This window comes from Streptomyces sp. NPDC093984 (assembly GCF_044764595.1).
Lineage (GTDB): Bacteria > Actinomycetota > Actinomycetes > Streptomycetales > Streptomycetaceae > Streptomyces > Streptomyces cynarae.
The window spans coordinates 465,069-516,950 of sequence record NZ_JBIWIM010000006.1 but is presented as its reverse complement, the minus strand read 5'-3'; the positions used below and the strand labels follow the sequence as shown (position 1 = coordinate 516,950).

The window sequence follows — 51,882 nt, the reverse complement described above, 5'->3', positions numbered from 1 at the left end:
GGCCCTTCCTCTATGCCCCACCAGCCCACAAGTCACTCGATCCAGGACCCCGTTCGAACCAGACCGAGCGCACGACCGGATAGAGAACGGCCAGTCAGACGTCGGCTTCCGCCTCCACCGCCTGCCACAGCTCCGGCAGCGCCGCCTCCGCCGCTGCCGCCCGCTGTTCCTCGCGGCCGTACAGCACGCCGTAGGTGAACGCGTTCTCCCCCGCCGTGTGTGCCTGTTCCGACAGCTCCCGCAGGGCGATCCGGGCCATCACGCTGTCCTGGTGGTCGCCGAGCAGGGTCTGCAGGGACTTCATCGCCGTGGCCAGGGATGCGGCGGGTCCGCCCAGGGCGGGTGCGGCGGCCTCGGCGGCGTACCGGGTGCGCTTGGCCTTCTTGCGGGCCTCGTGGATGGCGAGGTCGCGGTCGGTGCCCGGTGGCTGGTCCAGGGCGCGGCCGATCAGGTCGGCGACCTTGCGGACGTCCTTCCGTACGGCTTTGGCGATCACCTTGGACGGTTTCCCGGCGGCCGCCTTCAGCAGGGGCGGGTCGGCGATCAGGGCGTCCAGCGCGTCCAGCAGCCGCAGGTAGCGCTCGCCGTCCAGGACCGCGATCAGCCGGCGCCGGGAGCCGCCGCGCCCCGCGTGGGACCAGGTGCGCAGCCGGCCGCGGACCGGGCCGACGACCAGGTGGCGGGGCAGTGCGGTGACGGCGGCCGTCAGGCGTTCGGTCAGCACCTCCTGGTCGCGGTCCACGCCCAGCTCGCCGGCCAGCCATTTCAGCTCGTCGGCGATCGGGGTGGTGACGGCGGGGTCGAGGACCTTGGCGTAGGAGCGGAGTGTGCTGCGCAGCCGGCGGATGGCCACGCGCAGGGCGTGCACGGAGTCGAAGACGTCCTGGCGTACCGCGGGGTCGAGGGCCACGATCGCGTCCCGTTGGGCGCGGACGTAGGCGAGGACGTGGTCGCCCGCGGTGGCCGGTGGGGGCTGCTCACCGGTCGCGGTGCGCCCGCCGGTCTCCTGCAGTGCCCTGGCGAGCTTGGAGTGGGACGGTGAGCGGCGCACTCCGGCCTTGCGGAGTCTCTTCTCGACCTTGTCGAGGAAGCGGGGGTCGCCGTCGTCCGCGAGTTCGACCTCGATCTCGGTCCAGGCGGCGGTGCCGGTGCCGCCGGTGAGCCGCTCGGCGCGGACGTGGTCGAGGCTGACCTCGGCGAGCAGGGCGCCGTCGGCGTCGACGAGGTGGCGGACGTGGCGGGCGGAGCGCAGGCGTACGAGGGGGATGAGCGGGGTGTCGCGGACGCGGGAGCGGACGAGGGCGGCCAGGGAGCGGGGGACGGTGTCGGAGAGCGGGGCGCGGATCTCGTCGCGGACGCCGTCGGCGACCGGCAGCTTGAGGTGCCAGCCGGCGTCGTCGCCTCCGGTGCGGCGGCGCAGGGTCAGACGGGCGCGGGCCAGGCGTTCGTCGGCCGTGTCGTAGTAGGTGGCGTCGAGTTCGGCGACGCCCTTGTCGATGACGGCCGAGACTCCCGCGACGCCGGTCAGGTCGGGCAGTTGGTCGTCGGCTGCGGCCTCGTACTTGCGCTCGATCTCGCGCTTGGTGTCCGCCATGACGCGAATCTAGTGGGAATCGGTGCGGGATGGCAGGGGTGCCACTGAGCCCGCCGTGGGGCCCCGCTCGAGCGAAGTCGAGTGGGGCGAGAGTCCGAGGCGAGGCCGTTCAGGCCGATCGGGGGTCTGGGGGCGCAGCCCCAGGGACGGCCGGCGCGACCGGCCCGCACCGGACCACCAGCCCGCACCAAACGACCAGCCCACACCGGACCACCAGCCCACACCGGACCACCAGCCCACACCGGACCACCAGCCCACACCTGACGACCGGCCCAACCGCCGGAGGCCTACGCCGACATCGGCCGCTCCACCCGGATCGACTGCAGCAGTCCCACCGCCATCCAGACGGCGAACATCGAGGAACCGCCGTAGGACACGAACGGCAGTGGCAGGCCCGCGACCGGCATGATGCCGAGGGTCATGCCGATGTTCTCGAAGGACTGGAAGGCGAACCAGGCGATGATGCCGGCGGCGACGATCGTGCCGTACAGCTCGGTCGTCTCGCGGGCGATGCGGCAGGCCCGCCACAGGACGACGCCGAGCAGGACGAGGATCAGTCCGGCGCCGAGGAAGCCCAACTCCTCCCCCGCGACCGTGAAGACGAAGTCGGTCTGCTGTTCGGGCACGAACTGGCCCGTGGTCTGGGAGCCGTGGAACAGTCCCGCGCCGGTCAGTCCGCCGGAGCCGATCGCGATGCGTGCCTGGTTGGTGTTGTAGCCGACGCCCGAGGGGTCCAGGTCGGGGTTGGCGAAGGCGGCGAAGCGGTTGATCTGGTACTCGTCCAGGATGTGGAGCTGCCAGACGGCGATCGCGCCGACGGCGCCCGCGGTGAGCAGGCCGAAGATCCAGCGGTTGGAGGCGCCGGAGGCCAGCAGCACGCCCAGCACGATGACCGCCATGACCATCGTCGAGCCGAGGTCCGGCATGAGCATGACGATCATCATGGGGACGGCGGCCAGGCCCAGGGCCTGCGCCACGGTCCGGTGGTCGGGGTACGGCTTGTCGCCGGCGTCGACCCGGGCCGCGAGCAGCATCGCCATGCCCAGGATGATCGTGATCTTCACGAACTCGGAGGGCTGGAGGGAGAAGCCGCCGCCGAAGACGATCCAGTTGCGGTTTCCATTGATGGTGGCGCCGAGCGGAGTGAGCACCAGCAGCACCATGAACAACGAGATGCCGTACAGGATCGGCACGGCGGTGCGCAGGGTGCGGTGGCCGAGCCAGATCGTGCCGATCATCAGGGCGATCCCGATGCCGGTGTTCATCAGGTGCCGGATCAGGAAGTAGTACGGGTCGCCCTGGTTGATCTCGGTGCGGTTGCGGGTGGCCGAGTAGACGAGGGCCGTACCGATCAGGGACAGGGCCAGGGCCGACAGCAGTATCGGCCAGTCGAGGCGGCGGGCCAGGCCGTCGCGGGCGAAGATCCGCGTCCAGCCGGCCCGCTCGGGCCCGTACCCGGAGACGGAGAAGTTGTTCACTCCGGTCACGTGAGGATCCTCCGCCTCTTCTTCGGGCGGCCCGTACGCCGTCGAGTGTCGCGGTTGCTGGCGGTCGGCGACGGGGCGGTGGCCGGCGGGCTGTCGGTGGGCGCCGTCTGCCCGGGCGACGGGCTGGCCTGGTTGGCGTTCGGGTCGTACTTCTCGATCTTGGGGGCGACGATCGAGCCGTCGGGCTGGATCTTGGGCAGGCCCTGCTGCGGGGTGTACAGCAGCGCCTTCTTCTTGTCGATCGAGCCGTCGGACTGGACGCCGTACAGGGCGTTGTAGATGTTGTGGACGGCCTCACCGGAGGCGCCGGAACCGGTACCGGCCTGGGAGATCGTCATCACGACCGCGTAGTCCTTGGAGAAGGTGGCCAGCCAGGACGTGGTCTGCTTGCCGTAGACCTCGGCGGTACCGGTCTTGGCGTGCAGCGGGATCTTGTCCTGCGGCCAGCCGCCGAACTTCCAGGCGGCGGTACCGCGGGTGACGACGCCCGCGAGGGCCTCCTCCATGACGTCCCGCGTCTTGGCGTCGATCGGCAGCCTGCCGTGCGACTTGGGCTTGATCTCGGTGACCTTCTTGCCGTCGGGGCTGATGATCGCCTTGCCGATGGTCGGGTCCCACAGCGTGCCGCCGTTGGCGATCGCCGAGTACATGACGGCCTCCTGGATCGGGGTCAGGAGGGTGTCGCCCTGGCCGATGGAGTAGTTGATCTCATCGCCCTCGCGCATCTTGTTGCCCTCGAGGCAGTTCTCGTACGCGATCTTCTCGACGTAACTGCCGTCCTTCTTGCCGGTCTTGCACCAGGCGTCCTTGTTGGCCTCCCAGTACTTCTGCTTCCACTCGCGGTCGGGGACTCGGCCGGAGACCTCGTTGGGCAGGTCGATGCCGGTGGGCTTGCCGAGGCCGAACTGGTGGGCGGTCTTGAAGAACCAGTCCTTGGGCTGCCCCTTCTTGGGGTTGATGCCGCCGTCCTTCTTCCACTCGTTGTCCGCGAGGCCGTAGAAGACGGTGTCGCAGGAGACCTCCAGGGCGCGGCCGAGGGAGATCGGGCCGAAGTTCTCCCCTTCGAAGTTCTTGAAGACCTGGCCGCCGACCGAGTAGGAGCTGGTGCACGGGTAGTGGCCGTCGAAGTCGTAGCCGGCCTGGATCGCGGCGGCCGTGGAGACCACCTTGAAGGTGGAGCCGGGCGCGGACTGGCCCTGGATGGCCCGGTTGAGCAGCGGGTAGTCGGAGTCCTTGCCGGTGAGCTTCTTGTAGTCCTTGGCGGAGATCCCGCCGACCCACACGTTCGGGTCGTACGTCGGGGCGGACGCCATGGCGACGACGCGGCCCGTCTTGGCCTCCATCACGACGACGGCACCGGAGTCGGCCTTGTAGTTCTCCCCGGTGTTCTTGTCGAACTGGGTGCGGGCTACCTTCATCGCCCGGTCCAGCTCGTACTCGGCGACCCGCTGCACCCGGGCGTCGATGCTGGTGACCAGGTTGGAGCCCGGTTCGGCGGCGTCCGACTCGGCCGTGCCGATGACACGGCCGAGGTTGTCGACCTCGTAGCGGGTGACGCCGGCCTTGCCGCGAAGCTCCTGGTCGTACTGGCGCTCGAGGCCGGAGCGGCCGACCATGTCGGAGCGCAGATACGGGGAGTCGGTGTTCTTCGCCTGCTGGATCTCCTGGTCCGTGACCGGCGAGAGGTAGCCGAGCACCTGCGCGGTGTTGGCGTCGCCGGGGCTCGGGTAGCGGCGCACGGCCTCCGGCTCGGCGGTGATGCCGGGGAAGTCCTCGGAGCGCTCACGGATCTGCAGGGCCTGCCGGGGCGTGGCCTCGTCGGTGATGGGGATGGGCTGGTACGGGGAGCCGTTCCAGCAGGGCTGGGGCGTCTTGGCGTCGCACAGCCGGACCTTCTCCATCACGTCCTGGGGCTTCATGCCCAGCACGCCGGCCAGCTTGGTCAGGACGGCCTTGCCGCCGTCCTTCATCTTCATCAGGTCGGTGCGGGAGGCGGAGACGACGAGCTTGGTCTCGTTGTCGGCGAGCGGGACGCCTCGCGCGTCCAGGATCTCACCGCGTACGGCGGGCTGGACGACCTGCTGTACGTGGTTGCCGGACGCCTCCTTCTGGTACTGGGCGCCCTCTCGGATCTGCAGGTACCACAGGCGGCTGCCGAGGGTGCCGAGGAGGGAGAAGACGAGGATCTGGATGACGACGAGCCGGATCTGGACACGTGGAGTCCGCCCGGTCTCGGGAATGTTAGTCATGGGCGCAGCCCATTCCGTTGAGGGTGGTGGTGGGCGACGGGTGGGCGTTGGTCACTGCTGCCGCCCCCTCTCAGCGCACGTACGGGTCATACGAGTACACGGTCGACCTGTGCGGCCCAGGTCCTGTCGTCACAGCCGCTTGACCCCCTTGATGCGTCCCGCGCGGGCCACCCGGGCCTTGACGGCTCTGACCCTCAGGCCGCTGCGCTGGCTGCCGATGCGCAGCCCGGTGCCGGAGGACAGCCAGCCGGAGGAGACGTCGGCCGCCTTGGCGGAGTTGGTCTCGGCGAGCGGGTCGTTGTCGGCGCGGCGGGCCAGGGCCATGATCCCGGGCACCACGAAGGGCGCGAGCAGCAGGTCGTACAGCGCGGCGGTGAACAGCAGGCTCGGCAGGCCCACATGGCGGGCGGCGGTGTCACCGACGAGGGCGCCCACGCCCGCGTACAGCAGGGTGGAGCCGATAGCGGCGGCGACCACCACGACCATGGGGCCGCTGGCGGACTTCAGACGGCCGTTCTCCGGCTTGGCGAGTCCGGCCAGGTAGCCGATGACGCACAGCACGAGGGCGTAGCGGCCGGCGGCGTGGTCGGCGGGCGGAGCCAGGTCGGAGAGCAGGCCCGCGCCGAAGCCGACGAGGCAGCCGCCGACGTGGCCGTAGACGAGGGCGAGGCCGACGACGGTCAGCAGCACCAGGTCCGGGACGGCGCCGGGCAGGTGCAGACGGGCGAGGACGCTCACCTGGATCACCAGGGCGACGAGGACCAGGGGGGTGGCGAGCAGCATCCGGTTGAGGCGCATCAGGTTCGGCTCCTAGGGCGTCTGCTGCCCGCCGTCGGCGGAGGCCGAGGGGGTGACGGTGACGGTCACGGTCGGCGTGGGCGTCGGCTGCGGCTTCGGTGGCAGGACGGTGTCGCGCGGGTCCTTCTTCGGCGCCTGGACGACGACGCCGACGACATCGAGCTTGGTGAAGGACACGAACGGGGTCACGTAGATCGTGCGGGTCAGGTCGCCGCCGGAGGGGTCGACCCGGGAGACCACGCCGACCGGGACGCCCGGCACGAACGGCTTGTCGGCCTCGGAACCGAAGGTGACCAGACGATCGCCCTTCTTCACGTCCGCCTTGGCGTTGAGGAGCTGCACGCGCAGCGGGCGGTCGCCCTGCCCGGAGGCGAAACCGAGTTCGTCGCTGCCCTCCATGCGGGTGCCGACAGTGAAGTCCGGGTCGTTGGCCAGCAGGACCGTCGAGGTGTCGGGGCCGACGGTGGTGACTCGGCCGACCAGCCCGTCGCCGTTGAGGACGGTCATGTCGCGCCGGATGCCGTCGTTCGCGCCCACGTCGATGGTGACGGTCCAGGAGAAGCCCTGGGCCGCTCCTATCCCGATGACTTCCGCGCCCTTGATGCCGTACTGGCCCTCGCCCGCCACCCGGATCATCTTGTCGAGCTGCTTGAGCCGGCTGCGGTTGCGGTCGTCGCTGCCCAGCTTCGCCTTCAAGGCCGCGTTGTCGCGCTCCAGTTGGGCGATGCGGTCGTGCCGGCTGCCGGAGTCGCGTACGGCCGCGATCGCGTTGCCGACGGGGTCGACGGCGGACGACACCCCGTTCTCGATCGGGCCGAAGACCGTGGCGGCGGCCTGGCGGGCACCTTCGACCGGTGAGTCCTGGCCACCGCGGATGTCCACCGTGATCAGAGCGAACGCGATGGCGATCAGCAGCACCAGGAGCAGCCGGCTCTCTCGTGTGTCCCTCACGTGCGGCGGCCGTGCCTTCCTCGTCGGATGGGAGGTTCGGGATGGGAGGTCTGGATGGGAGGTTCGGTGGGAGGTCTTGATGGGAGGTTCGATTGGAGGCGATACGGGGCTTATGCCTCTATATCAACGATCCGCCGCACGAGCACAGATGGTCTCGTACGGCGGAGTCGGCGCGTCGCGTCATCTGCGGGGCTGGGCGTCCAGCACCTGCTGGAGCGCCTCGAACTCCTCGACGCACTTGCCGGAGCCGAGCGCCACGCTGTCCAGCGGGTCCTCGGCGATGTGGATCGGCATGCCGGTCTCCCGGCGCAGCCGCTCGTCGAGGCCGCGCAGCAGGGCGCCGCCGCCGGTGAGGACGATCCCTCGGTCCATGACGTCGCCGGACAGCTCCGGCGGGCACTTGTCGAGGGTCGTCTTGACCGCGTCCACGATCGCGTTGACCGGTTCCTCGATGGCCTTGCGGACCTCGGCCGCGGAGATGACCACGGTCTTGGGCAGCCCGGAGACCAGGTCCCGGCCGCGGATTTCGGTGTGCTCGTCAGTGTCGAGGTCGTACGCCGAACCGATCGTGATCTTGATCTGCTCGGCCGTCCGCTCACCGAGGAGGAGCGAGTACTCCTTCTTGACGTACTGGATGATCGCGTTGTCCAGTTCGTCGCCCGCGACGCGGATGGACTGGGCGGTGACGATGCCGCCGAGCGAGATGACCGCGACCTCCGTGGTGCCGCCGCCGATGTCCACCACCATGTTGCCCGTGGCCTCGTGGACCGGCAGGCCGGAGCCGATGGCGGCGGCCATGGGCTCCTCGATGATGTGCACCTGGCGGGCGCCGGCCTGGGAGGACGCCTCGATGACGGCCCGGCGCTCAACGCCCGTGATGCCCGACGGCACACAGACGACGACCCGCGGACGAGCCAGATACCGCCGCTTGTGGATCTTCAGGATGAAGTAGCGGAGCATCCGCTCGGTGATCTCGAAGTCGGCGATCACGCCGTCCTTCAGCGGGCGCACGGCCACGATGTTGCCCGGCGTCCGGCCGATCATCTTCTTCGCTTCCGCGCCGACCGCGAGGATGCCACCGGTGTTGGTGTTGATCGCGACGACGGACGGCTCGTTGAGTACGATCCCGCGACCCCTGACGTACACCAGCGTGTTGGCGGTCCCGAGGTCGACAGCCATGTCACGGCCGATGAACGACATTGAGTTCCCCATCAGGATTCGTCTGGCCTTCCCAAGTGGAGCGTTGGACAGCTTTCGTTGGGGCGGCGAAGTGGGTGCTGTGACGTGAAGGCTTACATCGTAGTCTCGCCTGCACGAAACACTGCGCGAGGGTCTCCGCCATTGTCAGCAGATGACGCGTCGCCTCGCTTCTGGAGACGGGCGTTCGGGGGTAGCCGTTCCCCCGAACGCGCCGCATATGCCAAGGGTCGACGGGGTTTCCGGGGCCGGGAATCCCGACGGGGCCGTTACGGCATCCGGGTGAGGTGACAAACCCTCAGAAATCATCCACAAGACGGGTTCGGAAGTTCATCATTCTTGGACTCAGAAGCGCCCGGGAAAGAAGATCTTCAGCTCGCGCTCGGCGGACTCCTCGGAGTCGGAGGCGTGGATGAGGTTCTCGCGGACGATCACACCGAAATCGCCGCGGATGGAGCCCGGGGTGGCGGCGAGGGGGTCGGTGGCACCGGCCAGCGCGCGCACGCCCTCGATGACCCGCTCACCCTCGACGACGAGCGCGACGACCGGACCGGAGGCCATGAACTCCACCAGAGGCTCGTAGAACGGCTTGCCCTTGTGCTCGCCGTAGTGCTGCTCCAGCGTGTCCTGGTCCAGGGTGCGCATGTCCAGCGCGCTGATGGTCCAGCCGGCCTTGCGCTCGATACGGCCGATGATCTCGCCGATCAGCCCGCGACGAACGGCGTCGGGCTTGAGGAGGACGAGGGTGCGCGAGGTCACGAGAGGGCTCCTTTACCAAGGTTTTCGGTGCGTAGAGGTTACAGGGCGGGTCCGGGTGGACGTTACGCAGCGTCAGGTGCCCTCTGGTGCGGTGGCCGACCGGGGGGCGCGCCCCCCGGACCACCGCTTTCGGCGCGAACGGCCTCGTCCCCGAATGCACCCAGGCTCTCGGAGCCGGGGGACCTCTGGACGGGCTACTGGCCGCCCTCGGCCGCGAATCTCGCCTTGGCCTCGTCGATCTTCCGCCCGTAGTGGACCGAGGCCCACCACAGCGCGGCGAAGACCGCGCCCATGAAGAACATCGTCGGTACGAAGAACCCGGAGGCGATCAGTGCGATCTGCAGCGCCCAGCCCAGCTGGACCCCGCCGGGCCGGGTGATCATGCCGCAGAGCAGGATGCTGAGCAGCATCGCGATCCCGCTGACCGTCCACACCGTGCCCGTGGACAGGCCCGGGTCCTTCATGGCGACCAGCGCGGCGAAACCGATGACGAAGAACTCGCCGATCAGGGTCGAAGCACACAGCGTACGCACGAGACCTCAGCCCTTCCCCAGCAGCAGCCGGGCCTCGCCGACGGTGATGACGGAACCGGTGACGAGCACGCCGGCGCCCGCGTACTCCCCCTCCTCCTCGGCCAGCGTGATCGCGGCCTCCAGCGCGTCCGGCAGCCTCGGCTCGACCTGGACGCGCTCCTCGCCGAAGACCTCCACGGCGATCGCGGCCAGTTCGTCCGCGTCCATCGCGCGGTGGCTGGAGTTCTGGGTGACCACGACCTCGGCGAAGATCGGCTCGAAGGCCTCGAGCAGCCCCCGTACGTTCTTGTCGCCGCTCGCCCCGACGACCCCGATCAGCCGGCTGAAGTCGAACGCCTCGCTCACCGCCTCCGCGGTGGCCCGGGCGCCCGCCGGGTTGTGGGCGGCGTCCAGGACGATCGTCGGGGAGCGCCGTACGACCTCCAGACGGCCCGGGGACGACACCGACGCGAAGGCCTTGCGGACCGTGTCGATGTCCAGCGACTCGGGGCGCTGGGAGCCGACGCCGAAGAACGCCTCCACCGCGGCGAGCGCCACGGCGGCGTTGTGGGCCTGGTAGGCGCCGTGCAGCGGCAGATACACCTCGTCGTACTCGCCGCCCAGGCCGCGCAGTGTGAGGAGCTGCCCGCCGACCGCGACCTGCCGCGCCACGACCCCGAACTCCAGCCCCTCGCGGGCGACGGTCGCGTCCACCTCCACGGCCTTCTTCAGCAGCACCTGGGCCGCGTCGACCGGCTGCTGGGCGAGGATGACGGTGGAGTCGGACTTGATGATCCCGGCCTTCTCCCCCGCGATCTCGCCGGGCGTGGAGCCGAGCCGGTCGGTGTGGTCCAGGTCGATGGGGGTGACGACGGCGACGTCCCCGTCGATCACGTTGGTGGCGTCCCAGCTGCCGCCCATGCCGACCTCGACGACCGCGACGTCCACGGGCGCGTCCGCGAAGGCGGCGTACGCCATGCCCGTGAGCACCTCGAAGAAGGACAGCCGGTACTCCTGCGAGGCGTCGACCATCTCGATGTACGGCTTGATGTCCTGGTACGTCTCGACGAACCGCTCAGCGGAGATCGGGGCGCCGTCCAGGCTGATGCGCTCGGTGATCGACTGGACGTGCGGGCTCGTGTACCGGCCGGTGCGCAGCTCGAAGGCGCCGAGAAGGGCCTCGATCATGCGTGCGGTGGAGGTCTTGCCGTTGGTGCCCGTGATGTGGATGGAGGGATACGAGCGCTGCGGCTCCCCCAGTACGTCCATCAGCGCGGAGATACGGCTGACGGACGGCTCCAGCTTGGTCTCGCCCCAGCGGGTCGCCAGGTCGGCCTCGACCTCGCGCAGCGCCTTGTCGACCTCGGGGTCCTCGGGCCGCGTGGGCACGTCGGCCTGCGGTGGGCCGCCCTGGGTGCGCAGGGTACGGCTGCCGGCCTCGATCACCGCGAGATCGGGATCGCGGTCGGTCTCGGCCTCGACGATCTGCTCGAAGGGATCGGACTCGTTGGGGTCACGCGGGGGCAGCTCACTCACGGGGCCAGTCTACGGAGAACCGGTGACAGCCGACGTCAAGGCCCCCGGAGCTGTGACGCTCCGGGGGCCTTGGGTGCCAGGGAGTGGATTCCGCTTCCCCGCGCCGGCCGGGTGCCTCCCCCAAGCTCTTCGAGCAGGGGGCGCGCCCCCAGCGCCCACCTGTGCCGCCCCTGGCGGTCCCCCAGGCCGTTAAGGCTCTGGGGGAGGCACGATTGCCCGCAGCCACGCGGGACCGCTACGCCTGCGGCAACCGCTCCAGCTGGGCCTGGATCCGGGCGATGTCCTCCTCCGCCTTGGCGAGCCGCGTACGGATCTTCTCCACGACGTGGTCCGGCGCCTTGGCGAGGAACGCCTCGTTGCCGAGCTTGCCGTCGGCCTGCGCCTTCTCCTTCTCCGCGGCGGCCAGGTCCTTCGCGAGCCGCTTCCGCTCCGCCGCCACGTCGATCGTGCCCGACAGGTCCAGCGCGACCGTGGCCCCCGCGACCGGCAGGGTGGCCGTGGCCGTGAAGCCCTCACCCTCGGGCTGCAGTCGCAGCAGCTGCCGGATGGCCGCCTCGTGCGGGGCGAGCGCGGTGCCCTCGAGGCTCAGCCGCGCCGGAACCCGCTGACCGGGCTGGAGGCCCTGGTCGGCGCGGAAGCGGCGGACCTCGGTGATCACCGACTGGAGGGTCTCGATCTCCTTCTCCGCCGCGGCGTCACGGAACCCGCCCGGTGCGTCAGCACCAGGAACAGACACAGCCTTGGGCCAGTCCGCGATGACGACCGACTCACCGCCCGTGAGGGTGGTCCACAGCGTCTCGGTGACGAACGGCACGATCGGGTGCAGCAGCTTCAGCGTGACGTCCAGGACCTCGCCGAGGACCCGCTTGCTGACCTCGGCCGCCTCGCCGCCCGCCTGGAACGTGGTCTTGGACAGCTCGACGTACCAGTCGAAGACCTCGTCCCACGCGAAGTGGAAGAGGGCGTCGGACAGCTTGGCGAACTGGAAGTCGTCGTAGAAGGCGTCGACTTCGGCGACGACCGAGTTCAGCCGGGACAGGATCCAGCGGTCGGTGGCCGACATCTTCTCGGTCGAGGGCAGCGGGCCCTCGACCGTCGCGCCGTTCATCAGCGCGAAGCGGGTCGCGTTCCAGATCTTGTTGGCGAAGTTGCGGGACCCCTGGACCCAGTCCTCGCCGATCGGGACGTCGACACCCGGGTTGGCGCCACGGGCCAGGGTGAACCGGAGCGCGTCCGAGCCGTACTTGTCCATCCAGTCCAGCGGGTTGACCGCGTTGCCGAAGGACTTCGACATCTTCTTGCCGAACTGGTCGCGGACCATGCCGTGCAGGGCGATGGTGTGGAACGGCGGGGTGCCGTCCATCGCGTACAGGCCGAACATCATCATCCGGGCGACCCAGAAGAAGAGGATGTCGTAGCCGGTGACCAGGACGGAGTTCGGATAGAACTTCTTCAGGCTCTCGGTCTGCTCGGGCCAGCCCAGCGTGGAGAAGGGCCACAGGCCGGAGGAGAACCAGGTGTCGAGGACGTCGGTGTCCTGGCGCCAGCCCTCGCCGCTCGGCGGCTCCTCGTCCGGGCCGACGCAGACGACCTCGCCGTCCGGCCCGTACCAGACCGGGATGCGGTGGCCCCACCACAACTGGCGTGAGATGCACCAGTCGTGGAGGTTGTCGACCCAGTCGAAGTACCGCTTCTCCATCTCCTGCGGGTGGATCCTGACCTTGCCCTCGCGGACCGCGTCACCGGCGGCCTTCGCGAGCGGCCCGACCTTGACCCACCACTGCATGGACAGGCGCGGCTCGATGGTGGTCTTGCAGCGCGAGCAGTGGCCCACGGAGTGGACGTACGGGCGCTTCTCGGCGACGATCCGGCCGTCGGCACGCAGGGCGGCGACGATCGCGGAGCGGGCCTCGAAGCGGTCCAGGCCCTGGAAGGGGCCGTGCGCGGTGATGACGGCGTGCTCGTCCATCACGGTGATGGCGGGCAGGCCGTGGCGCTGGCCGATCTCGAAGTCGTTCGGGTCGTGGGCCGGGGTGACCTTGACGGCGCCGGTGCCGAACTCGGGGTCGACATGCTCGTCCGCGACGACCGGGATGGAGCGGTCGGTGAGCGGCAGCTTGACCAGCTTGCCGACCAGGTGCTTGTAGCGCTCGTCGTCGGGGTGGACGGCGACGGCGGTGTCACCGAGCATCGTCTCGGCGCGGGTGGTGGCGACGACGATGGTGTCGTCCCCGTCTCCGTACTTCATCGAGACGAGCTCGCCGTCGTCGTCCTGGTACTCCACCTCGATGTCCGAGATGGCGGTCAGGCAGCGCGGACACCAGTTGATGATGCGCTCGGCGCGGTAGATGAGCTCGTCGTCGTAGAGGCGCTTGAAGATGGTCTGGACGGCCTGGGAGAGGCCCTCGTCCATGGTGAACCGCTCGCGGGACCAGGCGACGCCGTCGCCGAGGCGCCGCATCTGCCCGGAGATCTGCCCGCCGGACTCGGCCTTCCACTGCCAGACGCGCTCGACGAAGGCCTCGCGGCCCAGGTCGTGCCGGGACTTGCCCTCCTTCGCGAGCTCGCGCTCGACCACGTTCTGCGTGGCGATACCGGCGTGGTCCATGCCCGGCTGCCACAGCGTCTCGTGGCCCTGCATGCGCTTGCGGCGGGTCAGGGCGTCGATGAGGGTGTGCTCGAAGGCGTGCCCCAGGTGGAGGGAGCCGGTGACGTTCGGCGGCGGGATGACGATGGTGTACGGCGGCTTGTCGCTCTTCTCGTCGGCCTCGAAGTAACCGCGCTCTACCCAGCGCTCGTACAGCGGCCCCTCTACATCGGCCGGCGCGTACTGGGTCGGCAGTTCGGTGTGGGGCGCTGATGGCTGCTGCTGAGCGTTCTCGGTCACGGGGGTCAGTTTAGAGGTGTCACGGCCCCGTCCCGAAACACGATTCTTTCGTAACGGCGAGCTCCCCGGCGACCCGGCGCTCCCCGGCCTGCGCCAGGATGTCAGGGCCACATAAGCGTCTGGAGGGGAACCCAGAACATGAGCTACAACCAGCCGGGCCCGTACGGCGGGCAGCCCCAGCAGCCCGGACCGTACGGTCAGCCGGGGCAGGGGCAGGGGCAGCCGGGGCCGTACGGTCAGCCGGGCCCCTACGGCCGGCCGCCGCAGGCCCCCCAGCCCCAGCCCGGCTACGGCTACCCCCAGCAGACCCCGCCGGCGCCCGGCTACGGCTACCCCCCGCAGACCCCGCCGGCCGCCCCGCCCCAGCAGAACCCGTACGGCCAGCAGCAGCCTCCGTACGGCCAGCCGCCCTACGGCCAGCAGCAGCCCTACGGCGTCCCGCAGCCGCCGGTCCCAGGGGGCGGCGGGAAGAAGACGGGGCTGATCATCGGCGCGGTGGCGGTGGTGGCGGCGATCGCGGTGGGGGCGTACTTCGTCATCGGCGGTGGTGGGTCGTCCGGTCTCGCGGACGACGGCCCCCACAAGCTGACGACGCCGCAGAAGGTGCTCGGCGAGTACAACCGGGCGACCAAGGAGAGCGACACCAGCGACACCAGCTCCAGCACCGTCAAGGATCTGGAGAAGAGCGGCATCAAGAACGGCACCGCCGTCTACGGCGCCTACTCGACGGCCGACCTCAGCAAGTACGACCCGAACGATCCCTCCACCCTGCCGGACAAGTCCAAGCTGCTCACGGCCAAGGGCGTCACGCTCATCGGGGCCTACGGCAAGATCGCCGATCCGAAGGCGTCCCTGGACGCGTACTTCGCCCAGATCAAGAAGGAATTCCAGAAGAACTCGTCCGGCAGCAGTGCCGCGGGCAAGAGCGAACTGGTCGGCGAGCCCGAGTCGGTCGACATCGACGGCGCGGTCATGAAGTGCCAGGAGGCCAAGGGGACCAACCAGCTCACCAAGCAGCAGCAGACCGACTGGTTCTGCGCCTGGGCCGACTACAGCACGATGGCCATGGTCTCCCCCGGCAACAATGCGGCCGACGTGTCGAAGGACACCGCGGCCGACATCACCCGCAAGCTCCGCGACGACGTGCGCGTCAAGGCCTGACGCGCTGCGCCGCAACGGTGAAGGGGCCCCGGTCGGATGACCGGGGCCCCTTCCTCGTCCGGGGGTCGGCTCGTGCCGAGCCCGGGGGTCGGCTCCTGTGCCGAGCGGTGGCTACGCCGTCTTCTGCTCGCCCGGGCCGCGCCCGCGCGCGTCCCGCGGGATCAGGGTGGGGTTGACGTTGCGGAGCACCACGTCGGCCGTGATGACGACGCGGGCCACGTCCTTGCGGGACGGGACCTCGTACATCACCGCCTGGAGGACCTCCTCCATGATGGCGCGCAGACCCCGGGCGCCCGTCTGGCGCAGGATCGCCTGGTCGGCGATCGCCTCGAGGGCCTCGCGTTCGAAGTCCAGTTCCACACCGTCGAGTTCGAAGAGCCGTTGGTACTGCTTCACCAGCGCGTTACGCGGCTCGACAAGGATCTGCAGCAGGGCCTTGCGGTCGAGGTTGTGGACCGAGGTGATGACCGGGAGACGGCCGATGAACTCGGGGATCATCCCGAACTTCACCAGGTCCTCGGGCATGACGTCCTCGAACTGGTCCTTCGCCTCCAGTTCGCGCTTCGAGCGGATGGTGGCGCCGAAGCCGATGCCCTTCGCCCCCGCCCGGGACTCGATGATCTTCTCCAGGCCCGCGAACGCGCCGCCCACGATGAACAGCACGTTCGTCGTGTCGATCTGGATGAACTCCTGGTGCGGGTGCTTGCGACCGCCCTGCGGCGGGACCGAGGCCGTCGTGCCCTCCAGGATCTTCAGCAGGGCCTGCTGGACGCCCTCGCCGCTCACGTCCCGGGTGATCGACGGGTTCTCGCTCTTGCGGGCCACCTTGTCGATCTCGTCGATGTAGATGATGCCCGTCTCGGCCTTCTTGACGTCGTAGTCGGCGGCCTGGATGAGCTTCAGCAGGATGTTCTCGACGTCCTCGCCGACATACCCCGCCTCCGTCAGCGCGGTCGCGTCGGCGATCGCGAACGGGACGTTCAGCATGCGGGCCAGGGTCTGGGCGAGCAGCGTCTTGCCGGAGCCCGTGGGGCCCAGCAGCAGGATGTTCGACTTGGCCAACTCGATGGCGTCGTCGCGGCCTTGGGCGCCGCCGTTCTCACCGGCCTGGACCCGCTTGTAGTGGTTGTACACCGCGACGGACAGGGCCTTCTTGGCCGCCTCCTGGCCGACCACGTACCCCTCGAGGAACTCGTAGATCTCGCGGGGCTTGGGGAGCTCCTCCCAGCGCACCTCGCTCGTCTCGGCGAGCTCCTCCTCGATGATCTCGTTGCAGAGATCGATGCACTCGTCGCAGATGTACACACCGGGGCCTGCGATGAGCTTCTTGACCTGCTTCTGGCTCTTGCCGCAGAACGAGCACTTGAGCAGATCGCCGCCGTCACCGATGCGTGCCACGGTGTGCTTCCCCTTCGCCTGGGAGACGCCTTACGTCCAGCGGCTCCTGGTGCTGCCTTATGTCGACGGTACCTTGCCGGGCCCCTCGTTCGGGCCCCCCTTGGCACGGTTCGCTCGACGTGAGCCGGGTCAAACCCTGCCAAGGGGCGGCAGACGATACAGGTCCGGTGACGAATCACGTGGATTCGAGTCAGCGGATCTCGGTGTTGTTCATCTTCCGGGTCGAGATGATCTGGTCGATCAGGCCGTACTGCAACGCGTCCTCGGCCGTGAGGATCTTGTCGCGCTCGATGTCCTCGCGGATCTTCTCGATCGGCTGGGTGGAGTGCTTGGCCAGCATCTCCTCCAGCTGGGTCCGCATCCGGAGGATCTCGTTGGCGGCGATCTCCAGGTCGGAGACCTGGCCGCGGCCGGTCTCGCTGTAGGGCTGGTGGATCAGCACACGGGCGTTCGGCAGCGCCATGCGCTTGCCCGGGGTGCCCGCGGCCAGCAGCACGGCGGCGGCGGAGGCGGCCTGGCCCATGCAGACCGTCTGGATGTCCGGCTTCACGAACTGCATCGTGTCGTAGATGGCCGTGAGCGCGGTGAAGGAGCCGCCGGGGCTGTTGATGTAGACCGAGATGTCACGGTCGGGGTCCATCGACTCCAGGCACAGCAGCTGCGCCATGACGTCGTTGGCGGAGGCGTCGTCGATCTGGACGCCGAGGAAGATCACGCGCTCCTCGAAGAGCTTCGCGTACGGGTCGTACTCGCGGATGCCCTGCGAGGTGCGCTCGACGAAGCGCGGGATGACGTAGCGGGACTCGGCCGCGGGGCCGGTGTACTCGGCGCGCGTACGGTCGTAGATGCCGCTGCCGGGGAAGTCGTTCACGGTGTCTCCTGAAGGGGGCTGGGGCGGTGGCTGGGGGCTGGAGGGGCGCTGGGGGCTGTTCGGGTCCTTGTGGGTCCTGTACGGCCGCTGCGGCTGCTGCCGGGCCTGGGACCGGCTCCGGGGTCCGTGGGCGCCTGGTGGGCCCCTGGAGGGCCTTGCGGCCGTGCCGGGGACCGGGAGCCCTCACGTGCCCGGGCGGGCCGGCCGGGTCGGGCTGGACCGTCCGAGGGGCCGACCGGACCGGCTGCCCGGCTAGGCAGGCCTTCCGGGCCTCGTAGGAGGCTCACGGTCCGCCTGGGCGGCCGTCGGGCCTCGAGCGGACCCGGTGAGCCCTTACGAGCCCGCCCCGGTGCCTCCGCCGCCCGGCATGCCGGCAGCGGTGGTGATGACCTCGTCGATCAGGCCGTACTCCTTGGCCTCCTGGGCGTCGAACCAGCGGTCGCGGTCCGAGTCCCGGGTGATCTGCTCGACCGACTGGCCGGTGTGGAAGGCGGTCAGCTCGGCCATGCGCTTCTTGGTGTGCAGAAGCCGCTCGGCGTGGATCTTGATGTCCGACGCGGAGCCGGCGAGGCCGGCCGAGGGCTGGTGGATCAGGATCTCGGCATTGGGCAGGGCGAAGCGCTTGCCCGGGGTGCCCGCGCTGAGCAGGAACTGCCCCATGGAGGCCGCCATGCCCATGGCGATCGTCACGACGTCGTTCTTGATGTACTGCATGGTGTCGTAGATCGCCATGCCGGCCGTGATCGAGCCGCCCGGGCTGTTGATGTACAGGTAAATGTCCTTGTCCGGGTCGGAGGCAAGGAGCAGCAGCTGTGCGGTGATCTTGTTCGCGATGTCGTCGTCCACCGGCTGGCCGAGGAAGATGATCCGCTCGTTGAGCAGCCGGTTGTAGACCTGGTCGCCGAGGCCGCCACCGATGGAAGGCTCGCCGGCGGCGGAGGGCATCAGATTCGTCACGTATCCACCTGCTCGTCTTACGACGGCACGGGGCCGTCTCACGTGTCCTGCTGGGGCGTGGGACCCCGTCCGACCCCCTGCGGGGCGGCTTCGGGGACTCCCCTGCCCTCGTATTCATGGACCCTAACGCGCGGGTCCCTTCGGGGAATCCCGCATAGGGGGCTGTTCGCTGTGAGCGCATGCGCTCCGCGGGGTGAGCCGAGGGTGGTGCCGGGGCCTGGTTGCGGGGCCTGGTTGCGGGGGCCCGGTGTCGGGTCCGCCGTCGCGGGGCTCCGCCCCGGGCCCCGGGTCCATTGTCGCCGTGAAGGGTGCCGTCGTCGCGCCGGTGTGGGCCTGTGGTGGGTTGCTCGCGCGGTTCCCCCGCCCCTTTCGGGCGCACCCCTCGCCGGGGCCGACCGGTTCCCGGCGGTTTCCAGGCGGCTGCCGGCCGTGCGCATATGGCGACGGGCCCCGAAGCGCGCTGTGCGCCCGGGGCCCGTGCTGCTGTAGCGAGGGAGGTTACGCCTCCGGCTTCTCCTCGGTGGCCTCGGTGGCCTCGGCGGAGGCGTCCGTGGAGGTCTCGGCCTCCTCCGACTCCTCCTCGTCGTCCAGGTCGACGATCTCGCCGTTGGTGTCCTTGACCGTCGCGGCCTCGACGACCAGCGCCAGGGCCTTGCCGCGGGCGACCTCGCCGACCAGCATCGGGACCTGGCCGCCCTCGACGACCGCCTGGGCGAACTGGTCGGGGGACATGCCGGAGGAGGCCGCGCGCCGCATGAGGTGCTCGGTGAGCTCCTCCTGGTTGACGTTGAGCTTCTCCTTGTTGACCAGCTCGTCGAGGACGAACTGGGTCTTGATGCCCTTGATCGCGGCCTCGCGCGTCTCGGTCTCGAACTCCTCGGCGGTCTTGCCCTGGATCTCCAGGTACCGGTCGAGGGTCAGACCCATCTGGGCGAGCTGGTGGTGCTCGAGGTTGTGCTTACGGGTGTTGATCTCGTCCTCGAGGAGCTTCTCGGGGACCGGGACCTCGACCAGCTCGAGCAGCTTGTCCAGGACGCGCTCCTGGGCCTGCGTGGCCTGGTCGTACTGCTTCATGTTCGCCAGGCGCTTGCGGCTGTCCGCCTTCAGCTCCTCCAGCGTGTCGAACTCGGACGCGAGCTGCGCGAACTCGTCGTCGAGCTCCGGCAGTTCCCGGGCGGCGACCTGGGTGACCTTGACCGTCACCTCGGCCTCCCGGCCGGCCGCCGAGCCGCCCTTCAGCTCGGAGGTGAAGGTGGCCTCCTCGCCGGCCGACAGGCCCTTCACGGCGTCGTCGATACCGTCCAGCAGCTCACCGGAGCCGATCGTGTAGGAGACGTCCTTGGCGACGCCGTCCTCGAGGACCTCGCCGTCGACCTTGGCCTCCAGGTCGATCGTGACGACGTCGCCGTCCTCGGCGGCGCGCTCGACCGGGGAGGTGGACGCGAAGCGGTCGCGCAGCTGCTGGACCGACTTCTCGATGTCCTCGTCGGTGACCTCGACGGCGTCGACCTCGACCTCGATGCCGGAGTAGTCCGGGATCTCGATGGTCGGGCGGACGTCGACCTCGGCGGTGAAGGACAGCAGCTCGTTGTCCTTCAGCTCCGTGATGTCGACCTCGGGCTGGCCCAGCGGGTTCAGCTCGGCCTCGTTGACCGCCTCGGTGTAGAACTTCGGGAGCGCGTCGTTGACGGCCTCCTCCAGCACGGCGCCGCGACCGAACCGCTGGTCGATGACCCGGGCGGGGATCTTGCCCTTGCGGAAGCCCTTCACCGTGACCTGCTGGTTGATCTTCTTGTACGCCGCGTCGAGGCTGTCCTTGAGCTCCTCGAAGGGCACCTCAACAGTGAGCCGAACCCGGGTCGGGTTCAGGGTCTCCACGGCGCTCTTCACGGTTCGGTCTCCTTGTGGCTGACTTCTTGGGGTTCTGCCGAGCCTGCGCCACCCGGAGGGGCGGGCATGCCTTCGGCGGATTCGCGGGCCCCTGCCCTGAGAGACATGGCAGTGCAGACACACGGGCGCGCAGCTTGCATAGTAACCGCAGGCACTGAGCGCCCCCAAAGGCGATCACGCGGATCGGCGCCGGGCCGTGCCGGGCCGGTGGTCGGGGTGGCGGGATTTGAACCCACGGCCTTCCGCTCCCAAAGCGGACGCGCTACCAAGCTGCGCCACACCCCGTCTGGTGCGACACGTAGGGTACATGCCCGGACCGGCCGAGTCGGCCGGTTTGTTCGCGGGCGTGTGCAAGCCCCGACGCGTTGGCCTACGAGGCGGGCGACCCGCTACGATGCCTTCTGTGCCGCGGTCGGTGACCTGCGGCGCGTCGTGTTGCGGGCGTAGCTCAATGGTAGAGCCCTAGTCTTCCAAACTAGCTACGCGGGTTCGATTCCCGTCGCCCGCTCTGAACGGCTCAGGGCCAGGTCGGAGGATCACTCCTCCGACCTGGCCCTGATCGTTTCCGGAGGGTCTGTTCAGTCCGGCGTGTCCCCCGAGTGCCCCTCGGCTTGCGATCCCGTCGCGATCTCGTTCCCCGCTCGGCTTCCGGCCCTTCTCGACCAGGCGCCGGCGTGCCGGTGGAACGCCCCTGGATTCGCCGAGCGAAGCGCGTGCAGGCGCGTGCCTGGCCGCGCACGCTGCCCGCACGTCTCGTAGCCGCCGCCTCTATCAGCTGCGCCTCCGGCCCGCAGCCGTGCGGCCCCGTTCACGGCGTACAGCACGATCGTCACGGCCGCCACGATGAACCCGACCGCTGGCGCAGTCAGCAGTAGGTAGACCATCGTCCCCCTCCTTCTCCCGGACCGCGCCGTCCAAGACCGCGGCGTCCAAGACCGCGCCGCGCGATCCGGCGCCCCGGTACTGATCACCGGAGACTGCCGGGGAGCGTACCCATCCGCCATGGGGGCGCTGAACAGGGAAGGGCGCCAACAACTTGCAAAGAGCGCGGAACGGCACGTCCGGGCGCGCCGCGCCCAGGTCGCGGGCCGGTCGGCGATCGGTGGCTCATCTGCCGGTGCGGCCGTCACCGAAGTCGCCCGGACCGGACCAGCCCGGCTCCGCACAGAGCCGAGCCGACCGATGCCGGGCGTGGTCCCGTCCGCTCAGAAGCGGATCGAGTTGATCGTGTCCGCTATCGAGTTCAGAAAGCGGTTGATGGACGGAGCCATGCCGGTGGAGGCCAGGAAGAAGCCGAAGAGGATCGCCACGATCGCCGGTCCGGCCTTGATCGAGCCCCCTCTGATCATCACCACCAGGATGATCGCCAACAGCAGCACCACTGACAGCGAAATCGCCACAACTGATCACACCCTCGGTCGGTCCGCTCTCCCGGCCCGGGGCGCCGTCCCCTGCACACCCCGCCAGAACCATCGTGCCACCAACCGGCCCGCCCTATGCGGCCACTGAGGCATCGTCGACCACCTTGGCGGCAACTCGTCACGGCGAGGAGCAGTCCGCCGCGGTCAACACCGCTGCGGCGCAAGGGAATCGCACGGTACCCGTACAGCGGATCGGCGGTGATCGTTTCCAAGCCCACACATCGTGTTCGCAGGTGATTCCACACCGACATCTCACCCTCCACCGCGACAGCGCACGGGAGTTGGGCGCGCCGTGGTGGTGGCGGTAGGTGATGGTGCCCGGACCCTACCGGGTCGGGTCTCCCTTCAGGTGCCGCATGAGCCGCTCGAAGTCCTGCCACCCCGACAGGTCCCCCGGGTCCGCCGGCAACGGGTAGTACAGCGCCGGCCTCGTCCTCGGGCCCAGGGGGATCGGGGACTCCCGCAGGGGCGTGCGGCGGGCCCTGTCGCCCGGCATGGCCCCTACCTCCTCCGCGCCCAGCACGAACGCGTACGGTACGCCCGGCCCTTCGAAGTGGGGTGGGACCGACAGGTCGCGGCGGGCCTTGCGGATCTGGACCAGCATCGACTGGAGGTCGTGCCGGGTCGCCAGCGCCTCCGCCGCCGCGCGCACCGCCTCTGCCGGCGTCGTTGCTGACGTGCCGTCAATCACCGGCGCTGATGCCGAGGTACCGCCGCATGGCGGCGTACTTGCGGGTGAGCCGCTCCGCGGTGGGGGCGTCCAGGGCGGCGAGCCGCTTCGGATCCGCGTTGTGGGCGAGGTCGGCGGCCTTCACCAGACGGGCGCCGGGGGTGGCGAGGATGCGTCGCGCGTACGCCTGCGGGTCCTCACCGGGCCGCTTGGTGACGGCCCGTACGACGGCCTTCGTCGTGGCGGACAAGGGAGCGGTGTCGAGCCACTCCTCGCTGAGGGCGCCGTCCTCCAGGGAGTCGTGCAGCCAGGCGGCGGCGACGAGTTCGTCTCCCCCACCGCGGGCGCGCACGCCCTCGGCGACGGCCGCGAGGTGCTCGGCGTAGGGCCGTCCGGCCTTGTCCTTCTGCGCGGAGTGCGCGGCCCGGGCGACGGCCTCGACCTCGGCCGGTGTCATGAGCGACATGACAGGCTCCCCCTAACTCTGCTTTCGCAACATATGGCATGGCCGAGCAGGGAGTACACACCGCCGACCACCGCGGGCGCGCCCTCGGACGCGCCCCCGGACGCGCCTCCTCAGCGCACCGCCGACGCCGTCGCCGCCTCCCGGCAGATCAGCAGCAGTGCCCGGTCGTCGTTCACGTCCTTCGCGACCGCCTCGATGAGATGCCAGGCCGCGCCGCGGAAGCCGCCCGCGACATAGCGGTCGGCCTCGCCCATGAGGCGGTCCATGCCTTCCACGATGTCGCGGTCGGACGTCTCCACCAGGCCGTCCGTGAACAGCATCAGCACGTCGCCAGGGCGCAGCGTGCCCTTCACGGAGTCGAACTGGGCGCCGTCGTAGACGCCGAGGAGCGGCCCTTCGGCCGCCTTCTCCTCCCAGCGCCCGGTGCCCGCGCTGAGCTGCAGGCCCGGCGGGTGTCCGGCGGAGTAGAGCTCGTAGTCGCCGGACTCCAGGTCCAGGACCAGGTGGATGGAGGTCGCGAACCCCTCGTCCCAGTCCTGGCGGAGGAGGTAGCCGTTCGCCGCGGGCAGGAACGCGTGCGGTGGGAGCGATCCCAGCAGTCCGCCGAACGCCCCGGACAGCAGCAGGGCGCGTGAACCGGCGTCCATGCCCTTGCCGGAGACGTCGGTGAGGACGACCTCCAGTGTGCGGCCGCCGTTGGTGCGGGCCGCCACCACGAAGTCGCCGGAGAATGACTGCCCGCCGGCCGGTCTGAGCGCCATCTCGCGGTGCCAGCCCAGCGGCAGCTTCGGCAGCTTGCTCTGGACCCGGATGCGTTCCCGCAGGTCGAAGAGCATGGTCCCGCCGCGCCGCCACGGCACCCCGACCCGGCTGCGGAACTGCGCGATCAGCAGGCCGAAGAAGCCGCAGGCCGCGACCACGAGCACGATGCCCGGGGTGACCCGGGACGGCCCCTCGGTGTAGGGGCCGAGTTTGAGGGACTCGACGATCAGCGCGGTCGCGGCGGCGGCGTACAGGCCGAGCAGGCTGGAGGGGCGCAGCAGCAGGCCGCCGGCGACGATGGGGAGGACCAGGAAGGCCGGTGAGCACCAGACGGGGTCGGCCAGGGTGACCGCCGCGATCAGCGGGATCATCAGCAGCAGGCCGGCCAGCGCGACCCAGTCCGAGCCGTCCCCGCGGAAGTAGTCCACGGCGGATCGGCGCACGCCGGTGCGGGCCCGGTGCCACTGCTTCTTCAACCGGGCCGTGAACGTCTCGGCTTCCGCGCGCCGCTCTCGTCCTGCTGCCATTGTTCGGGACCCTATCCATCGGACCAGCCCCTTGGCACGGGAGGTCCCACTTGTCCCCCGTCCGAGCGCTGAACTTCACAGGGATCGGCGCCCCGTAACGCGGGAGAAATTCCCTCGCTCGCCCCGCATTGCCCTGATAGGCATGGCACATGACGACGGACGTGCGCGTGCTGCGGCAGGACGAGTGGGACACGTGGTACGACCACCTGGTCCGGGCCTTCGGCGGCGCGGACCAAGCACCCGAAGAGCGCGCATTGGATCGCGAACTCACCGAATTCGATCGATCCCTGGGCGTATGGGACGGAACCACATGTGTCGGCACTGCGGGCGCCTTCAGCTTCCGCCTCACCGTCCCCGGCGGCGCCTCGGTCCCCGCGGCGGGCGTCACCATGGTGAGCGTGGCGGCCACGCACCGCCGGCGCGGGGTGCTGACCTCGATGATGCGCCGGCAGCTGGACGACGTCCGCTCCTGGGGGGAGCCGCTGGCGGTGCTGACCGCCTCGGAGCCTGCGATCTACGGCCGGTTCGGGTACGGCGCGGCGACGTTCCAGCTGGGCGCCGAGATCGACACGAGCCGCGTCGAGCTGTCCGTTCCGGCCGGCACGGATGACGTACGGCTGCGGTACGCGGCCCCCGCCGACGTCCTCGACGCCTGCGAGGCGGTGTACGCACGGCTGGTGCCCGGCCGTCCCGGCATGCTGGAGCGGCGGCCCGGCTGGGAGCGGGCGGGGCTGCTGGACCCGGTGAGCGAGCGGGACGGGGCGTCCGCGCTGCAGTGCGTGGTCGCCGAGCGCGAGGGCGAGATCACGGGGTACGCCCGCTTCCGCACCAAGCTCGGCTGGGGGGTCGCCGGGCACGACGGGACGGTCACCCTGGTGAACCTGGCCGCGCTCGACCCGGCGACGGACGCGGCGCTGTGGCGCTTCCTGTTCGGCATAGACCTGACGACGACGCTCGTCGTGCGCGCGCGGCCGGTCGACGACGCCTGGCAGCACCTGGTGTCCGACATCCGGCGGTGCCGGCCACGGCTGAGGGACGCCCTCCATCTGCGTCTCGTCGATGTCGGCGCGGCCCTTGAGGCCCGGACGTACCAGGCGCCCGTGGACGTGGTGTTCGAGGTCGAGGACGCCTTCTGCCCCTGGAACGAGGGGCGTTGGCGGCTGACGGGCGACCCGAAGGGCGCCTCGTGTGCGCGTACGACGGACGCGGCCGATCTCGCCCTGTCGGTGCGGGAGTTGGGGACGGCGTATCTGGGCGGGGTGTCGCTCACGTCGCTGGCCGCGGCCGGGCGGGTACGGGAGCTGCGGCAGGGCGCGCTGGCGGAGGCGTCCCTGGCGTTCGGCTCGGTGGTGGCACCGTGGCTGCCGCACGGGTTCTAGGACCGCACCAGGCAACGTTCGCCCCGTCGCGACGCCCGGCACGCGCCCCCAAGCTCTTCGAGCAGGGGGTACCCCCAGAGCACGCACGGACGCCGCTCCTTGACGGGCAAACGTTGCCTGCCGCGGCACCGGGACCGGGGCACCGAAGGGCTTTGTGAGCTCTGGGCCCTATGACCTCTGGCAGCCGGGGCACCAGAACAGGTTGCGGGCGGCGAGACCGGCGGTGCGGATCTCGCCGCCACAGAGGTGGCAGGGCAGGCCGGCCCTGCGGTAGACGTACACCTCGCCGCCGTGGTCGTCGACGCGCGGCGGGCGGCCCATGGCCTCGGGGGTGTGTTCGGGCCGCACGGTGTCGATGCGGTTGGTGCGGACGCCCTCGCGCATCAGGGCGGCGAGGTCGGCCCAGATCGCGTCCCACTCGGCGGGGGTGATGTCCTTGCCCGGCCGGTAGGGGTCGATGCCGTGCCGGAAGAGGACCTCGGCGCGGTAGACGTTGCCGACCCCCGCGATGACCTTCTGGTCCATGAGCAGGGCGGCGATGCTCGTCCGGCTGCGGCGGACCCGCCGGTGGGCGGCCTCCGGGTCGGCGTCGTCGCGCAGCGGGTCGGGGCCGAGGCGGCCGTGGACCGCGGCCTTCTCCTCGCCGGTGACCAGCGCGCAGGTGGTGGGGCCGCGCAGGTCGACGTACGCGGTGGGGTTCGCCAGACGCAGGCGGACCGTGTCGGTGGGCGGGGGCGCGGGGGCGTCGCCGAAGGCGACCTTGCCGAAGAGGCCGAGGTGGATGTGCACCCAGTCGGCGCCGCGGAAGCCGAGGAAGAGGTGCTTGCCGTGGGCGTCGGCGGTGTGCAGCTCGGCCCCGTCGAGCAGGGCCGCGGCGTCGGCGAACTTGCCCTGGGGGCTGGTGACGGCGACCGCGCCGCCGGCGAACCGTGCCGCGTAGTCCCGGGCCAGCCGGTGGATGGTGTGCCCCTCTGGCACGGCTTGCCTCAACCTTTCAAACACCGGGGCGCCGCCGGGGGCACCCCCGGCCCCCTGGCTACGCCCCGCCCCTGACCTGCCGGTTCTCAGTCCTGCGGGTGGTGCGGGGGGATCGGCGGCAGCTCGCCCGTGGTCTCGTACGAGGACAGCATGTCGATGCGCCGCACATGCCGCTCGTCGCCCGAGAACGGCGTGTTCAGGAACGTCTCGACGAACTTCGTCGCCTCCTCCGCCGTGTGCATCCGGGCGCCCACGGCGACGACGTTCGCGTTGTTGTGCTGCCGGCCCAGGGAGGCCGTCTCCTCGCTCCAGGCGAGGGCCGCCCGCACGCCCTTCACCTTGTTCGCGGCGATCTGCTCCCCGTTGCCGGAGCCGCCGATGACGATGCCGAGGGCGTCGGGGTCCGCGGCGGTGCGCTCCGCGGCGCGGAGGCAGAAGGGCGGGTAGTCGTCCTGGGCGTCGTAGATGTGGGGCCCGCAGTCGACGGGCTCGTGCCCGGCGGCCTTGAGCCACTCGACGAGGTGGTTCTTCAGTTCGAAACCGGCATGGTCGGAGCCGAGGTACACGCGCATGATCCGAGTGTGTCACGTCCGTCGCGGCTCGGCCTCGCGGGGTGACAGCCAGGAAAAGATGTGAGCTACACCATAGAACCTCAAGAAAACCTCAAGTAACAATCCGGATTCAAAGGTTCCCGAATTTGTTCGCCTCAGATTCACTGGACCGGCTCGTACACCGCTCGTACGAGCCCCCGTACTTCCGCTCGTACGGGGCAGAAGGTGTCCGTCCGTACGTGTGTCCCCTCTTGTTTCTCGTACACCCGGCGCAAAGGAATCACCCTTTATGACTTCGCAGCCGACCCCCACCCAGGCCGGAAACGCACCCGGCCGCCCCGGAGAACCCGGCGGCGGCCTCCAGGCAGGACTCAAGAACCGTCATCTGTCGATGATCGCCATCGGTGGTGTCATCGGCGCCGGTCTGTTCGTCGGTTCCAGCTCCGGCATCGCCACCGCCGGCCCCGGCATCCTGCTCTCGTACGCCCTCGTCGGCACGCTCGTGGTGCTGGTGATGCGGATGCTGGGCGAGATGTCCGCCGCGAACCCCACCTCGGGCTCCTTCTCCGCGCACGCGGACCGGGCGCTCGGCCGTTGGGCCGGTTTCTCGATCGGCTGGCTGTACTGGTTCTTCTGGGTGGTCGTGCTCGCCGTGGAGGCCACCGCGGGCGCCAAGATCCTCTCCGGGTGGGTCCCGGCCGTGCCGCAGTGGGGCTGGGCGCTCATCGTCATGATCGTGCTGACCGCGACCAACCTGGTCTCCGTCGGCTCCTACGGTGAGTTCGAGTTCTGGTTCGCCGGGATCAAGGTCGTGGCGATCGGCGCGTTCATCGTCGTCGGCGCCCTCGCCGTCTTCGGGGTGCTGCCGGGCGTCCACAGCGACAAGGCGAGCCTGGACAACCTGACCGGTCACGGCGGCTTCCTGCCCCACGGACCCGGGGCCATCCTCACCGGTGTGCTGCTGGTCGTGTTCTCCTTCATGGGCAGCGAGATCGCCACGCTGGCGGCCGGCGAGTCGGAGGACCCGCAGCGGGCGGTCACCAAGTCGACGAACAGCATCATCTGGCGTATCGCCGTCTTCTACCTGGGCTCGATCTTCGTGGTCGTCTCGCTGCTGCCGTGGAACGACCCGTCGATCAAGGACAAGGGCTCCTACGTCGCCGCCCTGGACTCCCTCGGCATCGCGCACGCCGGCCAGATCATGAACGTCATCGTGCTGACGTCGGTGCTGTCCTGTCTGAACTCCGGGCTCTACACGGCCTCCCGGATGGCCTTCTCGCTGGGCCAGCGGGGTGACGCACCGAAGGCGTTCGCGCGGACCACGTCCCGGGGTGTGCCGATGGCCGCGATCGTCGCGTCCGTCGTCTTCGGCTTCGTCGCCGTCTTCTTCAACTACAAGTTCCCGGACTCGGTCTTCCTCTTCCTGGTCAACTCCAGTGGCGCGGTGGCCCTGTTCGTGTGGCTGGTCATCTGCTTCTCGCAGCTGCGGATGCGGAAGATCATCCAGCGCGAGACGCCGGAGAAGCTGCTCGTCAAGATGTGGCTGTACCCGTACCTGACCTGGGCGACGGCCGCGCTGATCGTGTTCGTCCTCGGCTACATGCTGACCGACACCGAGCACGACGGACGGGAGACGGTGCTGCTGTCGCTGCTCGTCGCCGCGGTGGTGCTGGTGATCGCCGTGGTGAAGGAGCGGATCGCGGGCAACCGCACGGCCGCCCCCACCGAGGCACCGGCCGACAAGGTCTCCGTCGGCTGATCCGGCACCCCTCGGAACATGGCCGCATAACCTGACGGAAGCTGTCAGGTTATGCGGCCATCATGCGTGGCATGACCTACACGGACGACCGCGCAGACCTGACCCTGCTCCGCCCCGGCGACGCCGGCTACGACGACGAACTCACCGGGTTCCAGACCGGGTTCACCCAACGGCCCGCGGTGATCGCGGCCGTCCGGTCGACCGCGGACGTGGTGGCCGCCGTGCGGTACGCGGCTGCCGAAGACCTGCCGGTGGGCGTGCAGGCCACCGGACACGGGCTGCCCGGGGGCTACGAGGGCGGGCTGCTCATCACGACCCGGCGGCTGGACGGGCTCACCATCGATCCCGAGGCGCGTACGGTCCGCGTGCAGGCGGGGGTGCGCTGGGGGCAGGTGGTCGCGGCGGCCGAGCCGTACGGGCTGGCCCCGCTCAACGGCTCGGCGCCGGGCGTGGGCGCGGTGTCGTACACCCTGGGCGGCGGACTCGGCATCCTCGCACGGGAGTTCGGGTACGCGGCCGACCATGTGCGGTGGCTGGAGGTCGTCACCGCCGACGGCGAACTCCGCCGCGTCACCCCGGAGTCCGACCCCGAGCTGTACTGGGCACTGCTGGGGGCGGGGCAGAACTTCGGCATCGTGACCGAGCTGGAGATCGGCCTGGTTCCGGTGCGGACGCTGTACGGCGGCTCGCTCGCCTTCGACGGGCGCGAGGTGGACCCTGCGGCCGTGCTGCGCGCGTACGAGGCGTGGACGCGGACCGTGCCGGAGTCGCTGACCTCTTCCTTCGCCGCCGTACCGTACCCGGACCAGCCCGCGCTGCCGCCGCACCTGCGCGGCCGGTACCTCGTCTCGATCAGGGTCGCCCACACGGGCGCCGACGGCCAACGGCTCACGGCCCCGCTGCGGGAGATCGGGCCGGTGCTGTCGGACTCGCTGCGCGAGATGCCGTACGCCGAGAGCCACACCATCCACAGCGACCCGGACTTCCCGCACGCCTACTACGGCGACAGCGCGGTGCTGCGGGAGCTGGACGTCGAACGGGCCGGGGAACTGCTGAAGCGGACCGGGCCCGAGGCGGGCCTGATGTGTGTCGTGCAGGTCAACCACCTGGGCGGGGCGCTGGCCCGGCCCGCGCCGAACGCGGTGCCGTATCGCGAAGGGCGGTTCCTGGTGCGGCTGTTGACCGTAGGCGACCGTGAGGGGGCGCGGGCCGTACTGGACCCGGCGTTCGCCCTGCTGGCGGACGATCGCCTGGGCCGCTCGCTCAACTTCGCCTTCGGGGCCGGGGACCGGGGTGCCGGGCTGTACGACCCGGAAACGCGCAAGAGGCTCGCCGGGCTGAAGGAGACTTACGACCCGGCGAACCTCTTCCGCAGGAACTACGGCGTCAGCGCTTGCTGACGAACTTCCAGGCGGTGGGCAGCGCGCCCATCGCCAGGGCGGCCTTGAGGGCGTCACCGATCAGGAACGGGGTGAGGCCGGCCGCGACCGCCTGGGAGAAGGAGAGGTGGGCCGCCAGGGCCAGGTAGGGGACGCCGACCGCGTAGATGATCGCCTCGCCGAGGATCATCGTGCCCGCCATGCGCAGCGGGGAGCGGTCGGCGCCGCGGCGGGCCAGGGCGCCCACGGCCGCCGAGGCGAGCAGCATGCCGATGACATAGCCGAAGGAGACGGCCCCCGCGCCGGAGGCGCCGCCCGCGAACCACGGCACGCCGGCCACACCGGCGAGCGCGTACAGGGCGAGGGAGAGGAAGCCGCGGCGGGCCCCGAGCGCGGTGCCGACGAGCAGCGCGGCGAAGGTCTGGCCGGTCACCGGCACCGGGGACCCGGGCACCGGGACCGACAGCTGGGCCGCGAGGCCGGTGAGCACGGCGCCGCCGATGACGAGGGCCGCGTCGCGGACGCGGGACGTCGGCAGCAGGTCGGCGAGGACCGTGCCCGGGCGGGCGAGGGTGGTGGCGGTGCTCATGGGGACTCCGCGGGGTGGTGTGGACACGTCGGGACAGCGTGACGCTATCCCAGCGCCCTCGAGCCGATCACCATCGGCGGTCGACAAAGGGTGGAACGACGCGTTCGTGCACTTCGCACAAAGGGTGCTCCTTACACACGGTCAGGCGTGAGACAGGTCACTGAGATGAAGACGTTTCACTCATGCTCGGGTAGCGACCGGGAACTGTAGGGTCCCGCCAAAGCCCAGAGGGGTTCGTCTCGCCCGTCGGTCGCCGTCTGGGCAGCGGTGGGCCGTTTTGCTAGCTTCGAACGCATGGTTGCCCAGGCCCGGAACTTCACGTCGCGTCGCTATGTCGACCTGCGACGCCAGGGCACGGCCACCTGTCGTCGCCCGGTGTAGGGCCTTTCGTTTGGATCAGGCCGGGCTCGCGGGGCCTGGCACGCACGTCTGCGGCGTTGTCGTCACTCGCCGGCTCCCCCACGCTCGAACACGCTCGCGCGGGGGGACCCCCATCGCGTCGACTCCCTCCTCCGCCTTGCAGCTGCACGCACCAAGCCCCGCTCCCTGATCCGGCCTGATCCAAACGAAAGACCCTAGGGGCGGGCTCCGGCGCGCCTCGAACCTTCCGAGACGTGTCGGCCCCGTTCCCGAGGACGGTTCTCCATGCCCCGTACCGCGGCATCCACTCTTGCCTCCCCTGTTCCCCGTGCCGCCGACAGCGACCGGCGGCGTACCAGCGCCAGCGTCGTGCTGCGGTCCGTGCTGGAGCACGGGCCGGTGGCGCGCAGCACCGTCGCCCGGCTGACCGGGCTGTCGCCCGCGTCCGTGACCGAGCACTGTGCCCGGCTGACCGGGCTGGGGCTGATCCGTGAGGAGGCTGCCCCGCGGCGCTCGAACGGGGTGGGCCGGCCCCATGTGCCCGTCGATCTCGACACCGAGCGGCACCTGGTCTGCGGGGTGCACGTGGCCGTGCCGTACACCACGGTCGCGCTGCTCGATCTGCGGGGTCGCGTCGTGGCCCGGAGGGAGGTGAAGCACGAGCGGACGGACCCCGGCTGGGTGCTGGCCCGGGCCGCGGAGGGACTCGCGGCACTGCTCGCCGAGGCGCCGGGCCGCGGGCCGCTCGGGGTCGGGGTCGCGGTCGGCGGCTGGGTGGACCGGGAGACGGGCACCGTGGTCGAGCACGAGCTGCTGGGCTGGCGCGAGGTGCCGGTGCGGGAGCTGCTCGAGGCCCGTACCGGGCTGCCGGTCCATGTGGACGGGCACGCGCGCGCGTTGGTCAACGGGGAGCGGCTGTTCGGGCGGGCCCGGGGCAGCCGCAGCGTGCTGCACCTGTTCGTGGGCAACGTGGTCGACGCGGCCTTCGCCACCAATGACGAGGTGCACCACGGGCCCCGCTCCCAGGCGGGGTCGATCGCCCACCTTCCGGTGCCGGGCGGCACCGAGCCGTGCGCGTGCGGCGGTACCGGCTGCCTCCAGGTCGAGCTGAGCGAGCGGACGTTGTGCCGGCGCGCCCGCGCGGCCGGCGTGATCGACGGGGTGAACCCGATGCACGTGGTGGCCGCGGCGGCGGCCGGGGACGGGGTGGCGCGGCGGCTGCTGAGGGAGCGGGCCCGGACGACGGGGCGGGCGGCCGGGCTGCTGCTGGACGTGCTGAACCCGGAGACGGTCGTGGTGACCGAGGTGGGTGTCATGCACTTCGAGGAATGCCTGCACGCACTGCGGGAAGCGGCCGGAATGCGCCGGGCGGCGGCCGTCGTGCCGACCAGTTTCCCGGATTCCGTGCTTGCGGTCGCGGGCGGCTCCGTGGTTCTCGACGTGCTGTTCCGCGACCCGCTGGGCGCGTCACCTGAGGCTATTTAATTCAGAAACTCGGAATGTTGACAGGGGTCGTCCACGGCCGGGAACATCCTGCTCATGAACCCGCTCACGAGCTGTCGCACCCTCTGTTGCTGACACATTGCCGCGCATGAAGCGCGTGTTTCCGTCTGCGTGAGTTCACTTCTTCCGGCACCCTTCCCGTCCGGGATTTCCCCACTTCCGGCATGCGGCCCGCCCGGAATTCATCCTGCCTTTCTGCTCTGTTCCGCTCCGCGCATCCAGGGAGTCCTCCCATGCCTTCTCCATCTGTTTCCGGTCTCGACCGCCGCCTGTTTCTCACCTCCCTGCTCGGCGCGTCCGCCGCCGTGGCCGGGCTCAGCGGCTGCGCGGGCGGCAGTGCCGCCGCCGACACCGAGGGCGCCGCCACCAAGCCGCTCGCCGACAAGGTCCCGGCGGGAACCAGCCTGAAGATCGCCTCGTACCAGAACCAGCAGCAGCTGCAGTTCAAGCTGGCGAGGCTGCCCGAGCTGCCGTTCACGGTGTCGAGCTGGGTGAACATCGGGGCCGGCCCGGACGTGATCAACGCGTTCCGCGCCAGGTCCCTGGACCTCGCCAACAACGCGGGCATCCCGCCGATCCAGGCGCACTACCAGGGCTTCGCCGCGAAGATCGTGGCGATCGACATCACCCGCAAGCCCAACTACCTCTTCGCCACCAAACCCGGCAGCGACATCCGCACGGTCGAGGACTTCAAGGGCAAGAGGCTGGCCTTCTCCCAGGGCCAGGCGCAGGGTGTCGTACTGCTGCGGGCGCTGAAGAAGGCGGGCCTGAAGTACGACGACGTGAAGCTGGTCCCGCTGACCAGCAACCAGTTCCTCACCGCCCTGCAGTCCGGGCAGGTGGACGTGGCCCCGCTCGGCAACAACCAGGCACCCGCCTATCTGAAGCAGTACGGGTCCAAGGGTGCCCACACCATCACCACCGACGTGGTCGACCTGCTGAACCTGCTGTGGGCGCCGCAGTCCGTGCTCAACGACCCGGCCAAGGCCGCCGCGATCGCCGCGTACATCCCCCAGTGGGCCCGGGGCCAGGTGTGGACGTACGAGCACCCGGACGTCTGGAACGAGGAGTTCTACGTCAAGACGCAGAACCTGACCCTGGAGCAGGCCGAGTCCATCACCGCGCTCGCCAACAAGCCGCTGTTCCCACTCAGTTGGGACGAGGCGATCAAGTGGGAACAGGAGACCGCCGATCTGCTCGCCGAGGGCGGCTTCGTGAAGAAGTTCGACGTCTCCTCGCTCTTCGACCACCGCTTCGAGTCCATCGCCGCCAGGGCCGTACCGGCGGAGTACCGGAGGTGAGCGCCGTGACCACGACGACGACAGCCGTGGCGGCACCGGCCGCCGAGGAACTCCCCCAGGTCCGCCGGGTCCGCCGGCTCTCCCCCGGGCGTCACCTGCCCGCCGCCCGGCTCATCGGCCCGCTGGTGGTCCTCGCCCTGTGGTCCGCCGCCTCGGCCGCGGGATGGCTCGACCCGGGTGCCGTCCCGGCGCCCTGGACGGTGCTGAGGACGGCCGGCCACCTGTGGACGGACGGCACGCTGTCCACCGATGTGCTGACCTCGCTGAAGCGGGCCGCGTACGGCTTCGCGATCGGCCTGACGGCGGGCGTGCTGCTGGCGCTCGCCTCGGGGCTCAGCCGGGCGGGGGAAGCGCTGATCGACGGGACCGTGCAGCTCAACCGGGCGATCCCGACCCTCGGTCTGATCCCGCTGTTCATCCTCTGGCTGGGCATCGGTGAGACCTTCAAGATCGCCATCATCGCGATCGTCGTCTACATCCCCATCTACCTGAACACGCACTCCGCGCTGTCCGGCATCGACAGCCGGTACGTCGAACTCGCCGAGGTACAGGGCCTGTCGAGGTTCGCCTTCATCCGGCAGGTGGTGATCCCCGGCGCGCTCCCCGGATTCTTCGTGGGACTCCGGCTCGGCGTGACCGGCTCCTGGCTGGGCCTGGTGGTCCTGGAGCAGATCAACGCCACCAGCGGCCTCGGCTACATGATGTTCCAGGCGCAGAACTACGGCCAGAGCGACGTCATCCTGGTCGGCCTGCTGATCTACGGCGTCTTCGGCCTGGTCTCCGACAGCGTGGTCCGTCTCATCGAACGGAGGGTGCTGTCGTGGCGCCGCACACTGAGCAGCTGACCCGGCCCGCCGTCCAACTGCGCGGTCTGACCCGGTCGTTCGACGGCCGTACGGTCCTCGACGGCATCGACCTCGATCTGCCCGCCGGACAGTTCACGGCCCTCCTGGGGCACAGCGGCTCGGGCAAGTCCACCCTGCTGCGGGCCGTCGCCGGACTCGACCACGGAGTGGCCGGACGGGGGTCCCCCCTGCTCGAGCGAAGCCGAGAGCTTGGGGGAGGGCAGCTCACCGCGCCCGAGCGGGTCTCGGTGGTCTTCCAGGACTCCCGGCTGCTGCCCTGGCGCCGCGTTCTGGACAACGTCCTGCTGGGCCTGGACGGCAAGGACGCCGAGGAGCGCGGCCGGGCCGCCCTCGCGGAGGTGGGCCTGAAAGGCCGCGAGCGGGCCTGGCCGGGCGAGCTGTCCGGTGGTGAGGCCCAGCGGGCCGCGCTGGCCCGCTCCCTGGTCCGCGAGCCAGAACTCCTGCTGGCCGACGAGCCGTTCGGCGCGCTGGACGCACTCACCCGGATCAAGATGCACAGCCTGCTGCGCGAGCTGTGGAAGCGCCACCGGCCCTCCGTGCTGCTCGTGACCCACGACGTGGACGAGGCGATCGTGCTCGCCGACCGCGTCCTCGTCCTGGACCAGGGCCGTATCGGCCTCGACCTGACCATCGACCGCCCCCACCCGCGCTCCTACCGCGAGCCGGTCCTGGGCGAATACCGCGAGCGGCTGCTGGCCGCCCTCGGTGTCACGGAGGACCACGCATGACCCGCCTGCTCCACCTCAACGCGTTCCTGATGAACACCGGTCACCACGAGGCCTCGTGGCGGCTCCCGGAGAGCGACCCCTACGCGCACGTCGACCTCGCGCACTACGTCAACCTGGCACGGATCGCCGAACGCGGCACCTTCGACTCCCTCTTCCTCGCCGACGGCCCACAGCTGTGGAACAACCTCGCCCAGCGGCCGGCCGGCGCCCTGGAGCCCCTCACCCTGCTGACCGCACTGGCGACGGCCACCGAGCACATCGGCCTGATCGCCACCGCCTCCACCTCCTACAACTCCCCGTACAACCTGGCCCGCAAGTTCGCCTCGCTGGACGTCATCAGCGGGGGCCGGGCGGGCTGGAACATCGTCACCACCGCGGGCGCCGAGGCCGCCCGCAACTTCGGCCTGGACGCCGAGCCCGCGCACGCCGAGCGGTACGCGCGCGCCGCCGAGTTCCTCGACGTGGCCCTCAAGCTCTGGGACAGCTGGGAGGACGACGCCATCGTCGCCGACAAGGCGGCCGGCGTCTGGGGAGACGACAGCAAGATCCACCCGCCCCGGCACAAGGGGAGGTACTTCAGCGTCGCCGGCGCCCTCAACGTGCCGCGCACCCCGCAGGGTTACCCGCTGCTGGTGCAGGCGGGCTCCTCGGAGGACGGGAAGCGGTTCGCGGCACGGTACGCGGAGGCGGTGTTCACCGCCCAGCAGACCCTCCAGGACGCGCAGGCCTTCTACGCCGACCTCAAGTCCCGCACCGAGCGGGAGGGGCGGAACCCCGACCACATCAAAGTGCTGCCGGGCATCGTCCCCGTGCTCGGCTCGACCGAGGCCGAAGCCAGAGCCGCCGAGCAGCTCCTCGAGGACCACATCGTGTACGACCACGGGGTGGGCCGCCTGGAGAGCCTGCTGCACCTGGAGCCCGGAACCCTGGAGCTGGACGCCCTGCTCCCCGCCGATCTGCCGCCCGAGTCCGCCATCGAGGGCGCCAAGAGCCGCTACACGCTCGTCGTGGAGCTGGCCAGGCGGGAGCGGCTGACCGTACGGCAGCTGATCGGGCGGCTCGGCGGCGGGCGCGGCCACCTCACCTTCGCCGGGACGCCCGAGCAGGTCGCCGACCAGATCGAGACCTGGTTCACGCAAGGAGCCGCCGACGGCTTCAACATCATGCCCGCCGTGCTGCCCTCGGGTCTGGAGGCGTTCGCCGAGCACGTCGTACCCCTTCTGCGCACCCGCGGCCTGCTGCGCACGGAGTACGGCCCCCGCCAGACCCTGCGGGAGCGCTACGGCCTCCCCCGCCCCGCCAACCAGTACTCCCCCAAGTTCTCGGCTTCGCTCGAACAGGGGGGACCTTCATCCCCCGCACTCGCCACCGCCTGAAAGGACCCGCCATGTCCATCGAGATCACCAAGGTCACCGCACGCATCGGCGCCCGGGTCACCGGAGTCGACATCACCAAGCCGCTCGACCAGGAGCAGGTCACCGCGATCCGCGAGGCCCTGAACGCCCACAAGGCGCTCGTCTTCGACGCCGCAGACCTGGACGACGAGGGCCAGCAGGCCTTCGCCCGCCGGCTGGGCGACCTCACCACCGCCCACCCGACGGTCGGTGCCGTCGAGGGTGCCCCGAACGTGCTGCCCGTGGACAGCGAGCGCGGCCGCGCCAACCACTGGCACACCGACGTCACCTTCGTCCTCAACCCGCCGCAGGCCAGCACCCTGCGCTCGATCACGATCCCGCCCTACGGCGGCGAGACCCTGATCGCCAACGCGGCGGCGGCCTACCGCGATCTGCCGGAGCCGCTGCGCCGCCTGGCCGACACCCTGTGGGCCGAGCACACCAACGACTACGACTACGCGGTGCCGGAGGAGGAGATCGACGAGGAGAAGGCCGCCCAGCGGGCCCGGTTCACCTCGATCAAGTACCGCACCGCCCACCCCGTCGTCCGCGTCCATCCGCTGACCGGGGAGCGCGGGCTGTTCATCGGCGGGTTCGCGCAGCGGATCGTGGGCCTGTCGGTCGGCGAGTCCCGCAAGATCCTGGAGCTGCTGCAGGCGTACATCACCCGCCCGGAGAACATCCTGCGCCACCGCTGGGCGGAGAACGAGCTGGTGCTCTTCGACAACCGGATCACCCAGCACTACGCCATCGACAACTACGACGGGCAGCCGCGCCGACTGCACCGGGTGACCGTCGCCGGTGACGTCCCGGTCGGCATCGAGGGCAAGGAGAGCTACTCGATCGAGGGTGACGCCGCGCACTACACACCGGTCGCCGCGTAACAAGAGCGTCACTGACCGTACATCCGGCGTCCGGATAGTGGGCAGCCTCTCCGTCCCACCGGGGAGGCTGCCCACACTGTGGGCGTTTTGCCCCCTCTCACGTACGGACGAGCCGCGCCCATGCCCAGCACCACCGTCGAGACGCCGCCGACCGACGACGTCTCCCTCTCCCACGGCCTCAAGCAGCGCCATCTGTCGATGATCGCCCTCGGCGGGGTGATCGGCGCCGGCCTGTTCGTCGGGTCCGGCGCGGGCATCGCCGCCGCCGGGCCGTCGATCGTGATCGCGTACGCCGTCTCCGGTCTGCTCGTCATGCTGGTGATGCGGATGCTCGGCGAGATGTCGGCCGCCTACCCGTCGTCGGGCTCCTTCTCCGCGCACGCCGAGCGGGCCATCGGCCCCTGGGCGGGTTTCACCGCGGGCTGGTCGTTCTGGGTGCTGCTGTGCACGGCGGTCGGCCTGGAGGGCATCGGCGCCGCGAAGATCGTCACCGGCTGGCTGCCCGGCACCCCGGAATGGGCGTGGGTGGCGCTGTTCATGGTGGTCTTCTGCGGGGCGAACCTGGCCGCCGTGAAGAACTTCGGCGAGTTCGAGTTCTGGTTCGCCGCGCTGAAGGTCGGCGCGATCACCCTCTTCCTGGTGCTCGGCGTGCTGGCGATCGCGGGCGTGCTGCCCGGCACCGACTCCCCCGGCGCCTCGCACCTGACCGACTTCCTGCCGCACGGCAGCGAGGGCCTGGTCATCGGCCTGCTCGCGTCGGTGTTCGCGTACGGCGGCCTGGAGACCGTCACCATCGCGGCGGCCGAGTCGCAGGACCCGGTCAGGGGTGTGGCGAGCGCGGTGCGTACGGCGATGTGGCGCATCGCGGTGTTCTACGTCGGCTCGATGGCGGTCATCGTCACGCTGGTCCCGTGGAACGCGAAGGAGGTCGTCGAGAAGGGCCCGTACGTGGCCGCCCTCGACCACCTGGGCATTCCGGGTGCCGGGCAGCTGATGAACGTGGTGGTGCTGGTCGCGCTGCTGTCCGCGATGAACGCCAACATCTACGGGTCCTCGCGCATCGCGTACTCGCTGGTGGAGCGCGGCCAGGGCCCGAAGGCGCTGGACAGGGTCCTCGGCGGCGTCCCGCGGATCGCGGTGCTGGCGTCCTCGGTCTTCGGGTTCGTGTGCGTGGTGCTGAGCTACTGGCGGCCGGACGACGTCTTCCCCTGGCTGCTGAACATGATCGGCGCGGTGATCCTGGTCGTCTGGGTCTTCATCGCGGTCTCGCAACTGCGCCTGCGCCGCCGCCTGGAGCGGGAGGCGCCCGGCAAGCTGGTCGTGCGGATGTGGGCGTTCCCCGTGCTGACATGGCTCGCGCTGGCCGGCATGGCGGCGATCTTCGTGCTGATGGCGCGACAGCCCGACACCCGCGTACAGCTGTACTCGACGGGCGGGATGACCCTGTTCCTGGCGGCCGTCGGCTACGCCTGGCAGAGGGCGCGCGCCAAGCGCTGACGCCGGGGCCCGGCGCCCGGTGCCCCTCTTTCCGTCGCACGTGGGATTGACGGTCCGCCACGGTGGGATCACCCTCGGTCGACAAGCCGTTCCCACGAGGGGACGGGGACGGGAAGGGGAGCCGATGGAGTCGACCGACCCGGTACGCGTGGTGGCCGCGGGTGACCGCTTCGTCCTGCCGTCGCTGATCACGGCGGCCATACACCACGAGTTGGACGAACATCCCTGCGAGGTAAGGGAGTCGGTGCTCGCGGAGGACGCGGGCGAGGCCGAGGAGGAGCTGATCAAGGCGCTGGCGGACGCCGAGGTCCTCGTCACCCGCGGCGGTCCGGTCACCGAGCGGGTGCTGGCCGCCGCGCCGGAGCTGCGGCTGCTGGTGGTGTGCCGGGGCGGCCCGGTGAACGTCGACCTGGATGCGGCGAAGGCGCACGGCGTCCGTGTGTGCCGCGTGCCCGGCGGCGGGGCGGCGGCCACCGCCGAGTTCACGCTCGGCCTGATACTGGCCGCCCTGCGCCGCATCCCCGAGGCCCACGCATTCCTGACCCGGCAAGGGAGGTGGCAGGGCCCCGCGTCCCCCACGTACGAGCACGGCGGCCCGGAGCTGGAGGACCTGCCGGTGGGCCTGGTCGGTCATGGCGCGGTGGGCAGCCGGGTAGCGCGGGTGCTGTGCGCGTTCGGGGCGCGGGTGATGGTCTACGACCCGTATGTGCGCGGGGAGGTGCACGGGCTGCGGATCGGCTCGCTCGACGACCTGCTGCGCCGCTCCCGGGTGATCACCCTGCACGTCCCGCTCACCTCCGGGACCCGGGGCCTGATCGGAGCCCGCGAGCTGGCCCTGCTGCCGCGCGGCGCGGTGGTGGTGAACGCGGCGGACGGGGAGCTGCTGGACGAGGACGCGCTGTGCGACGCGCTGGAGAGCGGGCAGCTGTCGGCCGCGGCCCTCGACACGTACGCGCACGAGCCGCTGCCACCGGACTCCCGGCTCCTCGCTCTGGCACGACGACTGGTGCTGACCCCGCGCCTCGGCGGGTCGAGCCGCGCGGCGGCCGAGAAGACGGCCGGGATCGCGGCGCAGGAGGTGGGCCGCTGGGTGCGCGGGGAGCGCCCGGCGCACTCCCTGGCGTGATCGGGTACAACGAGGAGACAGCCATGACCTACCGGGCATACCGGCGGTGTCCCAACTGCGGGGACACCATGCAGGACTTCCGGGAGCTGGAGGGGGACGCGGAGAAGGCGGCGGCCGAGGAGGCCCTCCGGCCGATCCTGGAGGGCCACCTTTTCGTCGCGAAGGACTACCACCGCTGCGCCCACCCCGGCTGCCGGCGCATCCAGCGCAAGGACCACTGGAGGACGGGGGCGACGTTGCCGGAGGAGTCCTAGACACGAGAAAGGGCGCCGCAGCGGCCGTGGCTGCGGCGCCCTGTCCACCTGGCCTCAACGGCACCCGGCGGTGAGGACTACAGGTTGCTGAGGACTACAGGTTGCTGAAGTCCGGCCCCTTCGTCCGCGTCCGCTTGATCTCGTAGAAGCCCGGCACCGACGCGACCGCCAGCGTCCCGTCCCAGAGCCTCACCGCGTCCTCGCCCATCGGTGCCGGCGTCACCACCGGCCCGAAGAAGGCGACCTGCTCCCCGTCCGGGCCCGGCACCGCGATCACCGGCGTGCCCACCTCCTGGCCCACCTTCTCGATGCCCTCCTTGTGCGAGGCCCGCAGCTGCGCATCGAACTCGAAGTCCTCCTGCTCGGCGTAGTCGATCAGGTCGGCGGGCAGGCCGGCCTCCTCCAGCGCCGCCGCGATCGCCTCGAGCGTCGGGCCCTCGTCCTGGTTGTGGAAGCGCGTGCCGAGCGCGGTGTACAGCGGCCCGAGGACGTCCGCACCGTGCTTCTGCCACGCCGCCGTCACCACGCGCACCGGCTTCCACGCCTGGGTCGCCAGCATCTCCCGGTAGTCCTCGGGCAGCTGGTCGAGCCTGTCCTCGTTGAGCACCGCCAGGCTCATGATGTGCCAGCGGACCTCGATGTCACGGACCTTCCCGACCTCCAGCACCCAGCGGGAGGCCATCCAGGCCCAGGGGCACAGCGGGTCGAACCAGAAGTCGACGGGGGTCTTGCCGGAAGCGGTCGCGGTCTCGGACATGGCTCTCCTCGGAAACATGGACGTTCATCCCTCAACAACCGGTGAGCCGCCCACGTCATTCCCTCGCACACCGGCCGTATTCCCTGCTGCCCCAGGTCAGGGGCGCATGGCAGGATCGGTCCTGTCCGTGCCACCCAGCAGCCGCCAAGGAGTGCCGCCCGTGCCCGGTGAGAACCTGTCCCGCGACGAGGCCCAGGAAAGGGCCGCCCTGCTGTCCGTCGACGGGTACGACGTGTCGCTCGACCTGCGCTCCGCCGTGGGCGAGGCGCCCGGCGGCGCGGACGAGCCGCGCACCTTCCGCTCGGTCACCACGATCCGCTTCCGCTGCGCCGAGCCGGGTGCGGCCTGCTTCGCCGACCTGATCGCCCCGAGCGTCACGGCGGTGTCCCTCAACGGCAAGGACCTCGACCCCGGCGAGGTCTTCGACGGCGCCCGCATCCTGCTGGAGGACCTGGCCGCCGAGAACGAGCTGGTGGTCGACGCCCAGTGCGCCTACTCCCGCACCGGTGAGGGCCTGCACCGCTTCGTCGACCCGGAGGACGGCGAGGTCTACCTGTACACCCAGTACGAGCCGGCAGACGCCCGCCGCGTTTTCGCCAACTTCGAGCAGCCCGACCTCAAGGCCCCCTTCCGCTTCGAGGTCCGCGCCCCCGAGGGCTGGACGGTGTGGAGCAACGGCGCCGGCGAGAAGCACGACGGGGTGTGGCGGTTCGCGGAGACCAAGCCGATCTCGACGTACATCACCTGTGTCGTGGCGGGCCCGTACCACTACGTCACCGACACCTACACCCGCACCCTCGACGACGGCACGACCCTCGAGATCCCGCTCGGCGCGATGTGCCGCAAGGGTCTGGCCCGGCACTTCGACGCGGACGACGTCTTCCTGATCACCAAGCAGGGCCTGGACTTCTTCCACGACCACTTCGACTACCCGTACCCGTTCGGCAAGTACGACCAGGCGTTCGTGCCCGAGTACAACCTCGGCGCCATGGAGAACCCGGGGCTCGTCACCTTCACCGAGGAGTTCGTCTTCCGCGGCAGGGTCACCCGGGCGTCGTACGAGCGCCGGGCCAATGTGATCCTGCACGAGATGGCCCACATGTGGTTCGGCGACCTGGTGACCATGGCCTGGTGGGACGACCTGTGGCTGAAGGAGTCCTTCGCGGACTTCATGGGCTCGTTCTCGCTGGTGGAGGCGACCCGGTTCACAAGCGGCTGGATCACCTTCGCCAACAACCGCAAGGCGTGGGCGTACCGCGCCGACCAACTGCCCTCCACGCACCCGATCACGGCGGACATCCGCGACCTTCAGGACGCGAAGCTCAACTTCGACGGCATCACCTACGCCAAGGGCGCGTCCGTACTGAAGCAGCTGGTGGCGTACGTCGGGCGGGAGGCCTTCCTGGAGGGCGCGCGCCGCTACTTCAAGCGGAACGCGTACGGCAACACGCGCCTGACCGACCTGCTGTCGGTACTGGAGGAGACGAGCGGCCGGGACATGGCGTCCTGGGCGCGCTCCTGGCTCCAGACCGCGGGGGTCAACTCCCTGACTCCGCAGGTGCTGCTGGGTGAGGACGGGCGGATCGCGGAGCTGTCGGTGCTCCAGGAGGCGGCCGGCCCTGCCCATCAGTCGGCTCCGCCGACGGGCATCCATGAGCTGCGCCCGCACCGGGTGGCGGTGGGCCTGTACCGCACCGAGGGCGGCGCACTCGTGCGGTACGCGCGCGCCGAGGTGGACGTGCACGGTCCGCGGACGGTGGTCGGTGAACTGGCGGGCGCCGGGGCGCCGGAGCTGGTCCTGGTCAACGACGACGACCTCACCTACTGCAAGATCCGCTTCGACGACACCTCGCTGGAGACCCTGAAGGACCGTCTCGGTGACATCACCGACCCGCTGGCCCGTGCGCTGTGCTGGTCGGCGCTGTGGAACCTGACCCGCGACGCGCTGGTGCCGGCGCGGGACTTCGTCGACCTGGTGCTGCGGTTCGCCGGCCGGGAGTCCGACATCGGCGTGCTGCAGATGCTGCACACCTGGGCCGACTCGGCGCTGACGTACTACGCGGCGCCCGCGTGGCGGGAGACGGGCGGGCGGCTGCTCGCCGAGGGCGCGCTGCGCGAGCTGCGGCAGGCCGAGCCGGGCAGCCAGCACCAGCTGACCTGGGCGCGGTTCTTCGCGGCGGTGGCGTCCCAGGAGGCCGATCTGCGGCTGCTGCGGGGTCTGCTGGACGGCACGGACAAGATCGACGGACTGGAGGTGGACCAGGAGCTGCGCTGGGCGTTCCTGCGGCCGCTGGCGGCGCACGGGGCCGCCGACGAGTCGGTGCTCGCCGCCGAGCTGGCCCGCGACGACACGGCCTCCGGCAAGCGCCACCAGGTCCGCTGCCTGGCCGCGCGCCCGTCGGCCGCGGTCAAGGCGCAGGCCTGGGCGCAGGTCGTCGAGTCCGACACGCTGTCGAACGCGCTCGTCGAGGCGACCATCGCGGGCTTTGCGCAGCCCTCCCAGCGGGAGCTGCTCGCGCCGTACGCGGAGAAGTACTTCGCGGCGATCGGGCGGGTATGGGCGGAGCGGTCCATCCAGATCGGGATGCACGTGGTCAGGGGCCTGTTCCCGGCGCTGCAGGACTCGCCGGAGACACTGGAGGCGACGGACGCGTGGCTCGCCGCGCACGAGGACGCCCCGCCGGCGCTGCGACGACTGGTGCTGGAGGCGCGCGACGACCTGGCGCGCGCCCTGCGGGGGCAGGCCTGCGACGCGCGGGCGGCCGGCTGACGCCGGGGACGGTGGTTGACGGGCGCGGCGGGACGACGGTGACGAAATACGAGTATCGGAACCCGTAACCTGCCGTGTCCCCCGTCCGGACCAGCCCCTTTCGGCAGTCGAACGCACGTACTTTAGCGCCGTGTTGTCCGCATTTGTCGACAGCCGTGTAACAGCGGTTAGAGGGCGGACCCGGGGCGGGAAACCCGGGATCATGAACCACAACACCCCGCTCTCCCCCCGCCCCCTCCGCCATCTGTCCGACGTGCAGCGCCGGGTGCTGACCACCGCCCAGCTGCGCGCCCACGGAGTGACCGCCGCCGAGACCACCGGGAAGTGCCGGCCCGGCGGCCCGTGGCAGCAGTTCCTGCCCGGCGTGTACCTGCTGCACCCCGGCCCGCCGACCTCCGAGGAACGCCTGCACGGGGTGCTGCTCTACGCGGCCCGTTCCTCGCTCGCCGACCCCGTGCCCGCGGTCCCGGCCCAGCCCGGCGCGGGCACCCCGCACGGCCCGCTGCCGTACACGGACGCGGTCGTCACCGGGCTGGCCGCGCTCGCTCTGTACGGCTTCGCCTCCGCGCCCGGGCTGTCGTCACTCGAGAGGATCGACGTCCTGGTGCCGCGGACGCGCAGGCTGCGCAGCACCGGCTGCGCCCGGCTGGTCCGTACCCCGTCGCTGCCCGACCCGCGGCTGGTGACCGGCGTGCCCGTCGCCCCGGTCACGCGCGCCTTGGCCGACGCGGTGGCCGAGGTGCCGGACGCGGCGGTCGTACGCCGCCTGCTGACCGAGGCGGTCCGCGACGGGCACTGCGAACCGGCCGCGCTGGTACGGGAGTTGAACCAGGCACGGCTGCTGAGCCGCCCGCACGTGGTGGACGCCGTGGACGCGCTGCTGGCGGAGAGCCGGGCGGTCGCGGAGGACCGCCTGTACCGGATGGTGCGCGACCACGGCCTGCCGGACCCGGTCTGGAACGTGGACCTGAGGCTGCCGGGCGGCCCCTACCTCGGCGGCCTGGACGCGTACTGGCCCGAGCAGGCGGTGGCGCTGGAACTGGACACGCGCGCCCCGCGCCACGACGAGGACGCGCTGTGGTCGGAGTACGCCCGCAAGCGCGAGCAGCTGGAGCGGCTCGGCATCACGGTCGTGTACCTGACGCCGAAGAAGCTGCGCGACGGTCTGGAGCAGCAGGCGACGGTGGTCCGTACGGCGCTCATGGCGTCCCTGGACCGGGAGCCGGCCGCGCCGGTGGAGGTGCTGCCCCGGTGACCGACCGGGGTGACACGAGGAGGGGAGAGGAGGGGCCGCCGACAGGTGCCGGCGGCCCCTCCTCGTGTGCGGGTCCGGTTCGGCCCGGGGACGCCGGTGACCGTCAGTGCGGGTCAGGGAGGGGCGGTTCGGGGAGCGCGGGCTCCGGGTCCGGCGGGATGGGCCTCATCGCCTCCGCGTGGACGCGGTCGATGAGGTCGGCGTACGAGGCGATCATGCGGGTGCGGCTGAAACGCTCGCGGCTGCGGGCGAGGACGGGCGCGAGGTCGGTACGGGCGGCGACGGCCTCGGTCCAGGCCCGGGCGATCGCGTCGGGGTCCGGCGGGGTGAGGTAGCCGTGCCCGGACACGATCAGCGCGCTGTCCCCCACGTCCGTGGCGACCGGGACGGCCCCGCACATCATGCCCTCGATCAGGCACAGCGGGGCCGCCTCGCCCCAGGACGAGGTCAGCGCCACCACGTCGGAGGCGGCGTAGACGGTCTCCATGTCGCGCCGGACACCGAGCGCGTGCAGCCGCTCGGTGAGCCGCGTGTCCTCGCCGAAGGCCTCCCGGATGTCGGCGGCCAGCCCCGGCTGGTCCCCGGTCATGCCCGCGCCGCACATCAGCACGTGCCCGGCGGGCTCACGGCGCAGCCAGGCGTGCGCCGCGCGCAGGAACAGCGGGACGTTCTTCATGGCGTCGTAGCGGGCCGCGAAGACGACGACCGGGGCGGTGTCCGGGATGCCGAGCGCCTCCCGCGTGCGACGACGCCGGCCCGGGTCGGGCCGGAACCGCAGCAGGTCGACCCCGTTGGGGATGACGTGCAGCAGCTCGGCCGGGATCCCGGCGGCCCGGTAGGCCTCCCGGGTGGACTCGGCGCAGCAGACACAGGCGACCACGGTGCCGTCGGCGATGGCGGCCTTCAGCTCGGCGAGCGCCCCGCCCTGGTTCTCCGGGTCGGAGCGGTGCAGGCAGACGATCACGGGGCGGCGCGGCAGGCCCGCCTGGTTGAGCAGGCCGAGCGGCTGCTCCTTGAGCGAGAGGACGACGTCGGCCCCGGCCATCGCCCGTGCCGTCTCCGCCAGCTCCGGCCCGCTGAAGGCGGCCGGATCGACGGCCGGGACCCCGCTCAGCCCGAAGGTACGGCCCAGGGACGTGACCTCCACCCCGGCCGCGGTCAGCGACCGGTAGCAGGCGTCGTCCCGCATGGCCTGCCGGGTGGCCTCACGGAGCACTTCCCCGTGGAGGCTGAGCACCCGGTGGTGCTGGCCGCCTTCGCGCAGCCCCAGGACGACGTCGCTGTGGAGGATCCGGGCGCCCCCGGAGAAGAAGCCGTCGTAGACCGACAGCACGCGCAGTTCGTGCCTTACGCGCACGTGACCACCCGCCTTGCACAAGTGTCGAACCATCCCCGTGAACAGCGGGTTGGTCGCTATGAGGCGGCACAAGTGTTTCGGGCGGATGAACAGGACGTCTCATGTCCGGGTCGACTGGGTTACGCCGTAATTCGTCGGTCTTGTACACCGTGATCCAGTGGCACACCACATTGTCGGTGGCCAGGGGGTGACGGCCGATGTGACGATGACCCGATGACCGAGCCGATCACCGTGACCACGGAGGACGGACACCGCTACACCGTCCGCGAGGCCACGCCCGACGACGAGCCGGGCGTGACGTCCCTGTTCGAGGCGAGCACGGAGTACTTCGAGGCGGCCACCGGACTGCCCCCGGGCCCCGCCGATCTGCAGAGCCTGTACTACAGCCTGCCGCCGGGCGCCGACCGGCAGGACAAACGGATCCTGGTCGTGACCGAGGACACCGACGGCCCGGTGGTGGGGATCGTCGACGCGGTGCTGCGCCACCCGGACCCGGACGCCTGCGCGGTGGGCCTGTTCCTGCTGCGCCCCTCCCTGTGGGGCACGGGAGCGGCCCGGCCCCTGGCCACCGCGCTGCTGGCCCGCACGGCCGCCTCGGGCACGTCCCGGGTGACCGCGACGGTCCCGGCGGACTGGGACCGGGGTCGCCGCTTCCTCGCCGCGCTCTCCTTCCGCTTCACTGGCCCGGCCCCGCAGGGCCCGACGACCGCGAACCGCTCGACGGGTCCCTGGGAGCCGGTCGTGGAGAGGGCGGAGCTGGTGCTGCCGCGCACGGAGTGAGTCGCCCGGCCCGTGCGTCCCGGCGCCGTCACGACGCGGGCGGGCGACTCGGTGGACCCCGGACGGGCCCGGCTGCGTGCGCCCGCCCAGACCCGCTCGCCGCGCGGATCAGGGCCGGTCGGTCCGTGTTCACCTTGCGGTGCGGGGGCCTCGTCCCTCGGACCGCTCGGCCGGCACGATTCGCCCCGCCGCGGGTCGCTCCCGCCACAGCGCGAGTCCTGTATCGACGAGCCCCACCCGTCTGAGCCCGGGCACGGCGGTCGTGTCCTGCCAGGCGGCCAGATCCGTGGAACCGCCGATCTCGTTGCGCAGTTCACCGCCGACCACCCGGCCCTCGTAGACGAGCCGCACACCGTGGTGGTCGACGGTGCGGCCGAATCCGCGGCGGAATCGGCGGCGGATCGAGTCCACACCGAGCAGCCCGGTGACCTCGATGCGGTAGCCGGTCTCCTCCTCCACCTCCCGCACCACGGTGTCGTGGGGGTCCTCGCCATGCTCCATGCCGCCGCCGGGCAGGGTCCACTCGGGGGTGCCGTCCGGGGCCCACCCACGGGCGAGCAGGAGCCGGCCGTCGCGAACGCAGATGGCGTAGGCCGCCACCCTCAGTCGTGTACGCACTCGGGGCACGTTAGCCCGCCGCCTGCCGGATCGGCAGGGGAGTATTCGGGCGCGGACCAGCGCAGCGGCGCGGCCAGAAGAATGCCCGAGGCCGCGTCAAGTTGTCATCGTTCGGGGCCGAACTCCCCCAAATCCATCGCGGGTTTTCCCCATACATCCATTTCGATTCGGTCAACACTCCCCAAACTCACGTTCCTTGCGTAAAGCTGTGCGATCGTCCGGGGTCGCCCACCGGACGACTACGACCAGGGCCGATCGGTCCCGGTCGTCCATGCACGCTCCTTTACCTACAAGGGATGCCGATGACCTTCACCCCCCAGCGCGGCCCGAAACGGGGCACGAGACGTGTGGCGCGCATAGCCGCGGCCACGGGGCTGGTGGCCGCGCTCTCCGCGGCCGGGCCGATACCCCTGGCCTTCTCCGCGGACCACCCGCCGGCCGACGCCGACCCCGCCGTGAAGTCCGCGAGCGCCAAGCTCGGTTCGGACGACGCGAACCTGCTCGCCGAGGCCAAGGCCGACGGCGCCAAGAACGTCACCATGATGGTCGCGACCGCGCCCGGGCAGACCGAGCAGGTCGCCAAGGAGCTGGACGCGGTCAAGGGCGGCTCCGTGGGCCGCACCTACGACAAGCTCGGCTACGTCCGCGCCACCGTCCCGACGGCCGAGGCGGACTCGGCGATCGCCGCCGCCGAGAAGCTGTCCTCCGTGCACGCCATCGACCTGAAGCGGGAGATCCCGCTCGACGATCCGTCGCCGAGCGCGGATGGCGCCAAGTCCGGTGCGAAGGGCGCCACTTACCCGGCCCCCGGCAAGAACACCCCGGCGAAGAACCCGTACAACCCGTCCTTCGAGACGGGCGCCGTCGACTTCGTGCAGGAGCACCCGAAGGCGGACGGCCGCGGCATCACCATCGGCATCCTCGACTCGGGCGTGGACCTGGGCCACCCGGCGCTGCAGAAGACCACCACGGGCGAGCGGAAGATCGTCGACTGGGTGACCTCGACCGACCCGATCGTCGACAGCGACGCCACCTGGCGCCCGATGGTGACGGCGGTCTCCGGTCCCTCCTTCGCCTACGGCGGCCAGAACTGGAAGGCCCCGGCGGGCTCGTACGGGATCAGCACCTTCAAGGAGTCCGCGACCACCGGCGGCGACGAGAAGGGCGACCTCAACCGCGACGGCGACACCACCGACAGCTGGGGCGTGCTGTACGACCCGGCGGCCGGCACGGTCACCGTCGATCTGAACAACAACAACGACTTCACCGACGACACGCCGATGAAGCCGTACAAGGACGGCTTCCAGGTCGGCTATTTCGGCACCGACGACCCGAAGACGGACGTCGTCGAGCGGGTGCCGTTCGTCGTGCAGATCCGCAAGGACGTGCCGATGGACCCCTACGGCGGGTCCTGGGTCGGCAAGAAGGCCGACTTCGTCAACATCGGCGTCATCGAGTCCGAGCACGGCACGCACGTCGCGGGCATCACCGCCGCCAACGGCCTGTTCGGCGGCAAGATGAACGGCGCCGCCCCCGGCGCGAAGATCGTCTCCTCCCGGGCCTGCACCTGGACCGGCGGCTGCACCAACGTCGCCCTCACCGAGGGCATGATCGACCTCGTCGTCAACCGCGGCGTCGACATCGTCAACATGTCCATCGGCGGCCTGCCGGCGCTCAACGACGGCAACAACGCGCGCGCCGAGCTCTACACCCGCCTGATCGACACCTACGGCGTCCAGCTGGTGATCTCCGCGGGCAACTCCGGCCCCGGCGCCAACACCATCGGCGACCCCGGTCTCGCCGACAAGGTGATCTCGGTCGGCGCGGCCATCTCCAAGGACACCTGGGCCGCCAACTACGGCTCGGTCGTGGAGAAGAAGTACCAGCTGCTGCCCTTCTCCTCCCGCGGCCCGCGCGAGGACGGCGGCTTCACGCCGACCCTCGTCGCGCCCGGCGCCGCTATCAACACCACCCAGACCTGGCTGCCGGGCTCCCCGGTCGCCGAGGCGGGCTACTCGCTGCCGGCCGGCTACTCCATGCTCCAGGGCACCTCGATGGCTTCCCCGCAGGCCGCGGGCGCGAGCGCGCTGCTGCTGAGCGCCGCCAAGCAGCAGGGCATCGACCTCACGCCCGCGAAGCTGCGCACCGCGCTGACCTCGACGACCGACCACATCAAGGGTGTGCAGGCGTACGAGGAGGGCGCGGGCCGCATCAACATCGTCGACGCCTGGGACGCGATCCGCGACGACGCGGCCTCCCACGACTACACCGTGAAGGCCCCGGTCGACACCGCGATCGACTACGCGCTGAAGACCCCCGGCTTCGGCACCGGCCTGTACGACCGCGAGGGCGGCCTCAAGGCGGGCGAGAAGAAGACGTACGACATCACCGTCACCCGTACCTCCGGCCCCGACAGGCCGGTCTGGCACACGCTGCGCTTCGAGAACAACGCGGGTGACACCTTCCGCCTCCTCGGCTCGCCCCTGGTGAAGCTGCCGCTGAACCAGCCGGTGACCGTCAAGGTCCAGGCCGCGCCGCGCTCCGCGGGCATCAAGAGCGCGATCCTCGAGGTCGACGACCCGTTCACCGAGGGCGTCGACAAGCAGATCCTCACCACGGTCGTGGTGTCGACCCCGGTCAAGTACACCTACTCGGCGTCGAATTCGGTGCAGCGCAACAGCACCCGGTCCTACTTCCTGACCGTGCCCGAGGGCGCGAAGTCGCTGGAGGTGGCGATCGGCGGGCTGAAGGACAAGAGCCAGACCCGGTTCATCGCGATCCACCCGTACGGCACTCCGGTCGACAACACCTCGACGCCGTACTGCTACAACAACTACCTCGACGGCAACGGCTGCAAGCCCGACGTGCGCTCGTACGCGGACCCGCAGGCCGGTGTCTGGGAGATCGAGGTCGAGTCGCGCCGCACCTCGCCGCTGCTCGACAACCCGTACACGCTGGACGTCACCGTCCTCGGCGCGGCCTTCGACCCCGAGACCGTGACCGTGCCGGAGGCCAAGGTCGGCACCCCGGCCGCCGCCTCCTGGAAGGTGACCAACAAGTTCGCCGCGCTCGACGGCAAGCTGGTCGGCGGCCCGCTCGGTTCGTCCAAGACGGCCCGGCCGACGATCAAGAACGGCGAGACGCAGACCACCACCGTCGAGGTGCCCGCGGGTGCCTCCTCGCTGGACGTCGCGATCGGCAACGTGTCCGACACGGCCGCCGACCTCGACCTGACGGTCTACGACGCGAGCGGCAAGCAGGTCGCGCAGTCCGCGGACGGCGACTCGGAGGAGTCGGTGCACATCGACAAGCCGGCTGCCGGGACCTACAGGATCGAGGTCGCGGGCTACTCGGTGCCGTCCGGCTCGACGGCGTACGACTACCGGGACGTGTTCTTCTCCGCCGCGCTCGGCCAGGTCACGGTGGACGCCTCGGCGCCGGTGAAGCTCGGCACGGGTGACTCGGCGACGGTGTCCGGCACGGTCACCGCCACCGCTCCGGCACCCGAGGGCCGGGAGTTCTTCGGCCAGGTCCAGCTGGTGAACGCGCGCGGCACGGTCGCGGGCACCGGCAGCGTGAAGATCGAGAAGGTAACACCGTAGGGCTCCCTACGGCTGTGGGGGCGGGCGTCCGTGGGGCGCCCGCCCCTTCTCTCGTCCGCCCGGCCGATGGGGCGTACATCACATCGTCGTGTGCGCCGGACG

General features: G+C 70.7%; 41 protein-coding genes and 2 tRNA genes. 18 read left to right on the top strand and 25 right to left on the bottom strand.

Annotated elements, in window-relative coordinates:
• Window positions 1–94: 94 nt before the first annotated feature.
• The 10 genes from ACIRC0_RS24245 to ACIRC0_RS24200 all read right to left on the bottom strand — a co-directional run bounded on the left by ACIRC0_RS24245 (window position 95) and on the right by ACIRC0_RS24200 (window position 13,970).
• Window positions 95–1,594 (bottom strand): CHAD domain-containing protein, encoded by a 1,500-nt coding sequence (locus tag ACIRC0_RS24245; RefSeq protein ID WP_403619037.1) that lies wholly within the window; start codon window positions 1,592–1,594, stop codon window positions 95–97.
• A 287-nt stretch (window positions 1,595–1,881) separates the two neighbouring features.
• The gene (gene rodA / locus ACIRC0_RS24240) at window positions 1,882–3,081 is read right to left on the bottom strand and encodes a rod shape-determining protein RodA (RefSeq protein WP_403619034.1); all 1,200 of its coding nucleotides are present in this window, start codon (window positions 3,079–3,081) and stop codon (window positions 1,882–1,884) included.
• Window positions 3,078–5,330 (bottom strand): penicillin-binding protein 2, encoded by a 2,253-nt coding sequence (mrdA, locus tag ACIRC0_RS24235; RefSeq protein WP_403619032.1) that lies wholly within the window; start codon window positions 5,328–5,330, stop codon window positions 3,078–3,080. Before mrdA ends, rodA begins: the two co-directional genes overlap by 4 nt.
• A gap of 129 nt (window positions 5,331–5,459) precedes the next feature.
• Window positions 5,460–6,128, bottom strand: a complete 669-nt coding sequence (mreD, locus tag ACIRC0_RS24230) for a rod shape-determining protein MreD (RefSeq protein WP_403619029.1) — start codon at window positions 6,126–6,128, stop codon at window positions 5,460–5,462.
• 12 nt (window positions 6,129–6,140) lie between these two features.
• Window positions 6,141–7,079, bottom strand: coding sequence for a rod shape-determining protein MreC (gene mreC / locus ACIRC0_RS24225; RefSeq protein WP_403619026.1), 939 nt, complete (start codon window positions 7,077–7,079; stop codon window positions 6,141–6,143).
• Window positions 7,080–7,259: 180 nt separating this feature from the next.
• Window positions 7,260–8,279, bottom strand: coding sequence for a rod shape-determining protein (locus ACIRC0_RS24220; RefSeq protein WP_103845224.1), 1,020 nt, complete (start codon window positions 8,277–8,279; stop codon window positions 7,260–7,262).
• A gap of 342 nt (window positions 8,280–8,621) precedes the next feature.
• Window positions 8,622–9,035 (bottom strand): nucleoside-diphosphate kinase, encoded by a 414-nt coding sequence (gene ndk, locus ACIRC0_RS24215; RefSeq protein WP_200417372.1) that lies wholly within the window; start codon window positions 9,033–9,035, stop codon window positions 8,622–8,624.
• Window positions 9,036–9,229: 194 nt separating this feature from the next.
• Complete coding sequence (locus tag ACIRC0_RS24210; protein ID WP_403619022.1) at window positions 9,230–9,568, bottom strand: DUF4233 domain-containing protein; 339 nt, start codon at window positions 9,566–9,568, stop codon at window positions 9,230–9,232.
• 6 nt (window positions 9,569–9,574) lie between these two features.
• Complete coding sequence (locus ACIRC0_RS24205) at window positions 9,575–11,083, bottom strand: bifunctional folylpolyglutamate synthase/dihydrofolate synthase (RefSeq protein WP_403619020.1); 1,509 nt, start codon at window positions 11,081–11,083, stop codon at window positions 9,575–9,577.
• Between the two features lie 235 nt (window positions 11,084–11,318).
• Window positions 11,319–13,970: a valine--tRNA ligase gene (locus ACIRC0_RS24200; protein WP_403619017.1), complete on the bottom strand. Its 2,652-nt coding sequence runs from the start codon at window positions 13,968–13,970 to the stop codon at window positions 11,319–11,321.
• Between the two features lie 138 nt (window positions 13,971–14,108).
• Here ACIRC0_RS24200 and ACIRC0_RS24195 point away from each other — a divergent pair, with 138 nt between their 5' ends.
• Window positions 14,109–15,131 (top strand): hypothetical protein, encoded by a 1,023-nt coding sequence (locus ACIRC0_RS24195; RefSeq protein WP_403619014.1) that lies wholly within the window; start codon window positions 14,109–14,111, stop codon window positions 15,129–15,131.
• A 111-nt stretch (window positions 15,132–15,242) separates the two neighbouring features.
• On the opposite strand, the gene clpX is transcribed toward ACIRC0_RS24195, so the two are convergent.
• From clpX to ACIRC0_RS24170, 5 genes are all read right to left on the bottom strand, one after another.
• On the bottom strand, window positions 15,243–16,529 hold the full coding sequence (clpX, locus tag ACIRC0_RS24190) for an ATP-dependent Clp protease ATP-binding subunit ClpX (RefSeq protein ID WP_200417377.1): 1,287 nt from the start codon (window positions 16,527–16,529) through the stop codon (window positions 15,243–15,245).
• 190 nt (window positions 16,530–16,719) lie between these two features.
• Window positions 16,720–17,400: an ATP-dependent Clp protease proteolytic subunit gene (locus tag ACIRC0_RS24185; RefSeq protein ID WP_403619011.1), complete on the bottom strand. Its 681-nt coding sequence runs from the start codon at window positions 17,398–17,400 to the stop codon at window positions 16,720–16,722.
• A 333-nt stretch (window positions 17,401–17,733) separates the two neighbouring features.
• Window positions 17,734–18,345 (bottom strand): ATP-dependent Clp protease proteolytic subunit, encoded by a 612-nt coding sequence (locus ACIRC0_RS24180; RefSeq protein ID WP_181139167.1) that lies wholly within the window; start codon window positions 18,343–18,345, stop codon window positions 17,734–17,736.
• A 510-nt stretch (window positions 18,346–18,855) separates the two neighbouring features.
• On the bottom strand, window positions 18,856–20,247 hold the full coding sequence (tig, locus tag ACIRC0_RS24175) for a trigger factor (RefSeq protein WP_403619008.1): 1,392 nt from the start codon (window positions 20,245–20,247) through the stop codon (window positions 18,856–18,858).
• A 208-nt stretch (window positions 20,248–20,455) separates the two neighbouring features.
• Window positions 20,456–20,532 (bottom strand) — tRNA-Pro (locus ACIRC0_RS24170).
• Window positions 20,533–20,684: 152 nt separating this feature from the next.
• Here ACIRC0_RS24170 and ACIRC0_RS24165 point away from each other — a divergent pair.
• Window positions 20,685–20,755: transfer RNA gene (locus ACIRC0_RS24165), tRNA-Gly, on the top strand.
• A 697-nt stretch (window positions 20,756–21,452) separates the two neighbouring features.
• On the opposite strand, the gene ACIRC0_RS24160 is transcribed toward ACIRC0_RS24165, so the two are convergent.
• The 4 genes from ACIRC0_RS24160 to ACIRC0_RS24145 all read right to left on the bottom strand — a co-directional run bounded on the left by ACIRC0_RS24160 (window position 21,453) and on the right by ACIRC0_RS24145 (window position 24,093).
• Window positions 21,453–21,647 (bottom strand): hypothetical protein, encoded by a 195-nt coding sequence (locus tag ACIRC0_RS24160; RefSeq protein ID WP_388566933.1) that lies wholly within the window; start codon window positions 21,645–21,647, stop codon window positions 21,453–21,455.
• 346 nt (window positions 21,648–21,993) lie between these two features.
• Complete coding sequence (locus tag ACIRC0_RS24155; RefSeq protein ID WP_403619101.1) at window positions 21,994–22,452, bottom strand: DUF6177 family protein; 459 nt, start codon at window positions 22,450–22,452, stop codon at window positions 21,994–21,996.
• Window positions 22,352–22,804: an HD domain-containing protein gene (locus ACIRC0_RS24150; RefSeq protein WP_403619005.1), complete on the bottom strand. Its 453-nt coding sequence runs from the start codon at window positions 22,802–22,804 to the stop codon at window positions 22,352–22,354. The genes ACIRC0_RS24155 and ACIRC0_RS24150 overlap by 101 nt, the downstream gene beginning before the upstream one ends.
• Before the next feature lie 110 nt (window positions 22,805–22,914).
• The gene (locus tag ACIRC0_RS24145) at window positions 22,915–24,093 is read right to left on the bottom strand and encodes a PP2C family protein-serine/threonine phosphatase (protein ID WP_403619003.1); all 1,179 of its coding nucleotides are present in this window, start codon (window positions 24,091–24,093) and stop codon (window positions 22,915–22,917) included.
• Between the two features lie 149 nt (window positions 24,094–24,242).
• On the opposite strand from ACIRC0_RS24145, the gene ACIRC0_RS24140 reads away from it, so the two are divergent.
• Window positions 24,243–25,472 (top strand): GNAT family N-acetyltransferase, encoded by a 1,230-nt coding sequence (locus tag ACIRC0_RS24140; RefSeq protein ID WP_403619000.1) that lies wholly within the window; start codon window positions 24,243–24,245, stop codon window positions 25,470–25,472.
• A 168-nt stretch (window positions 25,473–25,640) separates the two neighbouring features.
• Here ACIRC0_RS24140 and ACIRC0_RS24135 read toward each other — a convergent pair whose 3' ends face one another.
• On the bottom strand, window positions 25,641–26,450 hold the full coding sequence (locus tag ACIRC0_RS24135; RefSeq protein ID WP_403618997.1) for an Fpg/Nei family DNA glycosylase: 810 nt from the start codon (window positions 26,448–26,450) through the stop codon (window positions 25,641–25,643).
• 86 nt (window positions 26,451–26,536) lie between these two features.
• Window positions 26,537–27,022 carry a ribose-5-phosphate isomerase gene (locus ACIRC0_RS24130; RefSeq protein ID WP_403618994.1) on the bottom strand — a complete coding sequence of 162 codons (486 nt, stop codon included), beginning with the start codon at window positions 27,020–27,022 and terminating at the stop codon, window positions 26,537–26,539.
• 268 nt (window positions 27,023–27,290) lie between these two features.
• On the opposite strand from ACIRC0_RS24130, the gene ACIRC0_RS24125 reads away from it, so the two are divergent.
• Together ACIRC0_RS24125 and ACIRC0_RS24120 are read left to right on the top strand one after the other, a co-directional pair.
• A complete protein-coding gene (locus ACIRC0_RS24125) occupies window positions 27,291–28,760 on the top strand; it encodes an amino acid permease (RefSeq protein WP_403618992.1) in 1,470 nt (489 codons plus the stop codon).
• Between the two features lie 62 nt (window positions 28,761–28,822).
• Window positions 28,823–30,160, top strand: a complete 1,338-nt coding sequence (locus ACIRC0_RS24120) for an FAD-binding oxidoreductase (RefSeq protein ID WP_403618989.1) — start codon at window positions 28,823–28,825, stop codon at window positions 30,158–30,160.
• On the opposite strand, the gene ACIRC0_RS24115 is transcribed toward ACIRC0_RS24120, so the two are convergent.
• Window positions 30,147–30,728 carry a biotin transporter BioY gene (locus ACIRC0_RS24115; protein ID WP_403618986.1) on the bottom strand — a complete coding sequence of 194 codons (582 nt, stop codon included), beginning with the start codon at window positions 30,726–30,728 and terminating at the stop codon, window positions 30,147–30,149. The two genes, ACIRC0_RS24120 and ACIRC0_RS24115, sit on opposite strands and share 14 nt — an antisense overlap.
• Before the next feature lie 645 nt (window positions 30,729–31,373).
• Between ACIRC0_RS24115 and ACIRC0_RS24110 the strand changes: the two genes are divergently transcribed.
• The 9 genes from ACIRC0_RS24110 (at window position 31,374) to ACIRC0_RS24070 (ending at window position 40,641) form a co-directional block, all read left to right on the top strand.
• Window positions 31,374–32,573 carry an ROK family protein gene (locus ACIRC0_RS24110; RefSeq protein ID WP_403618983.1) on the top strand — a complete coding sequence of 400 codons (1,200 nt, stop codon included), beginning with the start codon at window positions 31,374–31,376 and terminating at the stop codon, window positions 32,571–32,573.
• A gap of 251 nt (window positions 32,574–32,824) precedes the next feature.
• Complete coding sequence (locus tag ACIRC0_RS24105) at window positions 32,825–33,892, top strand: ABC transporter substrate-binding protein (protein WP_403618980.1); 1,068 nt, start codon at window positions 32,825–32,827, stop codon at window positions 33,890–33,892.
• Window positions 33,889–34,737 (top strand): ABC transporter permease, encoded by an 849-nt coding sequence (locus ACIRC0_RS24100; protein WP_403618977.1) that lies wholly within the window; start codon window positions 33,889–33,891, stop codon window positions 34,735–34,737. The genes ACIRC0_RS24105 and ACIRC0_RS24100 overlap by 4 nt, the downstream gene beginning before the upstream one ends.
• The gene (locus tag ACIRC0_RS24095) at window positions 34,713–35,486 is read left to right on the top strand and encodes an ABC transporter ATP-binding protein (protein ID WP_403618975.1); all 774 of its coding nucleotides are present in this window, start codon (window positions 34,713–34,715) and stop codon (window positions 35,484–35,486) included. Before ACIRC0_RS24100 ends, ACIRC0_RS24095 begins: the two co-directional genes overlap by 25 nt.
• Window positions 35,483–36,862 (top strand): LLM class flavin-dependent oxidoreductase, encoded by a 1,380-nt coding sequence (locus ACIRC0_RS24090; RefSeq protein ID WP_403618972.1) that lies wholly within the window; start codon window positions 35,483–35,485, stop codon window positions 36,860–36,862. Before ACIRC0_RS24095 ends, ACIRC0_RS24090 begins: the two co-directional genes overlap by 4 nt.
• A gap of 11 nt (window positions 36,863–36,873) precedes the next feature.
• On the top strand, window positions 36,874–37,764 hold the full coding sequence (locus ACIRC0_RS24085; protein WP_403618969.1) for a TauD/TfdA dioxygenase family protein: 891 nt from the start codon (window positions 36,874–36,876) through the stop codon (window positions 37,762–37,764).
• A gap of 120 nt (window positions 37,765–37,884) precedes the next feature.
• Window positions 37,885–39,261, top strand: coding sequence for an amino acid permease (locus ACIRC0_RS24080; protein ID WP_403618966.1), 1,377 nt, complete (start codon window positions 37,885–37,887; stop codon window positions 39,259–39,261).
• 124 nt (window positions 39,262–39,385) lie between these two features.
• Window positions 39,386–40,387, top strand: a complete 1,002-nt coding sequence (locus ACIRC0_RS24075) for an NAD(P)-dependent oxidoreductase (RefSeq protein WP_403618963.1) — start codon at window positions 39,386–39,388, stop codon at window positions 40,385–40,387.
• 23 nt (window positions 40,388–40,410) lie between these two features.
• A complete protein-coding gene (locus ACIRC0_RS24070; RefSeq protein WP_403618960.1) occupies window positions 40,411–40,641 on the top strand; it encodes a hypothetical protein in 231 nt (76 codons plus the stop codon).
• Between the two features lie 94 nt (window positions 40,642–40,735).
• Here the strand turns inward: ACIRC0_RS24070 and ACIRC0_RS24065 are convergent, their stop codons facing one another.
• On the bottom strand, window positions 40,736–41,398 hold the full coding sequence (locus ACIRC0_RS24065; protein ID WP_403618956.1) for a DsbA family protein: 663 nt from the start codon (window positions 41,396–41,398) through the stop codon (window positions 40,736–40,738).
• A gap of 160 nt (window positions 41,399–41,558) precedes the next feature.
• Between ACIRC0_RS24065 and pepN the strand changes: the two genes are divergently transcribed.
• Together pepN and ACIRC0_RS24055 are read left to right on the top strand one after the other, a co-directional pair.
• A complete protein-coding gene (pepN, locus tag ACIRC0_RS24060) occupies window positions 41,559–44,168 on the top strand; it encodes an aminopeptidase N (RefSeq protein WP_403618953.1) in 2,610 nt (869 codons plus the stop codon).
• 202 nt (window positions 44,169–44,370) lie between these two features.
• Window positions 44,371–45,423: a hypothetical protein gene (locus tag ACIRC0_RS24055; protein WP_403618950.1), complete on the top strand. Its 1,053-nt coding sequence runs from the start codon at window positions 44,371–44,373 to the stop codon at window positions 45,421–45,423.
• A gap of 103 nt (window positions 45,424–45,526) precedes the next feature.
• Here the strand turns inward: ACIRC0_RS24055 and ACIRC0_RS24050 are convergent, their stop codons facing one another.
• Entirely contained in the window at window positions 45,527–46,756 is a 1,230-nt protein-coding gene (locus ACIRC0_RS24050) for a glycosyltransferase (protein ID WP_403619098.1), read from the bottom strand.
• 237 nt (window positions 46,757–46,993) lie between these two features.
• On the opposite strand from ACIRC0_RS24050, the gene ACIRC0_RS24045 reads away from it, so the two are divergent.
• Window positions 46,994–47,560 (top strand): GNAT family N-acetyltransferase, encoded by a 567-nt coding sequence (locus ACIRC0_RS24045; protein ID WP_403618947.1) that lies wholly within the window; start codon window positions 46,994–46,996, stop codon window positions 47,558–47,560.
• A 129-nt stretch (window positions 47,561–47,689) separates the two neighbouring features.
• Here the strand turns inward: ACIRC0_RS24045 and ACIRC0_RS24040 are convergent, their stop codons facing one another.
• Window positions 47,690–48,178, bottom strand: a complete 489-nt coding sequence (locus ACIRC0_RS24040) for an NUDIX hydrolase (RefSeq protein ID WP_403618944.1) — start codon at window positions 48,176–48,178, stop codon at window positions 47,690–47,692.
• Window positions 48,179–48,480: 302 nt separating this feature from the next.
• On the opposite strand from ACIRC0_RS24040, the gene ACIRC0_RS24035 reads away from it, so the two are divergent.
• Entirely contained in the window at window positions 48,481–51,780 is a 3,300-nt protein-coding gene (locus tag ACIRC0_RS24035; protein WP_403618941.1) for a S8 family serine peptidase, read from the top strand.
• Window positions 51,781–51,882: the final 102 nt, after the last annotated feature.

What these genes read in the sequence shown, in the direction of transcription:
- ACIRC0_RS24120 (WP_403618989.1), top strand. Translation starts at nt 28,823, where the DNA reads ATGCGTGGCATGACCTACACGGACGACCGCGCAGACCTGACCCTGCTC.
- ACIRC0_RS24145 (WP_403619003.1), bottom strand. Translation starts at nt 24,093, where the DNA reads ATGGCAGCAGGACGAGAGCGGCGCGCGGAAGCCGAGACGTTCACGGCC.
- ACIRC0_RS24140 (WP_403619000.1), top strand. Translation starts at nt 24,243, where the DNA reads ATGACGACGGACGTGCGCGTGCTGCGGCAGGACGAGTGGGACACGTGG.
- mreD (WP_403619029.1), bottom strand. Translation starts at nt 6,128, where the DNA reads ATGCGCCTCAACCGGATGCTGCTCGCCACCCCCCTGGTCCTCGTCGCC.
- ACIRC0_RS24045 (WP_403618947.1), top strand. Translation starts at nt 46,994, where the DNA reads ATGACCGAGCCGATCACCGTGACCACGGAGGACGGACACCGCTACACC.
- ACIRC0_RS24220 (WP_103845224.1), bottom strand. Translation starts at nt 8,279, where the DNA reads ATGTCGTTCATCGGCCGTGACATGGCTGTCGACCTCGGGACCGCCAAC.
- ACIRC0_RS24150 (WP_403619005.1), bottom strand. Translation starts at nt 22,804, where the DNA reads ATGTCGCTCATGACACCGGCCGAGGTCGAGGCCGTCGCCCGGGCCGCG.
- ACIRC0_RS24085 (WP_403618969.1), top strand. Translation starts at nt 36,874, where the DNA reads ATGTCCATCGAGATCACCAAGGTCACCGCACGCATCGGCGCCCGGGTC.
- ACIRC0_RS24110 (WP_403618983.1), top strand. Translation starts at nt 31,374, where the DNA reads ATGCCCCGTACCGCGGCATCCACTCTTGCCTCCCCTGTTCCCCGTGCC.
- ACIRC0_RS24080 (WP_403618966.1), top strand. Translation starts at nt 37,885, where the DNA reads ATGCCCAGCACCACCGTCGAGACGCCGCCGACCGACGACGTCTCCCTC.
- ACIRC0_RS24115 (WP_403618986.1), bottom strand. Translation starts at nt 30,728, where the DNA reads ATGAGCACCGCCACCACCCTCGCCCGCCCGGGCACGGTCCTCGCCGAC.
- ACIRC0_RS24130 (WP_403618994.1), bottom strand. Translation starts at nt 27,022, where the DNA reads ATGCGCGTGTACCTCGGCTCCGACCATGCCGGTTTCGAACTGAAGAAC.
- ACIRC0_RS24125 (WP_403618992.1), top strand. Translation starts at nt 27,291, where the DNA reads ATGACTTCGCAGCCGACCCCCACCCAGGCCGGAAACGCACCCGGCCGC.
- ACIRC0_RS24195 (WP_403619014.1), top strand. Translation starts at nt 14,109, where the DNA reads ATGAGCTACAACCAGCCGGGCCCGTACGGCGGGCAGCCCCAGCAGCCC.
- ACIRC0_RS24105 (WP_403618980.1), top strand. Translation starts at nt 32,825, where the DNA reads ATGCCTTCTCCATCTGTTTCCGGTCTCGACCGCCGCCTGTTTCTCACC.
- ACIRC0_RS24075 (WP_403618963.1), top strand. Translation starts at nt 39,386, where the DNA reads ATGGAGTCGACCGACCCGGTACGCGTGGTGGCCGCGGGTGACCGCTTC.
- ACIRC0_RS24055 (WP_403618950.1), top strand. Translation starts at nt 44,371, where the DNA reads ATGAACCACAACACCCCGCTCTCCCCCCGCCCCCTCCGCCATCTGTCC.
- ACIRC0_RS24035 (WP_403618941.1), top strand. Translation starts at nt 48,481, where the DNA reads ATGACCTTCACCCCCCAGCGCGGCCCGAAACGGGGCACGAGACGTGTG.
- ACIRC0_RS24245 (WP_403619037.1), bottom strand. Translation starts at nt 1,594, where the DNA reads ATGGCGGACACCAAGCGCGAGATCGAGCGCAAGTACGAGGCCGCAGCC.
- ACIRC0_RS24180 (WP_181139167.1), bottom strand. Translation starts at nt 18,345, where the DNA reads ATGCCCTCCGCCGCCGGCGAGCCTTCCATCGGTGGCGGCCTCGGCGAC.
- ACIRC0_RS24065 (WP_403618956.1), bottom strand. Translation starts at nt 41,398, where the DNA reads ATGTCCGAGACCGCGACCGCTTCCGGCAAGACCCCCGTCGACTTCTGG.
- ACIRC0_RS24070 (WP_403618960.1), top strand. Translation starts at nt 40,411, where the DNA reads ATGACCTACCGGGCATACCGGCGGTGTCCCAACTGCGGGGACACCATG.
- mrdA (WP_403619032.1), bottom strand. Translation starts at nt 5,330, where the DNA reads ATGACTAACATTCCCGAGACCGGGCGGACTCCACGTGTCCAGATCCGG.
- ACIRC0_RS24090 (WP_403618972.1), top strand. Translation starts at nt 35,483, where the DNA reads ATGACCCGCCTGCTCCACCTCAACGCGTTCCTGATGAACACCGGTCAC.